The organism is Streptomyces sp. MB09-02B (assembly GCF_033794485.1).
In the GTDB taxonomy this organism is placed as follows: Bacteria; Actinomycetota; Actinomycetes; order Streptomycetales; family Streptomycetaceae; genus Streptomyces.
Genome location: NZ_JARGEE010000002.1, coordinates 1 through 56,894, shown reverse-complemented (window position 1 = coordinate 56,894; position 56,894 = coordinate 1). Strand labels below are relative to the sequence as shown.

51 protein-coding genes, 1 tRNA gene, 1 pseudogene and 1 riboswitch (1 of these 54 running past the window's edge) are annotated in these 56,894 nt (G+C 69.6%); of the genes and pseudogenes, 23 read left to right on the top strand and 30 right to left on the bottom strand.

Going from position 1 to position 56,894, the window contains the following annotated elements:
* The 3 genes from P1P70_RS00770 to P1P70_RS00760 all read right to left on the bottom strand — a co-directional run.
* Positions 1-541, bottom strand: the 5' portion of a protein-coding gene (locus tag P1P70_RS00770) for an alanine racemase (RefSeq protein WP_033530670.1). It extends 491 nt beyond the left edge of the window; only the first 541 of its 1,032 coding nucleotides appear in the window; its start codon is at positions 539-541; its stop codon lies beyond the left edge, outside the window.
* Positions 542-606: 65 nt separating this feature from the next.
* Entirely contained in the window at positions 607-1,728 is a 1,122-nt protein-coding gene (femX, locus tag P1P70_RS00765; protein WP_033530671.1) for a peptidoglycan bridge formation glycyltransferase FemX, read from the bottom strand.
* 224 nt (positions 1,729-1,952) lie between these two features.
* On the bottom strand, positions 1,953-2,267 hold the full coding sequence (locus tag P1P70_RS00760; RefSeq protein ID WP_319233643.1) for a hypothetical protein: 315 nt from the start codon (positions 2,265-2,267) through the stop codon (positions 1,953-1,955).
* Positions 2,268-2,531: 264 nt separating this feature from the next.
* Here P1P70_RS00760 and rpsF point away from each other — a divergent pair, with 264 nt between their 5' ends.
* The 4 genes from rpsF to rplI all read left to right on the top strand — a co-directional run bounded on the left by rpsF (position 2,532) and on the right by rplI (position 4,284).
* On the top strand, positions 2,532-2,822 hold the full coding sequence (gene rpsF, locus P1P70_RS00755) for a 30S ribosomal protein S6 (RefSeq protein ID WP_005482942.1): 291 nt from the start codon (positions 2,532-2,534) through the stop codon (positions 2,820-2,822).
* 79 nt (positions 2,823-2,901) lie between these two features.
* Positions 2,902-3,501 (top strand): single-stranded DNA-binding protein, encoded by a 600-nt coding sequence (locus P1P70_RS00750; protein ID WP_319233641.1) that lies wholly within the window; start codon positions 2,902-2,904, stop codon positions 3,499-3,501.
* An 81-nt stretch (positions 3,502-3,582) separates the two neighbouring features.
* Positions 3,583-3,819 carry a 30S ribosomal protein S18 gene (rpsR, locus tag P1P70_RS00745; protein ID WP_003949403.1) on the top strand — a complete coding sequence of 79 codons (237 nt, stop codon included), beginning with the start codon at positions 3,583-3,585 and terminating at the stop codon, positions 3,817-3,819.
* Positions 3,820-3,837: 18 nt separating this feature from the next.
* Positions 3,838-4,284: a 50S ribosomal protein L9 gene (gene rplI / locus P1P70_RS00740; protein WP_045558490.1), complete on the top strand. Its 447-nt coding sequence runs from the start codon at positions 3,838-3,840 to the stop codon at positions 4,282-4,284.
* 134 nt (positions 4,285-4,418) lie between these two features.
* Here the strand turns inward: rplI and P1P70_RS00735 are convergent, their stop codons facing one another.
* Entirely contained in the window at positions 4,419-5,762 is a 1,344-nt protein-coding gene (locus P1P70_RS00735) for an MATE family efflux transporter (RefSeq protein WP_319233639.1), read from the bottom strand.
* Positions 5,763-6,215: 453 nt separating this feature from the next.
* Between P1P70_RS00735 and dnaB the strand changes: the two genes are divergently transcribed.
* Positions 6,216-7,691 (top strand): replicative DNA helicase, encoded by a 1,476-nt coding sequence (gene dnaB / locus P1P70_RS00730; RefSeq protein ID WP_319233637.1) that lies wholly within the window; start codon positions 6,216-6,218, stop codon positions 7,689-7,691.
* A 50-nt stretch (positions 7,692-7,741) separates the two neighbouring features.
* The gene (locus P1P70_RS00725) at positions 7,742-9,127 is read left to right on the top strand and encodes a serine hydrolase domain-containing protein (protein WP_319233636.1); all 1,386 of its coding nucleotides are present in this window, start codon (positions 7,742-7,744) and stop codon (positions 9,125-9,127) included.
* Positions 9,128-9,209: 82 nt separating this feature from the next.
* Here P1P70_RS00725 and P1P70_RS00720 read toward each other — a convergent pair whose 3' ends face one another.
* The 3 genes and pseudogenes from P1P70_RS00720 to P1P70_RS00710 form a co-directional block, all read right to left on the bottom strand.
* Positions 9,210-9,662, bottom strand: a complete 453-nt coding sequence (locus P1P70_RS00720) for a GNAT family N-acetyltransferase (RefSeq protein ID WP_319233634.1) — start codon at positions 9,660-9,662, stop codon at positions 9,210-9,212.
* 9 nt (positions 9,663-9,671) lie between these two features.
* A pseudogene (locus P1P70_RS00715) lies at positions 9,672-9,824 on the bottom strand (MarR family transcriptional regulator); the annotation flags it as partial.
* An 81-nt stretch (positions 9,825-9,905) separates the two neighbouring features.
* Complete coding sequence (locus tag P1P70_RS00710; RefSeq protein WP_319233633.1) at positions 9,906-10,772, bottom strand: GNAT family N-acetyltransferase; 867 nt, start codon at positions 10,770-10,772, stop codon at positions 9,906-9,908.
* A 673-nt stretch (positions 10,773-11,445) separates the two neighbouring features.
* Here P1P70_RS00710 and P1P70_RS00705 point away from each other — a divergent pair.
* Positions 11,446-12,915 (top strand): globin domain-containing protein, encoded by a 1,470-nt coding sequence (locus P1P70_RS00705; protein ID WP_319233632.1) that lies wholly within the window; start codon positions 11,446-11,448, stop codon positions 12,913-12,915.
* Positions 12,916-13,008: 93 nt separating this feature from the next.
* On the opposite strand, the gene P1P70_RS00700 is transcribed toward P1P70_RS00705, so the two are convergent.
* From P1P70_RS00700 to P1P70_RS00680, 5 genes are all read right to left on the bottom strand, one after another.
* Entirely contained in the window at positions 13,009-13,491 is a 483-nt protein-coding gene (locus tag P1P70_RS00700; protein WP_033530680.1) for an NUDIX domain-containing protein, read from the bottom strand.
* Positions 13,492-13,611: 120 nt separating this feature from the next.
* Complete coding sequence (locus P1P70_RS00695) at positions 13,612-14,517, bottom strand: LysR family transcriptional regulator (protein WP_319233630.1); 906 nt, start codon at positions 14,515-14,517, stop codon at positions 13,612-13,614.
* A 187-nt stretch (positions 14,518-14,704) separates the two neighbouring features.
* On the bottom strand, positions 14,705-15,850 hold the full coding sequence (locus P1P70_RS00690) for a cystathionine gamma-lyase (RefSeq protein ID WP_319233628.1): 1,146 nt from the start codon (positions 15,848-15,850) through the stop codon (positions 14,705-14,707).
* Positions 15,847-16,338, bottom strand: coding sequence for a low molecular weight protein-tyrosine-phosphatase (locus P1P70_RS00685; RefSeq protein ID WP_319233626.1), 492 nt, complete (start codon positions 16,336-16,338; stop codon positions 15,847-15,849). Before P1P70_RS00685 ends, P1P70_RS00690 begins: the two co-directional genes overlap by 4 nt.
* 7 nt (positions 16,339-16,345) lie before the next feature.
* Positions 16,346-16,723, bottom strand: a complete 378-nt coding sequence (locus P1P70_RS00680) for a phage holin family protein (RefSeq protein WP_319233624.1) — start codon at positions 16,721-16,723, stop codon at positions 16,346-16,348.
* A gap of 57 nt (positions 16,724-16,780) precedes the next feature.
* Between P1P70_RS00680 and P1P70_RS00675 the strand changes: the two genes are divergently transcribed.
* From P1P70_RS00675 to P1P70_RS00660, 4 genes are all read left to right on the top strand, one after another.
* Complete coding sequence (locus tag P1P70_RS00675; protein ID WP_033530837.1) at positions 16,781-17,098, top strand: cupin domain-containing protein; 318 nt, start codon at positions 16,781-16,783, stop codon at positions 17,096-17,098.
* Positions 17,099-17,261: 163 nt separating this feature from the next.
* Positions 17,262-17,474 carry a DUF5326 family protein gene (locus tag P1P70_RS00670; RefSeq protein WP_319233622.1) on the top strand — a complete coding sequence of 71 codons (213 nt, stop codon included), beginning with the start codon at positions 17,262-17,264 and terminating at the stop codon, positions 17,472-17,474.
* Positions 17,475-18,218: 744 nt separating this feature from the next.
* Positions 18,219-18,944 carry an IclR family transcriptional regulator gene (locus P1P70_RS00665; RefSeq protein ID WP_319233688.1) on the top strand — a complete coding sequence of 242 codons (726 nt, stop codon included), beginning with the start codon at positions 18,219-18,221 and terminating at the stop codon, positions 18,942-18,944.
* A gap of 98 nt (positions 18,945-19,042) precedes the next feature.
* Positions 19,043-19,480: an SsgA family sporulation/cell division regulator gene (locus tag P1P70_RS00660; RefSeq protein ID WP_033530686.1), complete on the top strand. Its 438-nt coding sequence runs from the start codon at positions 19,043-19,045 to the stop codon at positions 19,478-19,480.
* Positions 19,481-19,509: 29 nt separating this feature from the next.
* On the opposite strand, the gene P1P70_RS00655 is transcribed toward P1P70_RS00660, so the two are convergent.
* Positions 19,510-20,988 carry a YibE/F family protein gene (locus P1P70_RS00655; protein ID WP_319233621.1) on the bottom strand — a complete coding sequence of 493 codons (1,479 nt, stop codon included), beginning with the start codon at positions 20,986-20,988 and terminating at the stop codon, positions 19,510-19,512.
* A 71-nt stretch (positions 20,989-21,059) separates the two neighbouring features.
* Positions 21,060-21,216: riboswitch (TPP riboswitch) on the top strand.
* Between P1P70_RS00655 and thiC the strand changes: the two genes are divergently transcribed.
* Positions 21,209-23,035, top strand: a complete 1,827-nt coding sequence (gene thiC / locus P1P70_RS00650) for a phosphomethylpyrimidine synthase ThiC (RefSeq protein WP_319233619.1) — start codon at positions 21,209-21,211, stop codon at positions 23,033-23,035. Its footprint overlaps the riboswitch before it by 8 nt.
* 299 nt (positions 23,036-23,334) lie before the next feature.
* Here thiC and P1P70_RS00645 read toward each other — a convergent pair whose 3' ends face one another.
* The 3 genes from P1P70_RS00645 to P1P70_RS00635 all read right to left on the bottom strand — a co-directional run bounded on the left by P1P70_RS00645 (position 23,335) and on the right by P1P70_RS00635 (position 26,802).
* Positions 23,335-24,210 (bottom strand): hypothetical protein, encoded by an 876-nt coding sequence (locus tag P1P70_RS00645; RefSeq protein ID WP_319233618.1) that lies wholly within the window; start codon positions 24,208-24,210, stop codon positions 23,335-23,337.
* A 183-nt stretch (positions 24,211-24,393) separates the two neighbouring features.
* On the bottom strand, positions 24,394-25,473 hold the full coding sequence (locus tag P1P70_RS00640; protein WP_319233616.1) for a metallophosphoesterase: 1,080 nt from the start codon (positions 25,471-25,473) through the stop codon (positions 24,394-24,396).
* Between the two features lie 216 nt (positions 25,474-25,689).
* Positions 25,690-26,802: a LacI family DNA-binding transcriptional regulator gene (locus tag P1P70_RS00635; protein WP_319233614.1), complete on the bottom strand. Its 1,113-nt coding sequence runs from the start codon at positions 26,800-26,802 to the stop codon at positions 25,690-25,692.
* A 435-nt stretch (positions 26,803-27,237) separates the two neighbouring features.
* On the opposite strand from P1P70_RS00635, the gene hisC reads away from it, so the two are divergent.
* The 5 genes from hisC (at position 27,238) to P1P70_RS00610 (ending at position 36,063) form a co-directional block, all read left to right on the top strand.
* Positions 27,238-28,317 (top strand): histidinol-phosphate transaminase, encoded by a 1,080-nt coding sequence (gene hisC / locus P1P70_RS00630; protein ID WP_319233612.1) that lies wholly within the window; start codon positions 27,238-27,240, stop codon positions 28,315-28,317.
* 217 nt (positions 28,318-28,534) lie between these two features.
* Positions 28,535-30,043, top strand: coding sequence for a cytochrome ubiquinol oxidase subunit I (locus P1P70_RS00625; protein WP_319233610.1), 1,509 nt, complete (start codon positions 28,535-28,537; stop codon positions 30,041-30,043).
* 27 nt (positions 30,044-30,070) lie between these two features.
* On the top strand, positions 30,071-31,075 hold the full coding sequence (gene cydB / locus P1P70_RS00620; RefSeq protein WP_319233609.1) for a cytochrome d ubiquinol oxidase subunit II: 1,005 nt from the start codon (positions 30,071-30,073) through the stop codon (positions 31,073-31,075).
* 107 nt (positions 31,076-31,182) lie between these two features.
* Complete coding sequence (gene cydD / locus P1P70_RS00615) at positions 31,183-34,680, top strand: thiol reductant ABC exporter subunit CydD (protein ID WP_413471398.1); 3,498 nt, start codon at positions 31,183-31,185, stop codon at positions 34,678-34,680.
* Between the two features lie 318 nt (positions 34,681-34,998).
* Positions 34,999-36,063 (top strand): M23 family metallopeptidase, encoded by a 1,065-nt coding sequence (locus tag P1P70_RS00610; RefSeq protein WP_319233607.1) that lies wholly within the window; start codon positions 34,999-35,001, stop codon positions 36,061-36,063.
* 22 nt (positions 36,064-36,085) lie between these two features.
* Here P1P70_RS00610 and P1P70_RS00605 read toward each other — a convergent pair whose 3' ends face one another.
* The 5 genes from P1P70_RS00605 to P1P70_RS00585 all read right to left on the bottom strand — a co-directional run bounded on the left by P1P70_RS00605 (position 36,086) and on the right by P1P70_RS00585 (position 41,184).
* A complete protein-coding gene (locus tag P1P70_RS00605; protein WP_319233606.1) occupies positions 36,086-36,955 on the bottom strand; it encodes an HAD family hydrolase in 870 nt (289 codons plus the stop codon).
* A 162-nt stretch (positions 36,956-37,117) separates the two neighbouring features.
* Positions 37,118-38,020: an LLM class flavin-dependent oxidoreductase gene (locus P1P70_RS00600; RefSeq protein ID WP_319233604.1), complete on the bottom strand. Its 903-nt coding sequence runs from the start codon at positions 38,018-38,020 to the stop codon at positions 37,118-37,120.
* Between the two features lie 36 nt (positions 38,021-38,056).
* The gene (locus P1P70_RS00595) at positions 38,057-38,605 is read right to left on the bottom strand and encodes an RNA 2'-phosphotransferase (protein ID WP_319233602.1); all 549 of its coding nucleotides are present in this window, start codon (positions 38,603-38,605) and stop codon (positions 38,057-38,059) included.
* 141 nt (positions 38,606-38,746) lie between these two features.
* Positions 38,747-39,421, bottom strand: a complete 675-nt coding sequence (locus tag P1P70_RS00590; protein ID WP_319233600.1) for a MerR family transcriptional regulator — start codon at positions 39,419-39,421, stop codon at positions 38,747-38,749.
* A complete protein-coding gene (locus P1P70_RS00585; protein WP_319233598.1) occupies positions 39,418-41,184 on the bottom strand; it encodes an SDR family oxidoreductase in 1,767 nt (588 codons plus the stop codon). The genes P1P70_RS00590 and P1P70_RS00585 overlap by 4 nt, the downstream gene beginning before the upstream one ends.
* A gap of 429 nt (positions 41,185-41,613) precedes the next feature.
* On the opposite strand from P1P70_RS00585, the gene P1P70_RS00580 reads away from it, so the two are divergent.
* The 6 genes from P1P70_RS00580 (at position 41,614) to P1P70_RS00555 (ending at position 45,923) form a co-directional block, all read left to right on the top strand.
* A complete protein-coding gene (locus P1P70_RS00580; RefSeq protein WP_239760424.1) occupies positions 41,614-42,603 on the top strand; it encodes an ABC transporter ATP-binding protein in 990 nt (329 codons plus the stop codon).
* Positions 42,593-43,531 (top strand): ABC transporter permease subunit, encoded by a 939-nt coding sequence (locus tag P1P70_RS00575; protein WP_319233596.1) that lies wholly within the window; start codon positions 42,593-42,595, stop codon positions 43,529-43,531. The genes P1P70_RS00580 and P1P70_RS00575 overlap by 11 nt, the downstream gene beginning before the upstream one ends.
* Complete coding sequence (locus tag P1P70_RS00570) at positions 43,528-44,439, top strand: ABC transporter ATP-binding protein (RefSeq protein WP_319233595.1); 912 nt, start codon at positions 43,528-43,530, stop codon at positions 44,437-44,439. The genes P1P70_RS00575 and P1P70_RS00570 overlap by 4 nt, the downstream gene beginning before the upstream one ends.
* 10 nt (positions 44,440-44,449) lie before the next feature.
* Complete coding sequence (locus P1P70_RS00565) at positions 44,450-45,169, top strand: ABC transporter permease (RefSeq protein WP_239755796.1); 720 nt, start codon at positions 44,450-44,452, stop codon at positions 45,167-45,169.
* A gap of 142 nt (positions 45,170-45,311) precedes the next feature.
* On the top strand, positions 45,312-45,557 hold the full coding sequence (locus P1P70_RS00560; RefSeq protein ID WP_319233592.1) for a hypothetical protein: 246 nt from the start codon (positions 45,312-45,314) through the stop codon (positions 45,555-45,557).
* Between the two features lie 282 nt (positions 45,558-45,839).
* Positions 45,840-45,923 (top strand) — tRNA-Ser (locus P1P70_RS00555).
* 305 nt (positions 45,924-46,228) lie between these two features.
* On the opposite strand, the gene P1P70_RS00550 is transcribed toward P1P70_RS00555, so the two are convergent.
* The 9 genes from P1P70_RS00550 to P1P70_RS00510 form a co-directional block, all read right to left on the bottom strand.
* Positions 46,229-47,035: an HAD family hydrolase gene (locus P1P70_RS00550; protein ID WP_319233683.1), complete on the bottom strand. Its 807-nt coding sequence runs from the start codon at positions 47,033-47,035 to the stop codon at positions 46,229-46,231.
* Positions 47,036-47,151: 116 nt separating this feature from the next.
* Entirely contained in the window at positions 47,152-48,429 is a 1,278-nt protein-coding gene (gene serS / locus P1P70_RS00545; protein ID WP_319233591.1) for a serine--tRNA ligase, read from the bottom strand.
* A gap of 570 nt (positions 48,430-48,999) precedes the next feature.
* Complete coding sequence (pheA, locus tag P1P70_RS00540; RefSeq protein ID WP_319233590.1) at positions 49,000-49,935, bottom strand: prephenate dehydratase; 936 nt, start codon at positions 49,933-49,935, stop codon at positions 49,000-49,002.
* Positions 49,936-50,045: 110 nt separating this feature from the next.
* Positions 50,046-51,386: an iron uptake transporter deferrochelatase/peroxidase subunit gene (gene efeB, locus P1P70_RS00535; RefSeq protein WP_319233589.1), complete on the bottom strand. Its 1,341-nt coding sequence runs from the start codon at positions 51,384-51,386 to the stop codon at positions 50,046-50,048.
* Positions 51,387-51,394: 8 nt separating this feature from the next.
* On the bottom strand, positions 51,395-53,479 hold the full coding sequence (locus P1P70_RS00530) for a copper resistance CopC/CopD family protein (RefSeq protein WP_319233588.1): 2,085 nt from the start codon (positions 53,477-53,479) through the stop codon (positions 51,395-51,397).
* 14 nt (positions 53,480-53,493) lie between these two features.
* A complete protein-coding gene (locus P1P70_RS00525) occupies positions 53,494-53,964 on the bottom strand; it encodes a copper chaperone PCu(A)C (RefSeq protein WP_319233586.1) in 471 nt (156 codons plus the stop codon).
* Positions 53,961-54,635 carry an SCO family protein gene (locus tag P1P70_RS00520; protein ID WP_319233584.1) on the bottom strand — a complete coding sequence of 225 codons (675 nt, stop codon included), beginning with the start codon at positions 54,633-54,635 and terminating at the stop codon, positions 53,961-53,963. The genes P1P70_RS00525 and P1P70_RS00520 overlap by 4 nt, the downstream gene beginning before the upstream one ends.
* A gap of 82 nt (positions 54,636-54,717) precedes the next feature.
* Positions 54,718-55,464 (bottom strand): YcnI family protein, encoded by a 747-nt coding sequence (locus P1P70_RS00515; protein ID WP_319233582.1) that lies wholly within the window; start codon positions 55,462-55,464, stop codon positions 54,718-54,720.
* 548 nt (positions 55,465-56,012) lie between these two features.
* Entirely contained in the window at positions 56,013-56,828 is an 816-nt protein-coding gene (locus P1P70_RS00510; protein ID WP_319233581.1) for a hypothetical protein, read from the bottom strand.
* Between the last annotated feature and the right edge of the window lie 66 nt (positions 56,829-56,894).

Here is a 56,894-nt window from a genome sequence, read left to right as displayed (position 1 = left end):
TGACGAACATGGTGTGCAGTGGCAGGCGGGCAGCCCGCAGCCGGTCCATCCAGCCGATGACCTCCTCGACGGCGTCCGAGCCGTCGGTGCGGTCCAGCGGCAGGTGGATGGCGAAGCCCTCCAGACGCACGTTCTCTATGGCCGCGTGCAGCTGGGGCAGTTCCTGCTCGCTCACCCCGTGCCGCTTCATCGAGGACATGACCTCGATGACGACCCGGGCGCCCACGAGGCCGTACACGCCGTCGACCGACGACACGGAGCGGATGACGCGGTCGGGCAGGGGGACGGGCTCCTCAGCGCGCCGGTAGGGCGTCAGCACCAGCAGGTCACCGCTGAACCAGTCCTTGATCCGGGCGGCCTCGTACGTGGTGCCGACGGCGAGGATGTCCGACCCGAGACGCGTGGCCTCTTCCGCCAGCTTCTCGTGCCCGAAGCCGTAGCCGTTGCCCTTGCAGACGGGGACGAGTCCCGGGAACTGCTCCTGAACGTGCTTGTGGTGTGCCCGCCAGCGCGCGGTGTCGACGTACAGCGTGAGCGCCATGGACGGTCCCGGAACCTTTCTCGTGGCTGCGGTGTATCAGAGGTATGGAAGCAAAAACGGGGGCGTCAGCGGCGCGACATGTAGATGTCGAGCGCCTTGTGGAGCAACTTGTTCAGCGGGAAGTCCCACTCACCGAGGTATTCGGCGGCCTGTCCGCCCGTGCCCACCTTGAACTGGATCAGGCCGAAGAGGTGATCCGTCTCGTCCAGCGAGTCGGAGATGCCTCGCAGGTCGTAGACGGTGGCGCCGAGGGCGTAGGCGTCGCGCAGCATGCGCCACTGCATCGCGTTCGAGGGCCGGACCTCGCGGCCGATGTTGTCCGAGGCCCCGTAGGAGTACCAGACGTGTCCGCCGACGACGAGCATGGTCGCCGCGGACAGGTTCACGCCGTTGTGCCGGGCGAAATAGAGCCGCATGCGGTTGGGGTCCTCGGTGTTGAGAGCCGTCCACATGCGCTGGAAGTACGACAGCGGGCGGGGCCGGAAGCGGTCGCGCACGGCCGTGATCTCGTAGAGCCGCTGCCACTCCTCCAGGTCGTGGTAGCCGCCCTGGACGACCTCGACCCCGGCCTTTTCGGCCTTCTTGATGTTGCGGCGCCACAGCTGGTTGAAGTTCTTGTGGACCTCTTCCAGGGACCGGTTGGCGAGCGGCACCTGATAGACGTACCGCGGCTGCACGTCACCGAAGCCGGCTCCGCCGTCCTCTCCCTGCTGCCAGCCCATGCGGCGCAGCTTGTCGGCGACCTCGAAGGCCCGCGGCTCGATGAAGTCGGCCTCGATGTCGCGCAGGCGCTTCACGTCCGGGTTCTGGATGCCCGCCTTGATGGAGGTGGCCTCCCAGCGCCGGATGATCACCGGCGGGCCCATCTTCACCGAGAAGGCGCCCTGGTGCTTCAGATGCGCGAGCATCGGCTCCAGCCAGTCGGTGAGGTTCGGAGCGAACCAGTTGATGACCGGACCCTCGGGCAGATACGCGAGGTAGCGCTTGATCTTGGGCAGCTGGCGGTACAGCACCAGGCCGGCGCCCACCATCTCGCCGGTCTTGTCGTCGAACCACCCGAGGCTCTCGGAGCGCCACTCGGCCTTGACGTCGGCCCAGGCCGGGACCTGCATGTGGCTAGCCGAGGGCAGGCTCTGGATGTATGCCAGATGCTGCTCACGGCTGATCGTCCTCAGGGTCAGGCTCATTCGGGGCGCTCCTCGGGCTGGTGTGTCCCCATGGGTACAGGGGCTCCGGCTCTCGCGCCGAAGCCTACTGCGCCCTGCGGGCGCCCCGAATGGCTGTATGGCACCTGGAGCCCGCCCAGCACATGGTCAGGACGTCAGGTGGTGTTATTCGGCCGCTTGGTCCGATGTGAGACCACGGACAGCATGGGGCACAGTCCGCCGACCGCTCGACGGGAGTCGCGGAGTCAGCCGATGATCCCGCCGAAGAGACCTCCGTGGGCCATGCCGAGGAAGAATCCGACGGCCGAGGCACCGAGACCCACGATCAGGCCGAAGCGCTCACGGGTCGTCTCCGAGATGAACTGTCCGTATGCGCCGGTCAGAATCCCCACCAGGCCCGTCCAGGAACTGAGCAGGTGCAGGTGGTGGAACATCGCCGTGATGAACGAGACCGCCCCGAGTACGAGCGTCACGGCGAGCAGGGTGTCCTGCACGGGGTGGGGCTTGTCGTCGGTGGCGAACAGGGAGCCGGCGATGTTGGGTCGCAATGTCTGTGCCATGGGGCACCTCCTGCGGAAAACGGCGCATCGTAGCGCCATACACACCCGATGTGTACAGATTGACGGTCACCACCACCGGATTTCAACCGGAAGCGGGTGTGCGGGTAGTCTGTACCGTCTGCACCGGTGTCTGCCCAGGCCATGACAGGAACCCCCTCTCGGGGACCCAGATTGTCAGTGGCTGCCGATACCGTTGCGTACGCATCACAACCCTCCTGCCACGGAACGACCGTGGCCGCTGAGTCCAAAGGAGGTGGGTTCTACATGCGTCACTACGAGGTGATGGTCATCCTCGACCCCGATCTGGAGGAGCGCGCCGTCGCCCCCCTGATCGAGAACTTCCTCTCCGTCGTCCGTGAGGGCAACGGAAAGGTCGAGAAGGTCGACACCTGGGGCCGTCGTCGTCTCTCGTACGAGATCAAGAAGAAGCCTGAGGGCATCTACTCGGTCATCGACCTGCAGGCCGAGCCTGCGGTCGTCAAGGAGCTCGACCGCCAGATGAACCTGAACGAGTCGGTCCTCCGGACCAAGGTCCTCCGCCCCGAGACCCACTGAGCGTCCCGCTCAGCTGATCTCGGGATTCGAGTAGCAGCAACCAAGCAGCCAGAGCAGCAAACCCGCCGAGAGGTTCCCCATGGCAGGCGAGACCGTCATCACGGTCGTCGGCAATCTTGTCGACGACCCCGAGCTGCGCTTCACCCCTTCCGGTGCGGCGGTCGCGAAGTTCCGTGTCGCGTCCACCCCGCGCACCTTCGACCGTCAGACCAACGAGTGGAAGGACGGCGAGAGCCTGTTCCTGACCTGCTCGGTCTGGCGTCAGGCGGCGGAGAACGTCGCCGAGTCGCTCCAGCGAGGCATGCGCGTCATCGTGCAGGGCCGGCTGAAGCAGCGGTCCTACGAGGACCGTGAGGGCGTCAAGCGCACGGTCTACGAGCTGGACGTCGAGGAAGTCGGCGCCAGCCTGCGCAGTGCCACGGCCAAGGTGACCAAGACCGCCGGAGGCGGCCGCGGTGGCCAGGGCGGTTATGGCGGCGGTAGTGGTGGCGGCCAGGGTGGCGGTGGCTGGGGCGGAGGCCCCGGTGGCGGCCAGCAGGGCGGCGGCGCTCCCGCTGACGACCCGTGGGCCAGCGGCGCTCCCGCCAGTGGCAACCAGGGCGGCGGCGGTGGCGGCGGCTGGGGCGGAAGCTCCGGCGGCGGCGGCGGTGGCGGCTACTCGGACGAGCCCCCCTTCTAAGCCTGCGAGGCCGGAGCACCGGTCGTCGAGGTCGAGGGCGGGGCCGCACCCCAAACTTCTTGATCACACAGGAGAAACACCATGGCGAAGCCGCCTGTGCGCAAGCCGAAGAAAAAGGTCTGCGCTTTCTGCAAGGACAAGGTCACGTACGTGGACTACAAGGACACGAACATGCTGCGGAAGTTCATTTCCGACCGCGGCAAGATCCGTGCCCGCCGCGTGACCGGCAACTGCACGCAGCACCAGCGTGACGTCGCCACGGCCGTCAAGAACAGCCGTGAGATGGCGCTGCTGCCCTACACGTCCACCGCGCGATAAGGGAAGGGTGACCGACACATGAAGATCATCCTCACCCACGAGGTTTCCGGCCTCGGCGCTGCTGGCGACGTCGTCGACGTCAAGGACGGCTACGCTCGCAACTACCTGATCCCGCGGAAGTTCGCGATCCGTTGGACCAAGGGTGGCGAGAAGGACGTCGAGCAGATCCGTCGCGCTCGCAAGATCCACGAGATCCAGACCATCGAGCAGGCCAACCAGATCAAGGGTCAGCTCGAGGCCGTCAAGGTCCGTCTGGCTGTCCGCTCCGGCGACGCCGGTCGTCTTTTCGGTTCCGTCACCCCGGCCGACATCGCTTCCGCGATCAAGGCTTCCGGTGGCCCCGAGGTCGACAAGCGCCGCATCGAGCTGGGTGCTCCGATCAAGACGCTGGGCGCTCATGAGACGTCCGTGCGTCTGCACCCCGAGGTTGCCGCCAAGGTCAACATCGAGGTCATCGCGGCCTAAGGGTCGCGCTCGCTGAAGCGGTGTATGGGGCCGCACCCTGCGAAGGGGTGCGGCCCCACATGCTTGTCGCGGCGATGTTTCACGTGAAACGGCGCGAGCTTCACCGCGTTCTCGCCGCGGGATCGCCCGAACGCTCAGCGCGTCGCTCCGGTGACGATCCAGAGCCCGGACCGGGATCGCAGCCACAGGGTCGACATGCGGGTTGCCATCATCAGCGTCATGGCGCCCCAGAGGGCGGTCAGACCACCGCCGAAGGTGGGGACGAGCAGCGCGGCCGGGACGAAGACCGCCAAGGTCAGGAGCATGGCCCGGGCGAGGTAGGGGCCGTCCCCCGCGCCCATCAGTACTCCGTCGAGTACGAAGACGACACCGGAGATCGGCTGGGCGAGGGCCACCACGATCAGAGCGGGCAGCGCCGCCTTCTGGACCGTCGGATCGCTGGTGAAGAGCGGGATGAACAAGGGGCGGGCGGCAACCACCAGGAGGCCGAGCAGGGAACCTGTGGCTACTCCCCACTGCACCATCCGGCGGCAGGCATCGCGGGCTCCTTGGGCGTCACCCGCGCCGAGGTAGCGGCCGATGATGGCCTGCCCGGCGATGGCGATCGCATCCAGGGCGAAGGCGAGCAGAGTCCAGAGCGAGAGGATGATCTGGTGGGCTGCGATGTCCTCGTCCCCGAGCCGGGCCGCCACCGCGGTGGCGATCATGAGGATCGCTCGCAGCGAGAGCGTGCGGACCAGTAGAGGCACCCCCGCCTGAGCCGAGGCTCGTATGCCGGCGACGTCCGGACGCAGTGAGGCGTCGTGCCTGCGGGCGCCACGGATCACGACCCCCAGGTAGGCGGCAGCCATGCCGAGTTGAGCGATGACCGTTCCCCAGGCGGACCCTGCGATACCCAGGTCGGCCCCGTAGACGAGGCCCGCGTTCAAGGCGCCGTTGGCCACGAAGCCCGCCACGGCGACGTACAGAGGTGTCTTCGTGTCCTGGAGACCACGCAGGACACCTGAGGCGGCGAGCACGACGAGCATGGCCGGGATGCCGAGCGCCGAGATCTGCAGATAGGTCGTGGCGTAGGGAGCCGCCGTGTCCGAGGCTCCGAAAAGGGCTACGAGGGTGGGGGCCGTGGGAACGACAACGGCGACGACGGCCGCTCCCAGCAACAGGGCGAGCCAGATACCGTCCACGCCCTGGCGGATGGCGGCCCGCAGATCTCCGGCTCCGACGCGGCGGGCGACGGCTGCCGTGGTGGCGTAGGCGAGGAAGACGAAGACGCTCACCGCGGTGACGAGGAGGGCTGAGGCGACACCGAGACCGGCCAGTTGCGCGGTGCCGAGGTGGCCGACGACGGCGGTGTCGACCATGAGGAAGAGCGGCTCCGCGACGAGCGCGCCGAAGGCCGGAACGGCAAGGGTGACGATCTCTCGATCGTGTCGGCGCCGGGTGGCCTTGGTGGTCGCGGAAGCCTGTGTCATGAGCACCAATCTAATCTTCCACAGGTAAGAGATGCAATGCGCTTGTGACTGTTACATATCGGCGGATGGGGCGTGTTCTTGTGTACCGATCGAGGTGATCTTGATCCGGTCGGGAAAGTTTTTCTTCTGCACAGCCCGTGGATGGCAAAGGTGCAGGTCATGGTGCCCGTGGACGCGTAGCTCGGGTCTTGTTCACAGGCCTGTCCACCGAGTCGTGCACAGGTTTTGCGGAGTTCTCCACAGCATCTGGCCCGTCGTCCACATGGCCTGTGGATAACCAGATTGGCTGACGGTGCCGACGGGCCTACGGTGGTGCGGCGCCCACTCCCTGGCTGATCACGGAAAACCTCGCAAAACCGACGCGCCAGAACCGGAGTTGGGCCTCTCATTTGTCAGTGTCGTGCCGTAGAAATGAGAAGCACGGCGAGGTCCGCTCGGCGGACGGGAGGAGGTCGCTCGGTGAGCATTTCCGAGCCCCTGGACGACCCGTGGGCCGACAGCGGCCCCAGTGATCGTCTGCCCCCTTCCCGCCGGCGTCCGGACGGCGACCGGAGCAGGGACGAGCGGCACGACCGGGGCCGGGACAACGGGGAGTGGGAGGGCGGGGGTTCGGCCTTCGAACGCGTACCGCCGCAGGACCTCGACGCCGAGCAGTCCGTCCTCGGCGGCATGCTGCTGTCCAAGGACGCCATCGCCGACGTGGTCGAGATCCTCAAGGGTCCCGACTTCTACAAGCCGGCGCACGAAACCATCTACCAGGCGATCCTCGACGTCTATGCCAAGGGCGAGCCCGCCGACCCCATCACCATCGCCGCCGAACTCACCAAGCGCGGCGAGATCACCAAGGTGGGCGGCGCCTCCTATTTGCACACGCTCGTCCAGACGGTTCCGACGGCGGCGAACGCCGAGTACTACGCGGAGATCGTCCACGAGCGCGCCGTCCTGCGCCGCCTCGTCGAGGCCGGAACCCGCATCACCCAGATGGGATACGCGGCCGACGACGACGTGGATGAGATCGTCAACAGGGCCCAGGCCGAGATCTTCGCGGTCACCGAGCAGCGCACGACCGAGGACTATCTGCCGCTCGGCGACATCATGGAGGGCGCACTCGACGAGATCGAGGCGATCGGTTCTCGGTCGGGGGAGATGACCGGAGTGCCGACCGGCTTCACAGACCTCGACCAGCTCACCAACGGTCTGCACCCGGGCCAGATGATCATCATCGCGGCCCGTCCCGCCATGGGTAAGTCCACGCTGGCGCTGGACTTCGCGCGCGCTTGTTCGATCAAGCACAACATGCCGAGCGTGATTTTCTCGCTCGAGATGGGGCGCAACGAGATCGCGATGCGTCTGCTCTCGGCCGAGGCGCGCGTGGCCCTTCACCACATGCGGTCCGGCACGATGACGGACGAGGACTGGACGCGGCTGGCCCGCAGGATGCCCGACGTGTCGGCTGCGCCGCTCTACATCGACGACTCCCCCAACCTGTCGATGATGGAGATCCGCGCCAAGTGCCGGCGCTTGAAGCAGCGCAACGACCTGAAGCTCGTCATCATCGACTACCTGCAGCTGATGCAGTCCGGCGGCAAGCGGTCCGAGAGCCGCCAGCAGGAAGTCTCGGACATGTCGCGAAACCTGAAGCTGCTGGCCAAGGAGCTGGAGCTGCCGGTGATCGCCCTGTCGCAGCTCAACCGTGGCCCCGAGCAGCGTACGGACAAGAAGCCCATGGTCTCCGACCTGCGTGAGTCGGGATCGATCGAGCAGGACGCGGACATGGTGATCCTGTTGCATCGCGAGGACGCCTACGAGAAGGAGTCGCCGCGCGCCGGCGAGGCCGACATCATCGTGGGCAAGCACCGTAACGGTCCGACGGCCACGATCACGGTCGCCTTCCAGGGCCACTACTCGCGGTTCGTGGACATGGCACAGACCTGACCCGGCTAAATGCGCTCGACTCCCGGTGCGGGGCCCGGTGGACTGAGCGCATGACAACACCTCAAGAAGAACTGCTTCCCGCCACGCGCCGGGCGCTGTTGCACCGCATTGCCATCGCTCAGACCGAGGGGCGGGCGCCGTCTCTGGTCGCCGCGGTGGTCCGGGGCGGGGAGACGGTGTGGAACGGGGCGCGGACCTCGGTGGACGGGCATGGGCCGGACGCGAACGTGCAGTACCGGATCGGCTCGATCACCAAGACGTTCACCGCCGTGCTGGTCATGCGGCTGCGTGACGAGGGCGCACTGGACCTCGGTGACCCGCTGGAGAAGCATCTGCCGGGCACCGGGGCGGGGGAGGCGACCATCGCCGACCTGCTCGCGCACACCGGAGGGCTGGCGGCGGAGACCCCTTCACCCTGGTGGGAGCGCACCCCGGGGGCCCTGCGTCCGGAGCTCGCCGATGTTCTGGGGGAGCAGCCCCATCGCCATCCTGTGGGCCGTCGCTTCCACTACTCCAACCCCGGCTTCACGCTCCTCGGCGCGCTCGTCGAGCAACTGCGAGGTGCACCCTGGGAAGAGGTCCTGCGACGAGAGGTGCTCGAACCCCTCGGCCTGCGCCGCACGACATGGCACCCGGAGGCGCCGCACGCCGGTGGCTGGGCCGTGCACCCGTGGGCGGACGTGATGCTGCCGGAGCAGGTCGAGGACCTGGGACGCATGGGTCCTGCCGGTCAACTCTGGTCCACAGCAGGTGACTTGGCTCGCTTCGCGGTCTTCCTGGCAAAGGGGGACGAGCGAGTGCTGAGTGCGGAGTCGGTCCAGGAGATGCGGACGCCGGCCGCGCCGGGGGAGGCCGCCGATGTGGCGGCCGGAGCGGCGTACGGGCTCGGGATGCAGCTGCAGCACCGCAACGGCCGGTTCCTCGTCGGTCACGGAGGCTCGGTCCCCGGCTTCCTCGCCCAGCTCACCATCAGCGTCGAGGACGACGTGGCAGCCGTCGTGCTGACCAACTGCACCTCCGGGCCGGTGGTGTCGGAGGTGGCTGCCGACCTCGTACGCATCGTGGCGGAGGCCGAGCCGCTGATCCCCGAGCCGTGGCGGCCGCTGACCGAAGTGGACCGCTCGACCCTGGAGTTGGTCGGACCTTGGTACTGGGGGACATACAGCTTCGTGCTGCGGCTTGCCGCCGAGGGAGGTCTTTCGCTGGAGCCGCTCGCCGCCACCCTGCGCGGTGCTCGCTTCCGGCGCGAGGACGATGGCAGCTGGACGGGGCTCAACGGCTACTTCGCCGGAGAGCTCCTGCGGGCCGTAAGAGGGCCCGACGGAGCCGTCAGTCACCTGGACCTCGGATCCTTCGTGTTCACGCGTCAGCCGTACGACGAGGGGGCTCCGGTGCCCGGTGGAGTGGATCCCGAGGGGTGGCGGGGGATCGCGTAGACACGGTTCTACTGCTGCGGGGGTCGGCGGCGTGCGATGTTTCACGTGAAACAGGACTCCACAGTCCTACGGGGGGCGCTGTTCAGAGCGGCAGTTTGAAACCCACGTGGGTGGCTTCGAAGCCGAGCCGCTCGTAGAAGCGATGGGCTTCGGTGCGCGCCACATCGGATGTCAGCTGCACCAACTGACAGCCCTGAGCTCTCGACGAGTCGATCGCCCACTCGATGAGCCGTGTACCGAGGCCGCTGCCGCGCTCGTCGGTGTGCACTCGTACGCCTTCGATGATCGCGCGGGTGGAGGCACGTCGGGAGAGTCCCGGAACGATCGTCAGCTGGAGCGTCCCGACGACACGGCCCTGACGCACGGCGACCACCACGTGCTGGTGGGGATCGCCACGAAGACGCTTCAGGGCGGTGAGGTAGGGGGCCAGGTCGTCCGGTGACTCGCGTTGCGCGCCCAGGGGGTCGTCGGCCAGCATCGCGACGATCTCCGGGACGTCGTCCTCGGTCGCCGGGCGAATGTCCAGATCTCCCATGCCCGCACCTTACGCGGACACGTTCAGGGACTCCACGACGTGGACGAGCGGGGCCAGTTCGGAGTCCTCGGCGGCGGAGTCCAGGGCCTCGTGCAGGGCGGCGGCATTGGTGGGGCGTGCTGCCGCGAGGAGTCGCAAACCCGCCTCGGGGACATGGGTGTAGCGGGAACTGTGGGGGTGGACGCTCAGCGGGCGCCTGCCCACCACTGACAGCCTGCTGGACGAGATCGCTCGGTACCAGCCTCAGCCCGCTGCCACGGTCAGCGGCGCGTAGCGCCTGGCCCAGTCACCCGGCAGCTCGGAGATCCCGTACGTCATCACGGAGTTGAAGGCGATCGACGCCAGCCCGTGGTCCTTCACCCACGTCAGCAGCTCCTCGTGGCGAACGTCGATGTCGGTGCGCAACGGCCGGTCCGTGCGGGAGGCGAGGGAAGCGATGAGCGCCTTCGCCACCTCCGCGTCACGGGCGATCAGTGGACCGACGACCTGGTCGTTCAGATTGGGCCAGGCCGCCGCGTATCCGATGATCCGGCCGTTCTCCTCCGCGACGCGCAGCTGGTCGGCGAAGGCGGGAAGCCGGGTAAGGACATGGGTGCGGTCCGTGCCGAAGACCTCTTCGTCGAGCCGAAGGATCGTGGTGAGATCCTCGGCTGTGGCCGGGCGAGTGGAAACCGCAGGGTCCGGACCCGTTGCCGTGAAGTGCCCGCGCACCATCTCGGCCCGTCCGGTGACCTTGAAGCCCAGCTCCTCGTAGAGCGGCCGTCCGTGCGGGGTGGCGTGCAGCGTCAGTGGTGTCGTGCCCATCTCCGCGAGGACATGGCGCATCAGGCGGCGGCCGATGCCCTGGCGGGCATGCCGCTCCGCGACCAGCACCATGCCGATTGCCCCTAGATCCGGGCGGCCTACTGGGCCGTATTCGGTGACTACGCACGCGGTGACCAGGCCGCCCTCGGGGTCATCGACGCCATACCCGGTGCCTGCCGACAGCAGCAGCCCCCACTTGTGTTCCTCGCGAGGCCAGCCCCGGTCCTCGGACAGGTCGGCGCAGGCAGCGAGATCGCGAGGCGTCAGACGGCGGATGGGCAGAGGGAGGGGGGAAGGTGTCGGCACGCAGGTCAGGCTGTCCGACGTACACCCCTGGCGTCCACCGGTTTGCCGTCGACGTGCGCCGTTTTGGCCATGTCGTGCACAAGTGGACAGCGCTTGGACGGATGTTTCACGTGAAACATCCGCCTCTGGACATACGCGCACAGGCGCGGCCGGACTTGGATCCATGATGTGACGCATTCGGGGCAGGTGGCGGAGATCCGCGATCGGAGGGGTTGTTGTTCGTGTGCGTGCGCGGGGACGCAGGATCTGTGAAATGCCTATGAAGGGGTATGGCGTACCCGGTAATTGAAGGAATCACTGATTCGCACCCGCTGAATTGCCGGTATGGCCAGGGGGGACTTGTGTGCGGCGGCCCTGCCGGTAGGGTCGAGTCCGGTTCGTGTCCGAAGTGAGATGCAGTCGTCTCATGGTGGGGGTGCGAACGCAGCTCAATGCAGCCTAACCGGACAGGGAGATCGAGAACCTGCGTTTGCCGCTACGAGACGGGGTGTTCGCGCGCTGTGGAACGCTGCCGTGGTTGCTGCGGCTCACGTCACACTCTCATCTACTTGTCCGTACGGAGCGGGAATCCGGGTTGAATGTGGCCGCATTGGTCGACGGGGAAAGAGCAAGGCCGTCCGCGGGGGAAAACGTGCGACTTCCGGCTGGAGGCCGTACGCAGATCGACCGAAAGATGCTCGAGGCGAGGCAGACCATGGACGCTCCGACCACCACGTCGGCCGACAACGGTACTTCGGGGGACGCTGACGGAGGCGGATGGTTCACGCCTCGCACATCGCCGCCGCCTCCTGGCGGGGACCAGGAGCCGGACGGCAATCGCCTCGCAGGCCTGCGGCCCGTGGGCCGCCCCCAAGAGCCACCGAACGGTCCGCAGCAGCGGGAAGGCGCCGCGCGGGAGCGAATACAGACCGGCGCGGACCTTCCTCCCAGCGCCCCACTCAGCCCTCCGCCCCACCCGGATCACGACCCCGACCACTCCGTCTTCGACCCGCTCGTGCCGGACGAACGTGCCGGACACACTGCGACCGCTTCCCCCGACGCCGTTCTCATCCGCCGGAGCATGGCCGAGGTCGGACCCGTGGCCGACAAGGTCACCTCGTACTTCTACGCGCTGCTCTTCGTCCAGCACCCCGAGCTGCGCTCGATGTTTCCCCCGGCGATGGACGCCCAGCGCGACCGCTTGCTCAAGGCGCTGCTGACCGCTGCCGAGCACATCGACAACACTCCCGTCCTCGTCGACTACCTGCAGAACCTCGGCCGTGGCCACCGCAAGTACGGGACCCAGGCCGAGCACTACCCGGCCGTCGGAGAGTGTCTGATCGGCGCGTTGAGCCGGTACGCCAAGGCGAGCTGGAACGACGAGACCGAGGCCGCCTGGGTCCGGGCGTACACGACGATCTCCCAGGTGATGATCGACGCGGCGGCCGCGGACGAACTGCGTTCCCCGCCATGGTGGCTCGCCGAGGTCGTCTCACACGATCTGCGAACGGCTGACACAGCGATCCTCACCGTCCGGCCGAACCAGCCGTACCCCTTCCTCGCCGGGCAGTACACGAGCCTGGAGACCCCCTGGTGGCCGCGGATCTGGCGGCACTACTCGTTCGCCTCCGCGCCCCGTTCGGACGGGTTGCTGTCGTTCCATGTGAAGGCGATCGCCGCGGGCTGGGTCTCCAACTCTCTCGTACACCGCGCGCGGCCCGGCGACGTGCTGCGACTGGGACCGCCGGCCGGCGCGATGACCGTCGACCACACCAGCGACAGCGGCCTGCTCTGTATGGGCGGGGGCACCGGTATAGCGCCGATCAAGGCCATGGTGGAGGACGTGGCCGAACACGGACGGCACCGCCCCGTCGAGGTCTTCTACGGAGCCCGCACCGGCCAGGACCTCTATGACCTCGACTCCCTGCTACGGCTGCAGCAGAGCAACTCGTGGCTCGAGGTTCGCCCGGTCGTGGACAAGCACGGACTGCTCCAACTGCCCGACGCCATACGTGACCACGGGCCCTGGAACGGGTACGACGCCTACCTCTCCGGACCGCCCGGCATGATCCGCAGCGGGGTGGACGCGTTGAAGGCAGCCGGTATCCCCGCCGACCGCATACGCCACGACTCGGTGGAGGAACTGGTGGCCGCCGGGGACTGACGGCTCGGACCAGCACAGCGGCTGACGGCCTGGACCGGGCGAGCGGCTGGTGTCCGGCGGTCGTCCGTGGACGTTCAGCCCAGGTCCGGACGTTCAGCCCAGGTCCGGCGCGTGCATCGCCCGTACGCCCTCGATGTTCCCGTCCAGGTAGTGCCGCAGGGACAACGGGACGAGGTGTACGGAGGCGATGCCGACCCGGGTGAAGGGGATGCGCACGATCTCGTACTCCCCCAGAGGCTCGTCCACCTCGGGCCCGTGTCGTTTGGAGGGGTCCATGGACTCCAGCCGGCAGACGAAGAAATGCTGGACCTTCACCCCGGTGGCGCCACCGTCCTCGCCGATGTGCTCGACGGTGTCCACGAAACAGGGCACCACATCGGTGATCTTGGCGCCGAGTTCTTCGTGCACTTCGCGGTGGAGCGCGTCGACGACAGTGGTGTCCTCCGGCTCGACACCGCCGCCCGGCGTGAGCCAGTAGGGATCCATGCCCGGCTTGGTCCGCTTGATCAGGATCAGGTCGTCGCCGTCGAGCAGGACGGCGCGGGCGGTGCGCTTGACCACGGGTCGTACGGTCATGGGAGAAATGTGGCCCCGCATGTTCCACGTGAAACATCACCGGGGCGAGGAAGAGGTGCACCCGGCGCTCGCGGGCGGTCCGCGGCCGGCACCCCCTCTGCCCAGAGCTCAGAGGGTGCCTCAGGACCAGTTCGCCGCGGTCCCCAGCAGCCACTCGTGCGCCCGCGCGATGTGCGGCATGGCCAGCGTGCCGGTACGGACCACCAGGAAATAGGTCCGCAACGGGGGCACCGCGGGTTCGAGGAGCGTGACGAGGTCACCGCGTTCCAGGGCGGAAGCGCACAGGTAGCGGGGGACCACGGCCAGTCCGGCGCCCGAGACCGCGCAGGCGATGACCGCGCGCAGGTCCGGGACGACGACGGTCCCAGAAGTGGCGGGCCGGGCGTCGAAGACCGAGGCCCAGTAGCGGGCGACGAAGGGCAGTGACTCGTGTACCTCGACGAGGGGAAGCTCCTCCAGCGTGTGCGCCCCCTTGCATCCCGGCCTGCCCGGACCGATCACGTCCGCCCAGCGTGGGGCGGCGACCAGGACGTGCTCCTCGTCGCAGAGCGCGGTCGCGGTGAGCAGGGCACCACGCGGCTGGGCGGTCGTGATGGCCAGGTCGTGGTGTCCGGCTGCGAGGCCCTCCAGTGCCGCGTCCGAGTCTCCGAAGGAGACCCGCAGCGCGAAAGCCTGGCCGTCGTCGCCGGTCAGCTCGGTGAGCGCGGGCAGGGCCCGCTCGGCGGTGAACTCCGGAGGTCCGGCGAGATGGAGGGTCCGTAAGGAAGACTCGTCGTCGAGGCCCGTCTCGGCGATCTCCACCAGCGCGTCGAGATGCGGCGCCGCTTTGTGGGCGAGCTCGTCGCCGATGGTCGTCGGCGTCACCCCCCGGGCCTTGCGCAGGAAGAGTGGGCGGCCCAACTGGCGTTCCAGAGTGCGTATCTGGGAGGTGACGGCCGGCTGCGACAGGCCGAGCAGAGCGGCGGCACGAGTGAAGGAACCGGCCCGGTGCACGGTCACGAACGTCCGCAGTAAGGCCAGATCCATGGTCGCCTCCCGCGCCGCCTCCGGAGCGCCCAACTATAAATAAGTCGATAGGCCCCTGTCGCTACTGTGATTGGACACTGACACAGAGTCAACTAGCCTTGTTCGCGCGGTTCTTCACGCGCGGAACCGGGGACGGTCCGAGCCACGAGGGGGGAGGCTCGGACCGTCCGTTGTACGTAGCGCGGTACTAGTCGGTAGCAACAGCGAGGGCGCGCAGTACGTCCGCCACGAGATCGTCCGTGTCCTCCGCGCCGGCCGAGAAACGGATGAATCCCTCCGGAACCGCGTCACCTCCCCAGCGGCCGCGTCGCTCTGCGGTGGAGCGCACTCCGCCGAAACTCGTGGCGTCGTCCACGAGACGCAGCGCGTCGAGGAAACGGTCGGCACGCGCGCGCGTGGGCAACGCGAACGACACCACACACCCGTAGCGCCGCATCTGCTGCGACGCGATCTTGTGTGAGGGATCGTCGGGCAGCCCCGGATAGCGCACCCCGGTGACCTCGGGCCGGCCCTTGAGCGCCTCGGCCACCGCCAGGGCGTTGACGTTCTGCCGTTCGGCACGCAGCTGGAGCGTGGCGAGCGAGCGGTGCGCGAGCCAGGCCTCCATCGGCCCCGGGATCGCTCCGACGATCTTGCGCCATCGCCTCACACCGGCCATCAGCGCGGGGTCGCGTCCGGCGACGTACCCGAGCAGGACGTCCCCGTGGCCGGTCAGCTGCTTCGTTCCGCTGGCCACGGCGAAGTCGGCGCCCAGAGCCAGTGGACGCTGTCCCAGCGGCGTCGCCAGCGTGTTGTCGACGGCCACGAGACACCCCCGCGCGCGGGCCGCTTCGCTGAGCCGCCGCACGTCGCACACGTCCAGTCCCGGGTTCGACGGCGTCTCGATCCACAGCAGCCGGGCGCCGTCCAGAGCGTCGAGCTGGGCGTCGCCGCCCGTCGGCGCGCTGCGCACCTCGACGCCGTACGACCGCAGCTGTTCACCGGCCAGCGGCAGCACGTTGTAGCCGTCGCTCGGCAGGACGAGGACGTCACCGGAGCGGACCTGGGAGAAGAGAACGGCCGAGATGGCGGCCATGCCGGAGGCGAAGGCGACCGTCTCGACGTCGTCCTGCCCGGGGGCCTCCAGTTCGCCGATGGCGCGTTCCAGAAGCGTCCAGGTGGGGTTCTGGTCGCGTCCGTAGGCGTACGGGCCGGTGGGCTCGCCGGGCAGGTGGTAATGGGCGGCGAAGACCGGCCCGGGGAGGGTGGGCTCGTGCTTGACGGGCTCGGGCAGGCCCGCGCGCACCGCTCGGGTGCCCTCGCCGGGGCCCGAAGCGGGGTTCTCCGTGCTCATGCGGCCCCTACCTCCACCTTCTCGCGTACGGCGGCCAGCAGGCCTGGGCTCGCGGCCTCCACGAGTTCCAGGCACTCCTCGAACCCGTCCATGCCCCCGTAGTAGGGGTCCGGAACGTCGAGGTCGTCGCCGGCGGCTGGGTCGTAGGAGCGCAGGAGGCGGATCTTGTCCGCGTCCGCCGCCGTGGGCGCGAGGCGGCGCAGGGCCTTGAGGTGGCCTTCGTCCAGGGCTATGACGAGATCGAGGCGGGAGAACCACGAGACCTGGAACTGCCGGGCCGCGTGGACGCTGTCGTAGCCGTTCGACTCCAGGACGGAGACCGTGCGCGGATCGGCGGCGTCGCCCTCGTGCCAGCCCCCGGTGCCGGCGCTGTCGACCTCGACCAGCCCGCCGAGCCCCGCCTCCTCCACATGGGCGCGGAAGACGGACTCGGCCATCGGGGAACGGCAGATGTTGCCGGTGCAGACGAAGCAGACTCGGTACGTCATGCGGCCCTCAGTCCCCGTCGGGCAGGACGAGGGAGAGCGCCCAGGAGACGATCGAGATGATCAGGCCGCCGAGAACGGCGGTCCAGAAGCCGTCCACATGGAAACTCAGGTTGAAGACGTCGGCCAGCCACGAGGTGAGCAGGAGCATCAGGGCGTTCACGACCAGCGTGAACAGGCCGAGCGTCAGGATGAACAAAGGGAGGGTCAGCAGCCGCACGAGCGGCTTCACCACCGCGTTCACCAGGCCGAAGACCAGGGCGACCAGCAGCAGCGTGCCGACTTCCTTGCCCGTGCTGTCCCCGGTCAGCGTGATCTTGTCGACCAGCCACACCGCGACCGCCAGGGCACCCGCGTTGGCGATCGTCTTGACTAGGAAATTCATCATGTGTCTGATCGTGGCAGAAGCGATCGGTACGAGTACTGGGCAGGGGCGACAAAGTCGATGAAGGCATTCCGGTTGGATGAACTGGAGGCGGAGCGCGCCGCCAACGACGGTGCCTATCTGCAGTTCCTGCGTGAGCGGAACATGTCGGTCGGTCTGTACGCGCTCGATGCCGGTGAACTCGATCCGCAGAGGCCGCACAGCCAGGACGAGGTGTACCTCGTCGTGAGCGGCCGTGCCTCGCTCACGGTGGGGCTGGAGACGACCCAGGTGGCACGCGGCAGTGTCGTGTACGTGCCGGCCGGCGTCGCCCACAAGTTCCACCACATCACCGAGGACCTGAGGGTCGTGGTGGTCTTCTCTCCGCCGGAGGGCTGACGTCCGCTTCGGCGTTCCCTAGGGGGACGATCAGGGACGGACAAGGGGTGCGAAGCCCCCGGAACGCCCCCGCCTCGCCCTAGCATCGATGACAGGACAGCAGAAGGCCCGGAATCAGTGCCCCGGTGGCGGGCGACGGGTGGAGACACAAGGAGCAAGGGCGATGCGGGAGATCTTCGCGGGGATGCCGTGGTGGGTGAAGTGGATCGCGGTGCCGGTCATCGCCCTGCTGGTGTTCGGAGGGCTGATAGTCAGCGTCGTCCAGGTCGTGGTGACCCTGCTCTTCAAGGTGCTGGTCTTCGTGGCCCTGGTCGGCGGACTGATCTACGTCGTCAGGAAGTTCACGGCGGGATCCTCGTCGCGTGGCGACTGGTGAGGCGTCAGTACGGTGCAACGGCTGTGGCGTGAGTGGGTTAGGCCCGGTCAGGGCGCGCCGGTAACAGGAACGTGAGGTTCCCTCGCCAGGGGGAAGTTTCCCGGCGGGGCGGTCTACGGGTGGTGACGGACGGCTAGAGTCCGGAAACTCGTCGCGGGCTCGATCCCCGCGGGCGGCGCATCTCCTCCCGTGTCCCCCGCACGGGCGGCCCTCCTCGCGCTCCGGGAGTGACCCTTGGCCACGGCTGACACCGCACCAGCAGAACCGCTCTCCCCGTCCGCCCGGCCGCGCTCCCGGTCGCCTCAGAGCGCGGTTCCTCCCACGCAGCCGGGCCCGCGGGCGACGCCTGTGACGACTGCCGAGCCGTCACGTGTCCGTGCCCCGGAGACGCATGGCCCAACGCCACCTCCGCGTACGACGCCCTCGACGGCCCTGGCTCCCCCTCTGCAGCCGCGTACCTCGCCGGGCGAGGAGAACGTGCGGCGGTCGGAGCCTCCTGCCGCCCGGCAGACTGGGCAGCGTCCGGCGGCCGCAGGATCGGCTCTGTCGCCGGTGCAGGGCCCGCCCTCGTCGACCTGTACCGAGGCCCAGCCGCCGGCACCACCGCTCCCGAAACAGGCGCAGACGACAGGACTCATCCGCTCGGTGCCTTCGCACGGGCCCGGGCCGGGGAGGGGGGCCCGCATCCCCTCTCCCGCCCCGGCGACCGTGTCGGAGCCGACTGCCGGCACCCTCATCGGCTCCGTGCAGCGGGCGATGCGGCTGCTGGAAGCCGTCGCCGAGCGGGAACACGGAGCGCCCGCCAAACAGTTGGCACGGGACGCCGGTCTCGCGCTGCCCACGGCGTACCACCTGCTGCGCACCCTGGTCCACGAGGGCTATCTGCGCCGGGAGAAGGGGCTGTTCTTCCTCGGCGAGGCGGCTGAGCGGCTGAGCAGCAGCGGAGCGCAGCAGAAACGTCGCAGCACAGTGGGTGAGGCACTGGCGCACTGGCGGGACGCCCTGGGTGTGCCCGTCTACTTCGCCATCTACCGGGACGGCGAGATCGAGGTCATGTGCGTCGCCGACAGCCCGACGACCCCGGCCGTCGAGGAATGGGCCGACTTCCGCGAGACGGGGCACGCCCACGCCATCGGACAGTGCCTGTTGTCCCAGTTGAGCGAGGAGGCCCGCCGCGACCACCTGGACCGCTATCCGGTGCAGTCGCTCACCCCGTACACCGTTCGTGACGAGGAGACGCTGCTACGGCGCCTCGGACGCCTCGGGCGTATGGAACCGGTGGTAGAGCAGCAGGAGTACGCCCTGGGGACGGTCTGTGCCGCGATTCCCCTCACCGTGGGGACGACTGCCGGGACCCTCGCCATCTCGCTGCCATCGCACCAGGCGGCCCGTCTGTTGCCGGTGGCCCATCAGTTGCAGACCGAGATCGGAAAGCTACTAGGGACACTCGCGATCTCTATCAGCATCTGAAAAATCACTCCTTGTGATCTCTCGTGTACTTTCAGCAAACTTCCAGGGGTGTCAGGCGGATGATTCCTGGCCAGTCGACGAACACGGCGGGGTAGGCGATGCGCGAGTCGGTACAGGCAGAGGTCATGATGAGCTTCCTCGTCTCGGAAGAGCTCTCCTTCCGCATTCCGGTGGAGCTGCGTTACGAGACCTGTGATCCCTACGCTGTGCGGCTGACCTTCCACCTGCCCGGAGATGCCCCGGTGACCTGGGCCTTCGGGCGGGAGCTGCTCATCGACGGGGTGGGGCGGCCGTGCGGGGACGGGGACGTCCACATCGCGCCCGCCGATCCGGAGACGTTCGGCGAGGTCCTGATCCGGCTGCAAGTGGGGAGCGACCAGGCGATGTTCCGGGTCGGCACAGCACCACTGGTGGCCTTCCTGGACCGCACCGACAAGCTCGTGCCGCTGGGGCAGGAGCGTTCCCTCGCCGACTTCGACGCACTGCTCGACGAGGCGCTGGACCGCATCCTGGCGGAGGAGCAGAGCGCGGGCTGAACGTTACGGCGCCGGGGTGCCGTAACGCTTCAGCGCTTGCGGCGGCGCCCTCTTCCGCCGCGCGCCGGAGCGGGCGCGGACGCCGCTTCGGCGCTGCTCGGACGGTCGGCAGAGACGACCAGGGCGGCCAGCGCGGTGGTCACCGGCACCGACGCCACCAGACCGATCGAGCCGACGAGCGTGCGCACGATCTCCTCCGCGACGAGCTCGCTGTTGGCGACCGTGCCGACACTGCTCTGCGCGATCGAGAAGAGCAGCAGCAGCGGCAGCGCGGCACCGGCATAGGCGAGAACGAGGGTGTTGACCACCGACGCGATGTGGTCCCGGCCGATCCGGATCCCCGCGCGGTACAGGTTCCGCCAGCCCATCGTCGGGTTGGCCTCGTGCAGTTCCCAGACCGCCGACGTCTGGGTGACCGTCACGTCGTCGAGCACGCCGAGCGAGCCGATGATGACGCCCGCGAGCAGCAGACCGCTCATGTCGATCGTCGGGTACAGCCCATGGATCAGACCGGTGTTGTCGTCCGTGTTGCCGGTCAGATAGGCCGAGCCGATGAACCCCGAGCCCAGCAGGCCGATCAGCAGGAGCGAGATCAGGGTGCCGATCACCGCCACGGAGGTCCGGGCCGAGAGCCCATGACACATGTAGAGGGCGATGAGCATGATGGCGCTCGCCCCGACCACTGCCACCACCAGCGGGTTCGAGCCCTGAAGGATGGCCGGCAGGATGAAGAGGGTCAGCACCAGGAAGCTGATCGCCAGCGCCACCAGCGCCATGAGGCCGCGCATCCGGCCCACGACCACGACGGAGAGCGCGAAGATCCCGGCGAGCAGCACCATCGGGAACTTCCGGTTCACATCGGTGACCGAGTACTGCAGGTCCTTGGGCGCGGCGGGTTCGTAGGCGACCACGACCTCCTGGCCCTCTTCCAACTGCCGTGACTGGTCCGGCTGGACGATCTCCGTGAAGGTACGGCCCTTGTCGTCGCCGGTGTCGACCCGGACTGTGGCCTTCTTGCACGTGCCGTTCGCCTGCTGTTGGGCGGACGAGCCCTCGGCGGTGGACGTGTCGCCGGTCGGGGTCTCGCCCGAGGCGTTCACCGATGAGCAGCTGACCTCTTCGACCTTGGTGACGGTGGCCTGCTGTGTCTGTCGGTCGAAGCCCACCCCTGTGCGTTCGTGCGCCGGGGCGCCGCCGGGCCAGAGCACGACGAGACCCACGACGACCGCGGTCGCGAAGGGGATCAGCACCGCCGCGATGACCTTGCGCAGGTGCTGCGAAACGGGCGCGGCGGGGCCGTGGCTGTGGCTGTGGGAATGGCCGTGGCCGCCGCCGGAGGACGGGCCTTGGTCGTGGCCGCCTCCGGAGCCGTGGCCGCCTCCGGAGCCGTGGCCGCCTCCGGAGCCGTATCCATGGCCACCGTCGGAGCCATGCCCATGGCCGTTTCCAGGGCCATGGCCGTGGGGCGGCTCGGGGGGCGGAGGCGGGGGCTGCTGCGTCGTGGTCACCGACCGATCATCGCAAGAACGAGCGATGCCCACTGTTCACCGCGCCACATCTGCCGCTAGCGTGGAGGCACCTTTGCACACGCGGGAGCTCGGAGCACCGGGCTGAGAGGGCGTTGACCTCCGCAGACGCGATGTTTCACGTGGAACATCGGCGGGCGGAAATTGCTGCGTCGACCGCTGAACCTGTTACCGGGTAATGCCGGCGTAGGGAGTAGGTCTCATGACCATCGAGGACACACGCACGCCTGCCTCCAGCCAGGGGGACGGGGCACCCGCCGCGTCCCAGGGCGAGAACAGCCAGGGTGAACAGTCCCTGGAGGCCGGGAAGTCCATCGGCTGGCACAAGGCGTACATCGAGGGCTCACGCCCCGATCTGCGCGTGCCGGTCCGCCAGGTGCACCTCACCAACGGACAGTCCGTCACCCTGTACGACACTTCTGGGCCGTACACCGATCCGACCGCGGAGACCGACGTCAGGCGGGGGCTGCTCCCCCTGCGCGAGAACTGGATCATCGCCAGGGGAGACACCGAGGAGTACGCGGGCCGTCCCGTCCGCCCCGAGGACGACGGGATCAAGCACACCTCGCCCCGAGGCGGACTGCGCAATCTCGACGCGGTGTTCCCTGGGCGGCCGCGCCAGCCGCGCCGGAGCCGTGACGGTCAGGCCGTGACCCAACTCGCGTACGCACGACGCGGGGAGATCACACCCGAGATGGAGTACGTGGCCGTCCGGGAGAACGTCTCGCCCGAGGTCGTCCGCGAGGAGATCGCCGCAGGCCGGGCCGTACTGCCCGCGAACGTCAATCACCCCGAGATCGAGCCGATGATCATCGGGAAGCGGTTCCTGGTGAAGGTCAACGCCAACATCGGAAACTCCGCGGTCACTTCCTCCATCGAGGAGGAGGTCGAGAAGATGACGTGGGCGACCCGCTGGGGCGCCGACACGGTCATGGACCTGTCCACCGGCCGGAACATCCACACCACCCGCGAATGGGTGCTGCGCAACTCCCCTGTCCCCATCGGCACGGTGCCGCTGTACCAGGCGCTCGAGAAGGTAGACGGCAAGGCCGAGGAACTCACCTGGGAGATCTACAAGGACACCGTCATCGAGCAGGCCGAACAAGGCGTCGACTACATGACGGTCCACGCGGGCGTGCGCCTCGCGTATGTGCCGCTCACCGCGAACCGCAAGACCGGCATCGTCTCGCGCGGTGGCTCGATCATGGCGGCCTGGTGCCTCGCCCACCACAAGGAGTCGTTCCTCTACGAGAACTTCGAGGAACTGTGCGAGATCCTCGCCGCCTACGACGTCACCTACTCCCTCGGCGACGGCCTTCGGCCCGGCTCCATCGCGGACGCCAACGACGAGGCGCAGTTCGCGGAGTTGCGCACGCTCGGGGAACTGAACCGGATCGCGAAGCGTTTCCACGTACAGACCATGATCGAGGGCCCGGGACATGTCCCGATGCACAAGATCAAGGAGAACATCGATCTGCAGCAGGAGATCTGCGATGAGGCTCCGTTCTATACGCTTGGCCCGCTGACGACGGACGTCGCACCGGCGTACGACCACATCACCTCCGGCATAGGTGCCGCGATGATCGCCTGGTGGGGCACGGCGATGCTCTGCTACGTCACGCCCAAGGAGCACTTGGGACTGCCCAATCGTGACGACGTGAAGACCGGCGTCATCACCTATAAGATCGCGGCCCATGCGGCGGACATCGCCAAGGGACACCCGGGTGCACAGGAGTGGGACGACGCGTTGTCGGACGCCCGCTTCGAGTTCCGCTGGGAGGATCAGTTCAACCTGGCCCTCGACCCCGACACGGCCCGCGAGTTCCACGACGAGACGCTCCCGGCCGAGCCGGCCAAGACGGCTCACTTCTGCTCCATGTGCGGACCGAAGTTCTGCTCGATGAAGATCTCCCAGGACATCCGTCGTGAGCACGGTGGTTCCCGGACCGAGATCGAGGCGGGCATGGCCCAGAAGTCCAAGGAGTTCGCGGAGGCGGGGAACCGGGTGTATCTGCCGATGGCGGACTGACGTCAGTCGCCTGCTCCCCTGAGGCACGGGGCTCAGGGGAGCACCGCCGCTCCGTCAGGCGCGCTGCGCCGTCGTCAGACGCTCAACCTGTTCGCGGCTTGGTCGCAGACGTCCGGTGGGCTCTCGATCTGCACGTCCCCCCAGAACTGTGTGAGCAGAGGCTAGTTCTGGTGCTCGGTGGCGCAGGCAGTGGGCCCTGGGCATCGGGAGACGTCCAAGGAGTTCGCGGAGGCGGGAGCGTCACGTACGGCCGGGAAGTGGGCTCGGGTGCGGCTCCCGCTGCCTGATCGCGGTCGTTGTCAGTCCGGCTGGTGCTCCGGGCCGCCGAAGTCCGGGCTGGAGAAGTCCGGGCTGCTGTAGCTGGGCCGGGAGCGGGCGCCGCCACTGTCCGGGCTGCTGCTGAAGCTCGGACGGTCGTAGCCGAGATGCGGCATACGGCTGGGTGGGGTCGGGCGGTCCGGCTCCAGCAGCAGCGCCGGACCCGGGTTCGCGAGGGCGTCGCGGAGGAACGGCAGGATGCCGCGTTCCAGGAGGGCCTCGCGCCAGGCTTCCCTGGCCCGGGTCAACTCCTCGTTCAGCTCGCTGCGCGCTTCGTCGTCGAGGAGCGCGGTGGCGTTGTTGCGCAGGGCGGTGAGCAGGAGGCCGACCGCGGCCACCAGGATCGCCGCCGCCGTGACCGCGCCGAAGACCCACCCCGTGGTGAGGAGGGTCTCGGCGATCGCCCGCTCGGGATCGAGCGCTTTCATGACGTATCCCACGAGCAGGAAGAGCACCGCCGCGGTTCCGGCGAGGACCGGAGCGAGCACCGCGGCGACGGCACCGGCGCCCGCACCCGCAGCCTCCGTGACCTCGCCCATGGTGGCAGCGAGCCCCACCGTGGAGCCGTCCGGCTCGCTGGAGCCGGACGTCGTCCCCTCTGCGGCGGGCGTGGCCGACGACGGGCTGCGGAATTCGTCGCGGACCTTGACGTAGTACTGGTATTCGGTGGCCGCGGCGGCTGTGATGATCGCCGAGGCGTTGAGGGCCATCGTGCGCAGCTGTTCGGTGTTGAGCCGCTGGAGACCGGCGGCGAATTCCGGGCGGTGTGGTGCGGAGCGCAGCGCCTCGCCGAGGATCCGCTCGTATTCCTGGCGGTCCTCACTGAGCAGGTGCTGCGGAACGCTGTTCATCTGCATCCCCCGATGCTCCGTAGGGCTTGTGGCTCGGCATGCTGACGAGCCGTCGGGCAGAAACGGAGGGGAGCCTGCTACGGATAAGCCGATGGTAGAGCGGTGACGGCAGGCGGTGACAGGGGGTTTGAAGAAATTGGCCCCTGGCCAGCGAAGTCTTCCGACGGTGGACGCCTGCCCGTTGACGGCTCAGGTAGGCAGTGGAAGTTCCTGGACCAGCAGCTTTCCGGCCATGGTCACGCCGCCGTCCATGGCGACGGCCAGACCGTCCGCATAGGTGTACGGTCCGTCGACCGAGGGGCCCGTGCCGTCCTCGCCCTCCTCCGAGCCGACCTCTCCCAGGAGGTAGGGAATCGGGCTGTGACCATGGACGATGCGGCTGCCGCCATACGTTTCGAGCAGCGAGCGCACGGCGTCGGCCCCGCCCTCGTCGCGGAAGGAGAAGCGACGGGTGAACTTGCGGAAGAGGTCCCAGACCTCGTCCGGGTCGTTGCGCGTGATCGTCTCGCGGACGGTGTCGTTGACCGCTTCGATGGAGTCGCCGTAGTCGCGGTAGGCGGTGGTGTCGGAGTGCACCAGGAGGTGGCCGTCGACCTCCTCCATGGCGTCCAGACGGGCCATCCACTGGAGGTGGTGGTCCTGGAGGCGGTCCATGTCGGTCTTCTGGCCGCCGTTGAGGAGCCAGGCGGCCTGGAAGGTGGCCGTGCCCGCGCCGGAGTTGACGGGGGTGTCGCCGAACCGCTTGGCGCCCAGCAGCAGCAGCTCGTGGTTGCCCATGAGGGCCTTGCAGTAGCCGCCGGCCGCGGCGGCCTCGGCGGACAGGCGCATCACGAGGTCGATGACGCCGATGCCGTCCGGGCCCCTGTCGGTGAAGTCGCCGAGGAACCAGAGCCGGGCGGTGCCCGCCGACCAGTTGCCCGCGGCGTCGACGAGGCCCTTCTCGCGGAGTGCGGCGAGGAGCTCGTCCAGGTAGCCGTGGACGTCCCCGACGACGAAGAGAGGGCTCGGCCGGGCGGAGGACGACTCGGCCGCCGTGGCCTCCGGGTCGATCACGACCTGGAGGGTGTCTCCCCGGTTGATCACCGGAAGGTCTCGCTGGGTCGGGGTGTAGCCCTCGGGGTAGCCCTCAGGATCCTCGGCGGGCCCGGTGGCTTCGCCGGGGTCCGCGGAGTGTCCGTACGGACCGGCCTCGTGGACGTACGCGGGCACGCGGAAATCGCGCACCGTCGGCGTCCGCACCTCGGGTCCCTGACCGGCCCCCTGAGTCATCGACCCCTCCACCACCATCGCCCGCATCTGCACCGCATCGGACTGCCTGGTCGCAGCGGCCCGCGCGGTGTGTGCGCCCATCATAGGAATGCGGATCGCGCCGTGTGATGACCCAGGGGTGGTGAAATGGCGCAGGGCCCCAGTTCACCGCGGTTTTCTCCCGAATTGGGCGGGGCTCTCCCCGCCCGATTCCCGTTCGGATCCTCAAGTGGGGCGTCAACCCGCTTCAGGTGATCGTGGCGGGCTGACCGTCCTGCGCGGTGGACGCCGCTCGGACGAGGTCCGCACGATCAACTCCGTCGGTATCACCTGCTCGACCGGTCGGTCCGATTCGACCCCTTCGATCGCGTCGATGAGGAGCTGGACCACAGCCGTGCCGATCCGACGCGGCTTCAGCGAGAGCGTGGTGATCGGCGGCTCGGTGGTTGCGTACACCGCCGACTCGCTGCAGCAGACGAGCAGCAGGTCGTCGGGGACGCGCAGACCGTAACGCCGGGCCGCGGCGAGCAGATCGGTGCCGTTCGGGTCGAAGAGGCCGTAGACCGCGTCCGGGCGGTCCGGCCGGGCCAGCAGTCGGTCCGCGGCGACGGCCCCGGCGCACGGATCGTGCGCAGGATAGGACTCGTAGACAGGATCCTGGCCCACGCGCTCGCACCAGCGCAGGTATGCGGTGGTGGAGAGGTGGGTGTACGTGTCCGTCGACGTACCGGTCAGGAGGCCGATCCGGCGGGCGCCCGCGTCGGCCAGGTGGTCGAGGATGCCGAGGACGGCGGCCTCGTGGTCGTTGTCGACCCATGCGGTGACCGGCAGCGAGCCCGCCGGTCGGCCGTCGGAGACCACCGGTAATCCCTGGCGGACCAGTTCGCTGACGACCGGGTCGTGGTCGGAGGGGTCGATGACCACGGTGCCGTCCAGGGCGACGTTCGACCACACGTCGTGCCGCGAGGTCGCGGGGAGGATGACCAGGGCGTAGCCCCGGGCCAGCGCGGCCGAGGTGGCGGCCCGCGCCATTTCCGCGAAGTACGCGAACTCGGTGAAGGTGAAAGGTTCATCCCCGTAAGTGGTCACGGTCAGGCCGATGAGGCCCGATTTGCCGGTTCTGAGAGTTCGGGCGGCCGCCGAGGGGCGGTAGCCAAGTCGGTCGGCGACCTCGCGTACATGGCGTCGGGTGGCGTCCGGGAGCCGGCCCTTGCCGTTGAGGGCGTCGGAAACGGTCGTGATGGAGACTCCGGCGGCGGCGGCCACGTCCCGGATGCCCGCCCGGCCTGACCGGCTGCCTCGGCGGGGAGTTTCCGCGCGGCTCACCTGGTGCTTCCCTGCTGCTGTCATGGCGAGCCGATAGTAGGGCTCATGCGGTGGGGTAGTGCGGACGCATATGCACCCGTTGACAGGCACGTTTCTGCAAGGTCAGGTGGGGGCAATTTCCTTGCAATGCAAGGGAGTTGAGCGATCCCATGTCAGGACGTGACTTGTCGACGCGCATGGGCCTGCCAAGTAGCTGATGTTTCGAAGAGGTCTCAACTCACCTGGACGGGTGATGCGCGCTACGGCGTGAGCCACCGGCGCGTGCGTCCATGCGTGACGCGCCCCCTGATTCGTACACCTTCGTGCGCTGATGCTCCTGGGGCGGGTGTGGCGGCGGAGGTACGGCGGAGGTGTGCACACGGTACGGACGCCGGTACGGACGTGGTTGTCCACAGGCCATTCGCAGGGGCGCCGAATCCTCATAAGGTGAGAAGCATTACGTCGACGAGGAGGACTGCGGTGAGTGAGACGAGCCCCAAGCTGCGAGCCGAGCTGGCGGGTATCCCCACCTACAAGCCCGGCAAGCCGGCCGCCGCGGGCGGCCCGGTGGCGTACAAGCTGTCCTCCAACGAGAACCCGTATCCGCCGCTGCCCGGCGTGTTCGAGAGCGTGACCGGGTCGGCCGCGTCCTTCAACCGGTACCCGGACATGGCGTGCACGGGGCTCATGAGCGAGCTCGCGGACCGGTTCGGAGTGCCGGTCACGGACCTCGCCACGGGCACCGGCTCGGTCGGTGTGGCCCAGCAGCTGCTGCAGGCCACCTCCGGGCCGGGCGACGAGGTGATCTACGCCTGGCGGTCGTTCGAGGCGTATCCGATCATCACGCAGATCAGTGGGGCCACGTCCGTGCAGGTGCCCTTGACACCGGGTGATGTGCACGACCTGGACGCGATGGCGGACGCGATCACCGACCGGACCCGGCTGATTTTCGTCTGCAACCCGAACAACCCGACGGGCACGGCGGTCCGCCGCGCCGAGCTGGAGCGGTTCCTCGATCGGGTGCCTGGTGATGTGCTGGTGGTGCTGGACGAGGCGTACCGCGAGTTCGTGCGGGATGTCGAGGTACCGGACGGCGTCGAGTTCTACCGCGAGCGGCCGAACGTCTGTGTGCTGCGCACCTTCTCGAAGGCGTACGGGCTCGCGGGGCTACGGGTGGGATTCGCGATCGCTCACGAACCGGTGGCGGCCGCGCTGCGGAAGACGGCCGTGCCGTTCGGTGTGAGTCAACTCGCACAGGACGCCGCAGTCGCCTCGCTGCGCGCCGAGGACGAGCTGCTCGGCCGGGTCGGTTCGCTGGTCTGCGAACGGAACCGGGTCGTCGAGACGCTTCGCGGCCAGGGTTGGACCGTCCCGGACACGCAGGCGAACTTCGTCTGGCTGCGGCTGGGGGAGCGCACGGTCGAGTTCGCCGGCGCGTGCGAGCAGGCGGGGGTCGTCGTGCGGCCGTTCCCGGGCGAGGGTGTGCGGGTGACGATCGGCGAGACCGAGGCCAACGACATCCTCCTCAAGGTGACGGAGACCTTCCGCAAGGAGCTCTAGCGGGGCGCCTGAGGGCGCTGGACGGCCACTGACCAGGGGGTTCGGGGATTTTCTCCGGACCCCTTGTCTTTTTGGGGACCCCAGGGTTGAGCCTCGAACAGCCATGTCATAATTGCTTGTGAATGTGAACGCGTTCACAAGCGCGTCCTGGTTGTCCTGAGATGTACGTGTCACCCGGGACAGGCTGCCGCAGTGCCACGGCATGTAAGGAGAAGACGTGGACCTCGCTCTGGCGCCGGAGACTCTGGCGCGATGGCAGTTCGGTATCACGACCGTCTACCACTTCCTCTTCGTGCCCTTGACGATCTCGCTCGCCGCGCTGACCGCGGGGCTGCAGACCGCCTGGGTGCGCTCCGGGAAGGAGAAGTACCTCCAGGCCACCAAGTTCTGGGGCAAGCTCTTCCTGATCAACATCGCGATGGGTGTCGTCACGGGCATCGTGCAGGAGTTCCAGTTCGGCATGAACTGGTCCGACTACTCGCGCTTCGTCGGTGATGTCTTCGGAGCCCCGCTCGCCTTCGAGGCGCTGATCGCCTTCTTCTTCGAGTCCACCTTCATCGGCCTGTGGATCTTCGGCTGGGACAAGCTCCCCCAGAAGATCCATCTGGCCTGCATCTGGATGGTCTCCATAGGCACGATCCTGTCGGCGTACTTCATCCTCGCGGCCAACTCCTGGATGCAGCACCCGGTCGGCTACCGGATCAACGAGGCGAAGGGCCGGGCCGAGCTCACCGACTTCTGGCTCGTCCTGACCCAGAACACCGCGCTGACCCAGGTCTTCCACACCCTCGCGGCGGCCTTCCTCGCCGGCGGAGCCTTCATGGTCGGCATCGCCGCCTTCCATCTGGCCCGCAAGAAGCACATCCCGATGATGAAGACCTCGCTGCGCCTCGGCCTGGTCACCGTGGTGGTCGCCGGCATGCTCACAGCGATCAGCGGCGACCTGCTCGGCAAGGTCATGTTCAAGCAGCAGCCGATGAAGATGGCCGCCGCCGAGGCCCTGTGGGACGGCGAGGCACCCGCCCCGTTCTCCGTCTTCGCCTACGGCGACGTCGACGAGGGCCACAACAAGGTGGCCATCGAGGTCCCCGGCCTGCTGTCCTTCCTCGCCAACGACGACTTCGACTCGTACGTCCCCGGCATCAACGACGTCAACAAGTCCGAGCAGGAGAAGTTCGGGCCCGGCGACTACCGGCCCAACATCCCCGTCGCCTACTGGGGCTTCCGCTGGATGATCGGCTTCGGCATGGCGTCCGTCGCGATCGGCGCGGCCGGCCTCTGGCTCACCCGCCGTAAGTTCCTGCTGCCGCAGCATCTGCGGGTCGGCGACGACGAGGTGCCACATCTCGTACTGCTGCCGAAGAAGGCCCTCGGTCCGACGCTCACCAAGTGGTACTGGCGCATCGCGGTCCTGACCCTGGGCTTCCCGCTGATCGCCAGCTCCTGGGGCTGGATCTTCACCGAGATGGGCCGTCAGCCCTGGGTCGTCTACGGCGTGCTGCGCACCGAGGACGCGGTCTCCCCCGGTGTCTCCCAGGGCGAGATCATCACCTCGATGATCGTCTTCACCACGCTGTACGCGATCCTCGCCGTCGTCGAGGTCAAGCTGCTCGTCAAGTACGTCAAGGCGGGGCCGCCCGAGCTGACGGAGGCCGACCTCAACCCGCCCACGAAGATCGGCGGCGACTCCCGTGACGCCGACAAGCCGATGGCCTTCTCGTACTAGGCCGCACCGGGCCAAGGGAGCACAGTCATGGAACTTCACGACGTCTGGTTCGTCCTCATCGCCGTCCTGTGGACCGGCTACTTCTTCCTGGAGGGCTTCGACTTCGGGGTCGGTGTCCTCACCAAACTGCTGGCCCGCAACCGTCCGGAGAAGCGGGTCCTCATCAACACCATCGGGCCCGTCTGGGACGGCAACGAGGTCTGGCTGCTCTCGGCGGGCGGCGCGACCTTCGCCGCCTTCCCCGAGTGGTACGCCACTCTCTTCTCCGGCTTCTATCTGCCGCTGCTGCTCATCCTGGTCTGCCTGATCGTCCGCGGTGTGGCCTTCGAGTACCGGGTGAAGCGGCCCGAGGAGAGTTGGCAGCGCAACTGGGAGACGGCGATCTTCTGGACCTCGCTGCTCCCCGCCTTCCTGTGGGGCGTGGCCTTCGCCAACATCGTGCGCGGGGTGAAGATCGATCGCGACTTCGAGTACGTGGGCAGCCTCGCCGACCTGTTCAACCCGTACGCCCTGCTGGGCGGTCTGGTCACCCTGACGCTGTTCACCTTCCACGGAACGGTGTTCGTCGGTCTCAAGACCGTCGGGGACATTCGTGAGCGGGCGCGCACGCTGGCACTGCGCGTGGGTGCTGTGACAGCCGGACTGGCGCTGCTCTTCCTGCTCTGGACGCAGATCGAGAAGGGTGACGGTGCTTCCCTGGTCGCTGCGGTCGTGGCGGTCGCCGCGCTGCTGGTGGCGCTGGCGGCGGTTCGGGCAGGGCGCGAGGGCTGGGCGTTCGCGCTGTCGGGGGTCACCATCGTGGCCGCCGTGGCGATGCTGTTCCTGACGCTCTTCCCGAACGTCATGCCGTCCTCGCTGAACGAGGACTGGAGCCTCACGGTCACCAACGCCTCGTCCAGCCCGTACACCCTGAAGATCATGACGTGGTGCGCGGCCATCGCCACGCCGGTGGTCATGCTCTATCAGGGGTGGACCTACTGGGTGTTCCGCAAGCGGATCGGTACGCAGCACATCGCCGAGACGGTGCACTGAATCCCGGTGCGGGGTGTGTTTGACGATGTTTCACGTGAAACACACCCCTCCAGTCCGAAGAGGCATGTTTCACGTGAAACATGCCTGCTGAGAAGAGGGTGTTTCACGTGAAACCGATCGACCCACGACTGCTGCGATACGCGCGTGCCACCCGCTTCTTCCTGGCGGTCGTCGTCGGACTGGGTGTTGCGGGAGCCGCGCTCGTCGTCGCGCAGGCCATGCTCATCGCCGAAGTGGTGGTCGGCGCCTTCCAGCACGGGATGTCGGTCTCCGAACTCCGCACTCCCCTGTTGCTCCTGGCCGCGGTCGCGCTCGGCCGGGCCCTGGTTTCCTGGCTCACCGAACTGGCCGCCCACCGTGCGAGTGCGGCGGTGAAGTCGGAGCTGCGAGGGCGGCTCCTGGACCGGGCCACCGCACTGGGGCACGGCTGGCTGAGCGGGCAGCGCACCGGCTCGCTGGTCGCCCTCGCCACCCGTGGGGTCGACGCGCTCGACGACTACTTCTCGCGCTATCTGCCGCAGTTGGGCCTCGCGGTCGTCGTGCCTGTCGCGGTCCTCGCGCGGATCGTCACCGAGGACTGGGTGTCGGCGGCGATCATCGTCGGAACCCTGCCGCTGATCCCGGTCTTCATGGTGCTCATCGGCTGGGCCACCCGCTCGCAGATGGACCGTCAGTGGCGGCTGCTGTCACAGCTGTCGGGGCACTTCCTGGATGTCGTGGCCGGGCTGCCCACGCTGAAGGTCTTCGGCCGGGCCAAGGCCCAGGCCGAGTCGATCAAGCGGATCACCGGCGAGTACCGCCAGGCCACCATGCGAACGCTGCGGATCGCCTTCCTGTCGTCCTTCGCGCTGGAACTGCTCGCGACGATCTCGGTGGCACTGGTCGCGGTCACCATCGGCATGCGGCTCGTGCACGGCGAGATGGACCTGTACATCGGTCTGGTCATCCTCGTCCTGGCTCCCGAGGCGTATCTGCCGGTCCGGCAGGTGGGCGCCCAGTTTCACGCGGCCGCCGAGGGGCTGGCGGCGGCCGAAGAGATCTTCGAGGTCCTGGAGACGCCGCTGCCGGCGTCCGGCACCGGAAAGGTGTCGCCCGCGGGTGGTCTCCGCTTCGACGGTGTGACCGTCCGCTACCCCGGTCGGTCCTACGACGCCGTCTCCGACGCCTCCTTCACCGTGGCCCCCGGCGAGACGGTGGCCCTCGTCGGGCCGAGCGGCGTGGGCAAGTCGACCCTGCTGAACGTCCTGTTGGGGTTCACGCAGGCCACGGCGGGCGTGGCGCGGGTCGGGGGAGCCGATCTCGCCTCGCTCGACCTGGCCGAGTGGCGGTCGCACGTGGCCTGGGTGCCGCAGCGGCCGCACCTGTATGCCGGATCGATCGCGGAGAACGTACGGCTGGCCCGTCCTGACGCGGACGGCACGGCGATACGGCGAGCGCTCACCGACGCGGGAGCGCTCGATTTCGTGGACGCGCTGCCCGCCGGGGCCGACACGGTCCTCGGTGAGGACGGCGCCGGGCTCTCCGCCGGGCAGCGACAACGGCTCGCTCTCGCCCGGGCGTTCCTCGCCGACCGGCCCGTCCTGCTCCTCGACGAGCCGACCGCCTCGTTGGACGGGGAGACCGAGGCGGACATCGTGGAGGCGGTACGGCGGCTGGCCGTGGGCCGGACCGTGCTGTTGGTGGTTCACCGGCCGGCACTGTTGGGCGTGGCGGACCGGGTGGTGCGGCTGGAGGGAGCCACCGGGCGCGGGGCGGCACCGGCCGCCGAGCGTGAACGGGCGGTCGCCGCGTCCCCCCGGGTGGAACGGGAGGAGGCCCAGGAGCCGACGCCCGGGGAACACCTGCCACTGGAGCAGCACGAAAGCGTGTTGAGCAGGGTCCGCCGGATGGCCGGACCGCGACGGGGCCGACTCGCCCTCGCGTTGCTGCTCGGCAGCCTCGCGCTGGGCAGTGCGGTCGGGCTGATGGCGACCTCCGGATGGCTGATCTCGCGGGCGTCCCAGCAGCCCCCGGTGCTGTATCTGATGGTCGCGGTGACGGCGACGAGGGCGTTCGGGATCGGACGGGCGGTGTTCCGGTACACCGAGCGGCTGGTGTCGCACGACGCCGTGCTGCGGATGCTGGCCGACACGAGGGTGACCGTCTACCGGCGACTGGAGCGATTGGCACCCGCCGGACTGCGCACGATCCGACGGGGCGACCTGCTCTCACGGCTGGTCGCCGACGTCGACGCGTTGCAGGACTACTGGGTGCGCTGGCTGCTGCCCGCCGGGGCCGCCGTGACCGTGTCCGCCGCCTCCGTCGGGTTCACCGCCTGGCTGCTGCCCGAGGCGGGAGCCGCTCTGGCCGTCGGACTGCTCGCGGCCGGGGCCGGGGTGCCCCTCGTCACCGGGGCCGTGGCCCGGCGGGCGGAGTACCGGCTGGCGCCGGCCCGTGGCGTGCTCGCCACGCGTGTCGCCGATCTGCTCACCGGCACCGCCGAGTTGGCGGTCGCGGGCGCCCTGCCCGCGCGTACGGCGGAGGCGCGCCGGGCCGATCGGGAGCTCACCCGGATCGCCTCCCGAGCCGCCACGGCCACCGCGCTCGGCGACGGTCTCACCGCCCTCGTCTCCGGGCTCACCGTGGCCGCGACCGCGCTCTTCGGCGCCCACGCGGTCGTGGACGGGCGGCTGAGCGGTGTGGCCATGGCCGTCGTCGTGCTCACCCCGCTGGCCGCGTTCGAGGCGGTGCTGGGAATGCCGCTCGCCGTCCAGTTCCGCCAGCGGGTGCGCAGGAGCGCTGAGCGCGTGTACGAGGTGCTGGACACCCCCGGCCCCGTCCGCGAACCGGAGGTGTCGGCCGAGGCGCCGGTGTCGCCGTTCCCGCTGCGGCTCGAAGGGCTCGGCGCGAGGTACGCCGGCCAGGACCGGAACGCGCTCACCGCGCTGGACCTCACCCTCGAAGAGGGCCGCAGGATCGCCGTGGTCGGCGTCTCGGGAGCGGGCAAGACGACGCTCGCGCAGGTGCTGTTGCGGTTCCTGGACGCGCGCGAAGGGACGTACACACTGGGCGGCGTGGACGCGAGCACGCTCGACGGGGACGCCGTACGACGGCTCGTGGGGCTGTGCGCCCAGGACGCGCACCTCTTCGACAGTTCGGTGCGGGAGAACCTGCTGCTCGCCCGGAAGGACGCCGGTGAGGGGGAGGTGCGGGACGCGCTCGCGCGGGCACGGCTGCTCGACTGGGCCGACGAACTGCCGGACGGGCTCGACACCTTGATCGGCGAGCACGGGGCGCGGCTGTCGGGCGGTCAGCGTCAGCGGCTCGCGCTCGCCCGCGCGCTGCTGGCCGACTTTCCGGTCCTCGTTCTCGACGAGCCCGCGGAGCACCTGGACCTGCCGACGGCTGACGCGCTCACCGCGGATCTGCTGGCCGCGACCGAGGGCCGTACGACCCTGTTGATCACCCATCGGCTGGCCGGCCTCGACGCGGTGGACGAAGTCGTCGTACTGGCGGAGGGGCGCGTCGTGCAGCGCGGGACCTACACGGAACTGGCCCTGGCCGAAGGTCCCTTGCGTGAGATGGTGGAACGGGAGGCGGCGGGGGAGCTGCTGGCCGCTGTCTGAGCCCCTCGCGGCTCTGCCGCAGCTTCCACGGCGGTGCCGGAGGCCGGGTCGGCCCGGTGTCCGGTCGGCATCCTGGCCGCCAGGCCCGTGCCGTCGGCCGTGTCGCCAGCCGTGTCGCCGCCCGGCCGGGTCGCCGCCCCGTCGGCCTCTGATCGGGCTCGTTCGGCACGGGCCTGCCGCGGTTGCAAGGGGCCGCGCCGAACACCCTGCTGCCAGGCCCCTGTTCGGCTCATTAGCTTGGCCCGTCCGGGGTGGAGTGTCCCCCGGCCGTACGACTCGAACAGGACTGCGGCGTGGGGCAGGTCCACGATCGCTGGTATGCGCTTCTCTCGCCGACACTCGCTGCTCGTCGCCGTGGTGCTGTGTGCCTCCGCCACTGTCGTGGCCCGGCCGACGGCGGCCGACAGTGATCGCGGCGGGGCCGGGGGCGCGCCCGCGGAGGAAGGCGTCAGCGCCCGGGTGGCGCGGCTGTTCGAGGAAGCGGCGGTGGCCACCCAGCGGTACGAGGCGGGGCGGGAGGCGGCTGAGGCACAGAAGGCGAAGACGGACCGACTGGAGAAGCTGCTCGCGCGGGAGCGGAAGCAGATCGCCGTGCTCAACGCCGACCTCGGCCGGATCGCGCGCGCCCAGTACCGCGAGGGCGGCGGGGTGCCGTACACGGCGCAGATGCTGTTCGCGAAGGACCCCGACGAGCTGATGCGAGGTCAGCGGGCGGCCTGGCAGGCCGATCTGGCCGTCAACAACGCCGTGGCCAAGAGCCGTCGCGCGGAGACGCGGCTCGCCGAGGACGAGGCGGGGGCGGCTACGGCGTGGCGAGCCCTGGAGGAGTGGAAGACCGGGCTCTCCAGGACCAAGAAGGCGATCGAGCGGAAGCTCGAAGCGGCGCAGTGGACACTGCAGGGCCAGGCCGACGAAGCGGTCGCGGCCGGCGCCTGCCGTGGAGCAGTCCGCTTGGACCAGCCGGACGGCGGGCCGTCGAGCGCGTGGGTCGCCCCGGTGGCCACGTACGAACTGTCCGCCGGCTTCGGCAGCGGTGGTGAACGCTGGGCCAGTCGGCACACCGGGCAGGATTTCGCGGTGCCGATCGGAACGCCGGTGCGGGCGGTCGGCGCGGGGCGCGTGGTGAAGGTGTCGTGCGGGGGCGCCTTCGGGATCGAGATCGTCGTCGAGCACGCGGACGGCTACTTCACGCAGTACGCGCACCTCGCCGCCGTCACCGTCGATCAGGGGGACCGTGTGGGCCCGGGCCGCTGGATCGGCCAGTCGGGCACCACCGGAAACTCCACCGGACCCCACCTGCACTTCGAGGTTCGGGTCACCCCGGAGCTGGGCTCGGGAGTGGATCCCGTGCCGTGGCTGCGGAAGCACGGGGTGAAGTTGTAGCGGGCGTTGCAGCGGATCCCGGCTACAGCCGCTCCGCCAGCAGGCGCTCGATCACGACCGCCACCCCGTCGTCGTTGTTGGCCACGGTCCGGCCGGAGGCCGCCGCGAGGACGTCCGGGTGCGCGTTGCCCATGGCGTACGACTGGCCGGCCCAGGTGAGCATCTCGACGTCGTTCGGCATGTCCCCGAAGGCGACGACCTCCTCGTGGGAGATACCGCGCTCGGCGCAGCACAGGGCGAGGGTGCTGGCCTTGGAGACGCCCGGCCCGCTGATCTCCAGCAGGGCACTGGGGCTGGAGCGGGTGATGGTGGCACGGTCGCCGACGGCGATGCGCGCGGTGGCGAGGAAGTCGTCGGGGTCGATCGACGGGTGGTACGCGAGGATCTTCAGCACCGGCTCGTGATCGGCCACACCACCCGGGGCCAGCAGTTTCTCGGCGGGTGCCAGGTTGTCCGGGATCTCCATGTGGAGCTTCGGGTACTCGGGCTCCTGGTTGAAGCCGTACGTCTGCTCGACCGCGTACACGGTGCCCGGCGCGGCCTCACGCAGCAGCCGTACGGCGTCGAGCGCGTTCTCGCGCGCCAACTCGCGGACCTTGACGAAGCGGTGGGCGCCGGGGCCGCCGTGCAGGTCGACCACGGCAGCGCCGTTTCCGCAGATCGCCAGGCCGTGGCCGTGGACGTGCTCGCTGACGACGTCCATCCAGCGCGCCGGGCGCCCGGTGACGAAGAAGACCTCGACTCCCGCCTCCTCCGCGGCCGCGAGGGCGGCGACGGTGCGGGGGGAGACCGACTTGTCGTCGCGGAGCAGGGTGCCGTCGAGGTCCGTGGCTATCAGCCGGAGCGGGACGGTCGGGGCCGGGGTCTCGGGCTGTCGCGTCGCTGAGGTCACGGACCCCATTGTCGCGCACATGCGCGCACGGCCGTGCGCGCACCCGCACAAGTGAGTGATCAAGGGCCTGGCTGTCCGGCCGCCCGACCTGTCACCGACGCTGTTCTCGCGGACGCCCGAGCCGCTGCCCGCCGCTCGGCCGCGACGGCTCCGGGAGCGCGTTCACGCCAGCTGGGCCGCGGCCTCCATGGCGATCCGCTCGAAGACCTTCTCGTCGGCGGCGAAGTCCGAGTCCGGGATCGGCCAGTGGATCACGAGGTCGGTGAAGCCCAGTTCGGCGTGGCGGCCCGCGAAGTCCACGAAGGCGTCGAGCGACTCCAGTGGGCGGCCTCGGTCCGGGGTGAATCCGGTGAGGAGGATCTTGTCGAGCCGGGCCGCGTCGCGGCCGACCGCGGCGGCCGTGTCGGCCAGCTTCTCGACCTGCCCGCGCAGGGCGTGCACCGACTGCTCGGGCGTGCCCGTCTCGAAGAGCTTGGGGTCCCCGGTGGTCACCCAGGCCTGTCCGTACCGGGCGGCCAGCCGCATCCCGCGCGGCCCGGTGGCGGCCACCGCGAAGGGCAGCCGGGGCCGCTGGACGCAGCCGGGGATGCTCCGCGCCTCGTGCGCGGAGTAGTAGTCGCCCTCGTACGAGACGGAGTCCTCGGTGAGCAGCCGGTCGAGCAGGGGGACGAACTCGGCGAGACGGTCGGCGCGCTCGCGCGGCGTCCACGGTTCCTGGCCCAGTGCTGTGGCGTCGAAGCCGGTTCCGCCCGCGCCGACGCCCAGGGTGATCCGGCCGCCCGAGATGTCGTCGAGGGAGATCAGTTCCTTGGCGAGGGTCACCGGGTGCCGGAAGTTCGGCGAGGTCACGAGCGTGCCGAGGCGGATGCGGTCGGTGACGGCAGCCGCCGCCGTCAGGGTGGGCACGGCGCCGAACCACGGCCCGTCCCGGAAAGTGCGCCACGACAGGTGGTCGTAGGTGAACGCGGTGTGGAACCCGAGCTGCTCGGCCCGCTGCCACATGTCGCGGCCGCCCTCGTGCCAGCGGAGGTACGGCAGGATCACGGTGCTCAGACGCAGACTCATACCTCGAGGGTAAGGGCACCCGTCGCGTGGCTCCGCTCAGTGGGACTCGGGGAAGCGCAGGTACCGGGGCGGAACCGCCTCGGTCAGCCACACCCCGTTGTCGCTGACCCGGAAGACGTGGCCGTCGCGGTGCATGGCGCCCGAGTCCACGGGCAGCACGACGGGGCGGCCGCGGCGGGCGCCGACGCGGGTGGCGGTCTCGCGGTCGGGTGAGAGGTGCACGTCGTGCCGGTTCATGGCGCGCAGTCCCTCGGCGCGGATCGCGCCCAGGTAGGCCGCCACGGTCCCGTGGTAGAGGTTCGCCGGCGGGGTCGCCGGGGGCAGGCCCAGGTCGACCTCGACGGTGTGGCCCTGGTTGGCGCGGATCCGGTCGCCGTCGACGGCGAAGCGTCGCTTGTCGTTGGCCTCGACCACGTGGTCGAGCTCGGCCCTGGTGAAGGGGAGGCCGTGGGCCGCCGCCGCCGTCATGAGCGTGTCGATCCTGACCCAGCCGCCCTCGTCGAGTGTGAGGCCGATCCGCTCCGGCTGGTGTCGCAGGTGCTTCGAGAGGTACTTCGACACTCTCACGGTACGTCGTTCGTTCATCTCGCCAGCGTGCCCGGCGAGACCCGCGTCACGCACTTGATTTTGCTGCTGATGTTTGATCCACAGCCAAGTGCAGTTATCCACAGGGGAATTGAAGATTCTGTGGATAACGACCCATCGAATTCAGGGTGATTGGTCAATTTATCCGCTTAAGCGCTTATTTGCTGTCATGGTGTCCAAAGTGCGTGCCTGCACCTCGCGTTCAGCGGCCGCCGTGACGAAGGCCGAGACCTGCTCCGGGCCGACCAGCCTCTCCACGGCGCGGATCGTGGACGCCCGGATCAGCACGGAGCACGACTCCTCCTTGCGCTCGGCGTCCACCGTCTGCTGGGCGAGTGGCTCGGTGGTGAACTCCAGGAAGTGGGGGGCGATGTGCTCGACCGTCTCCCTCAACTCCCTTGGGTGACCGGCGATTGCGGACAGCGGTACGCCTGTGGCACGCAACTCCGCCGCCAGGGCGAGTTCTTGGGGGCTCGGTACGCGGAACAGGTTCTCCTCGTCGGTCCACGGCCCCTCGACCTCCGCGGCCAGGCCCAGGACCCCGCCGAGACCACGGCCCGTGTCCCAGGCCTCCAGAAGCTCCTTGATGGAGGCGAGGGTGTAACCGCGGTCGAGGAGGTCGGCGATCTGCCGCAGTCTGGTCAGATGCGCGTCGGAGTACACGTTGGCGCGGCCGCGCCGCTCGGGGCTCGGGAGAAGCCCGCGGTCCTGGTAGGCGCGGATCGTCCGGACCGTGGCGCCGCTGCGGTGCGCCAGGTCGTCGATGCGGTACACGGCCCGCCCCGGTACGTCGTCCTGCTCGTCCTGGGGGCTCACAGCGGTGGTTCCAGACGGGCGAGCGCGCGCAGCGCGCGGGGGGCGAAGCGGGACATGAAGCGGCCGCCACGGGCCTCCGGGGTGACGGGGACGACCGCCTGGTCGCGGACGACCGCGCGCAGCACGGCTTCCGCGACCTTCTCCGGCGGGTAGTTCCGCAGGCCGTAGAGCTTCGCGGCCCTCCGCTGCCGGCGTTTCTCCTCTTCGGCGTCGACACCGGCGAAGCGCGCGGTCGAGGTGATGCCGGTGTTGACGAGGCCAGGACAGATCGCCGACACCCCGATGTCCCGCCCGGCCAGTTCCGCGCGCAGGCACTCGCTCAGCATCAGTACCGCCGCCTTGGACGTGCTGTACGCGGGCAGCGACCGGGACGGCAGATACGCCGCGGCCGAGGCGATGTTGACGATGTGGCCACCCTGGCCGCGCTCGGCCATCTGCCCGCCGAAGAGCCGGCAGCCGTGGATCACGCCCCACAGGTTGACGTCGAGGACCCGGCGCCAGTCCTCGACGGTGGTGTCCAGGAAGGTCCCGGACAGCCCGATCCCCGCGTTGTTCACCAGCACGTCGACCACGCCGTACTCGGTGGCGACCTTCTCGGCGAGCTTCGCCATGGCCTGTTCGTCCGAGACGTCGACCGCCTCCGCCCAGGCTTCGGGAGCGCCGAGCAGCCGGGACGACTCCGCGGTGCGAGCGGCTCCTTCGGCGTCCACGTCGACGGCGACGACGCGTGCGCCCGCCTCGGCGAACGCGAGGGCCGTGGCCCGGCCGATACCGCCGGCCGCGCCGGTGACCAGCACCAACTGCCCGCCGAATCGGTCCATGTGCTTCCCGGTGGCTGTCGGGGCCGCGCCCTCTCCCTCGGCCGCCGTGACGAACTCCGTGATCCAGGCGGTCAGTTGATCCGGCCGTGTGCGCGGGATCCAGTGCTTGGTCGGCAGAGTGCGGCGGGTCAGTCGCGGAACCCACGCCTCCAGGTCGTCGTGGAGCCGCTCGGAGAGGAACTGGTCACCCAGGGGCGTGATGAGCTGCACGGGCACGTGGGCGTACGCGTCGTCCCGGGGGCGGGCCAGACGAGCGCGCATGTTGTCCCGGTACAGCCAGGCCCCGTGCGCGGCGTCGGTGGGCAGCGACGCGCTCGGATAGGAGCCCCGGGGCAGCTTCTCGGCTCTTCGGACCAGGCCGGGCCACGCCTTGCCGAGGGGCCCGCGCCAGGCGAGCTCGGGCAGGACGGGGGTGTGCAGCACGTAGATGTACCAGGACCTGGCCCCCTGGCCCAGGAGTTGGCCGATCCGGCGCGGGGTCGGGCGTCTCACCCGCCGCTTGATCCAGTGCCCCATGTGGTCGAGGGAGGGGCCGGACATCGACGTGAAGGACGCGATGCGCCCCTTGGTGCGCTCGACCGTCGCGAACTCCCAGCCCTGGACCGACCCCCAGTCGTGTCCCACCAGGTGCACGGGGCGGTCGGGGCTGACGGCGTCCACGACCGTCAGGAAGTCGTCCGTCAGCTTCTCCAGCGTGAATCCGCCCCGCAGCGGCTCCGGTGCCGTGGAGTCGCCGTGGCCGCGCACGTCGTACAACACCACGTGGAAGCGCTCCGCGAGCCGAACGGCGACCTCGGACCAGACCTCCTTGGTGTCGGGATAGCCGTGCACGAGCAGAACGGTCGGCCGCTCGGGGGCACCGAGTTCGGCGACGCTCAACTCGACTCCGTCCGCGCGCACCCTGCGCTCCCGCGCACCTTCGAGTGTGCCCGCATCCGCCATGTCTCCCCCTTCGGCCGTCGGCCGTCGGCGGGCACTGCCCCGCCTGCCCCGCCCGATCTCGTCGACTACGGTCCGTGTTCGTGATGTGACACCAATGAATGTGCCAGTGAGTGGTGGCTGCGTCAACGGGGTGCGTACGGGCTGTGGACAACCAGGACAACCGCCGGGGATGGAGGCGACACGCCGAGGAGACGGGTGCGAAGAAGGGAGCGAACACCGGGCACGAATACGCGACGCCGGTCGTTCCCTCTCATGACGGCTGCCGACGGACGCTTCGGCTCGGTCCAGTCGCTCGGCCTTCAGGGTGACCCCTAGGGGGACCGGCGGTTGATGCCCCCTAGGAGCCCGTACGACTCCAGGGTGAGACCGAGACAGCCCCCCGGGCTGACGACCGCGGTCGCACGCGCCCCTAATGTCTAAATCGTGACTGTGATCGCGACCGAAAGCCTGAGCAAGCGGTTCCCGAGGGTGACCGCTCTTGACCGGCTCTCCGTGGACATCGGACCCGGTGTGACCGGACTCGTCGGTGCCAATGGCGCCGGCAAGTCCACACTGATCAAAATCCTGCTGGGTCTGTCCCCCGCCTCGGAGGGCCGTGCCGAGGTGCTCGGCCTCGACGTCGCCACCAAGGGCGGCGCCATCCGCGAGCGCGTGGGGTACATGCCGGAGCACGACTGCCTGCCGCCCGACGTCTCGGCCACCGAGTTCGTCGTGCACATGGCCCGCATGTCCGGACTCCCCCCGACCGCAGCGCGCGAGCGCACCGCGGACACCCTGCGGCACGTCGGTCTGTACGAGGAGCGGTACCGCCCCATCGGCGGCTACTCCACCGGCATGAAACAGCGGGTGAAACTCGCCCAGGCCCTGGTGCACGACCCGCAGCTGGTCTTCCTGGACGAGCCGACCAACGGCCTGGACCCGGTCGGCCGGGACGAGATGCTCGGCCTCATCCGCCGCATCCACACCGACTTCGGCATCTCCGTCCTCGTCACCTCCCATCTGCTCGGTGAACTGGAGCGCACCTGCGACCACGTGGTCGTGGTCGACGGCGGCAAGCTCCTGCGGTCCAGCTCCACCAGGGACTTCACCCAGAGCACGGCGACCCTCGCGATCGAGGTCACCGACAGCGACGAGCACCCGGACGGCACGGGCGCGCTGCGCCAGGCCCTCCACGCGCGCGGGGTCACCGTCTCCGACGGCAGCGGCCTCCCGGGCGCCGGGCACATCCTGCTGCTCACCGCCCAGGGCGACGAGACCTACGACCTGATCCGCGACGTCGTCGCCGACCTGGGCCTCGGCCTGGTCCGCATGGAGCAGCGCAGGCACCAGATCGCAGAGGTCTTCCAGGACAACGACGAACAGCAGGGCACCCGTAGCGCCCAGGACGCAGGAAAGGAGGCGGTCGGCCATGGCGGTTGAGCAGCACGGTGCACCGGCACCGTCCCTCGACGGCGGACAGCCCGCCCGCACGGGCGAGCAGAGCCGTATCCACAACATCGGATACCGCTCCTACGACGGCCCCCGCCTCGGCCGCGCCTACGCCAGGCGCTCGCTGTACTCGCAGTCCCTGCGCGGCGCGTACGGACTGGGCCGCTCGGCCAAGTCCAAGGTGCTGCCCATGCTGCTGTTCGCGGTGATGTGCGTGCCGGCGGCCATCATGGTGGCGGTGGCGGTCGCCACCCAGGCCAACGACCTGCCCGTGAAGTACACCGACTACGCGGTCATCATGCAGGCCGTCATCGGCCTGTACGTCGCCTCCCAGGCACCCCAGTCCGTCTCGCGCGACCTGCGGTTCAAGACCGTCCCGCTGTACTTCTCGCGCCCGATCGAGACCGCGGACTACGTCCGCGCGAAGTTCGCGGCGCTGACCTCGGCGCTGTTCATCCTCACCGCCGTGCCCCTGCTCGTGCTCTACGTCGGCGCGCTGCTGGCCAAGCTCGACTTCACCGACCAGACCAAGGGACTGGCACAGGGACTGGTGTCCGTGGCGTTGCTGTCACTCCTCTTCGCCGGCATCGGCCTGGTGATCTCGGCGGTCACCCCGCGGCGGGGCTTCGGCATCGCGGCCGTCATCGCCGTCCTGACGATCTCCTACGGCGCGGTGTCCGTCGTCCAGGCCATCGCCACCGAGCAGAACAGCTCGGACGTGGTGCCCTGGCTCGGCTTCTTCTCGCCCATCACGCTCATCGACGGCGTACAGACCGCCTTCCTGGGCGCCACCTCCGCCTTCCCGGGCGGGCACGGGCCCTCGGACGGGCAGGGAGCCCTCTACGTCCTCGTCGTCCTGGGTCTCATCGCCGGCTCCTACGGCCTGCTGATGCGCCGCTACCGAAAGGTCGGGCTGTGACCACCCTCAACATCGACCACGTCTCCCGCTGGTTCGGCAACGTGGTGGCGGTCAACGACGTCACGATGACGATCGGCCCCGGCGTCACCGGCCTGCTCGGCCCGAACGGCGCCGGCAAGTCCACCCTCATCAACATGATGGGCGGCTTCCTCGCCCCCTCCACGGGCTCCGTCACCCTCGACGGGACGCCGGTGTGGCGCAACGAGCAGATCTACAAGCACATCGGCATCGTCCCCGAGCGGGAGGCGATGTACGACTTCCTCACGGGTCGCGAGTTCGTCGTCGCCAACGCCGAGTTGCACGGCCTCGGGGCGACCGCCGCCCAACGGGCGCTCGCCACGGTGGAGATGGAGTACGCGCAGGACCGCAAGATCTCGACGTACTCCAAGGGCATGCGCCAGCGCGTGAAGATGGCGTCCGCGCTGGTCCACGAACCGTCGCTGCTCCTGCTCGACGAGCCGTTCAACGGCATGGATCCGCGCCAGCGCATGCAGCTCATGGACCTGCTGCGGCGGATGGGCGACGAGGGCCGCACGGTGCTGTTCTCGTCCCACATCCTCGAAGAGGTCGAGCAGTTGGCGGCCCACATCGAGGTGATCGTCGCCGGACGGCACGCGGCGAGCGGCGACTTCCGGCGCATCCGCCGGCTGATGACCGACCGCCCCCACCGCTACCTGGTGCGCTCCAGCGACGACCGGGCCCTGGCCGCCGCGCTGATCGCCGACCCGTCGACCGCCGGGATCGAAGTCGACCTGACCGAGGGCGCGTTGCGTATCCAGGCCGTCGACTTCGGCCGGTTCACGGCACTGCTGCCGAAGGTGGCCCGGGACCACGGCATCCGTCTGCTCACGGTCTCGCCGTCGGACGAGTCCCTCGAGTCCGTCTTCTCGTATCTCGTCGCGGCGTAGGAGGCCGAACATGTACGACCCCACAGTCGCCCGGCTCACCTACCGGGCCCTGCTCGGCCGCCGTCGGGCCCTCATCCTCAGCGCGCTGCCCGCCCTGTTGCTCGTGCTCTCCGTGGCCGTGCGTGCCCTGAGCGGCGCCGACGACCAGGTGGCCGCCGATCTCCTGGGCGGATTCGCGCTCGCCACGATGGTGCCGATCATCGGCGTCATCGCGGGAACAGGCGCGATCGGGCCGGAGATCGACGACGGCTCCGTGGTGTATCTGCTGGCCAAGCCGGTGAAGCGGCCGACGATCATCTTCACCAAGCTGATCGTGGCGATCGCGGTGACCATGGCCTTCTCGGCCGTACCGACGCTGATCGCCGGTCTGATCCTGAACGGCAACGGGCAGCAGATCGCGGTCGCCTACACGGTGGCGGCGCTGGTCGCCTCGATCGCCTACGCCGCGATGTTCCTGCTCCTCGGGACGGTCACCCGGCACGCGGTCGTCTTCGGGCTCGTCTACGCACTCGTCTGGGAGACCCTCTTCGGGTCCCTGGTGGAGGGGGCGCGCACCCTCAGCGTCCAGCAGTGGGCGCTGGCCGTCGCCCAGAAGGTCACCGACGGCGGTCTGGTGACCTCCGACGTCGGACTGCCCACCGCGGTGGTCCTGTTGACGGTCGTCACAGCGGGCGCGACCTGGTACGCGGGACAGAAACTGCGGACGCTGAAGCTCGCCGGCGAGGAGTGACGGGAGCCTCCGGGGCGGCTCGCCCCGGAGGCCGTTCCGTTGATCTTGACGGAGGCTTCACGCACCACCAGGCAGACTCGGCAGGAGGGTTACACGCGGCACAGCGGCCAGGAAGGGCGGCCAGAGGGCGGGAGGAACGGGGATGACAGCGGAGCATTCGTCCGACGGCGGTGAGACGCGGGACGCGGGTGAGGACGTCTGGGACGACCTCGTGCTGGACGAGGACTTCATACGGTCCGCCGAGACGGCCGAACCGTCGGCGCGGGCCCGGATGTTGGCGGAGCGGTGGCGGCGACAGGCCCCGGATCCCCAGCCCTGGCGCTCGGACGAGCCGCCCGCCGGGTGGTTCTTCAGCAAGGCACGGCGCCGCAAGTGGCGCCGCCGGTGACCGTTCGGCGTGGTCGGGGGCCGGGCGGCCGATATTCGGTGGCGGGCGGCTCGGTCGCCGGGCACAGTGGTTGATGTCCAGGTCGCCGGATCGAGCGGCGCCACGTACTGGGAGAGGAGCCCGGCGATGCTGTCCTTCAGGCGCGGTACGTCGAGTTTCCCGCAGGGCAGCCCACGACGGGCTCCGGAGTAGTCACCCCTCCGTCGAGTCCGTCCCCCAGTGGGGAGCTGCCCGGGGCGGCCGCTTCGAGCGCGCGAATCGCTTCGCGTGGGCCGCCCACCCGGAGGATTGGCCGAGTGGTAAGGCACCGGCTTGCTAAGCCGTGGTCGGGTTCTGCCCGCGCACGTTCGATCCGTGCATCCTCCGCCGTTTCGCTGTCGCTGTGACTTGGCCGGGTCGTTGGGCCGGGGATACGTGTGGAGAGGCTCGCGAGGCTGTTGCGGAGCTTGGGGGGGTCCGGGCGGAGCGCTGAGTGCTCAGGGCTTCAGGGCTTCAGGGCTTTGAGCAAAGGCGCCCGGTGATCTGTGCCGGGGCTCCAGACGTTGGCTGTCGGTCGGCGCCCGTCCTCGCGCGCCCCCGCATGGCGGCCGTCGGGCCAGCCCTCCTCGTGGTGCCGTCCCCACTTCCACACGCCCTCGCCGTCGTCGCGGCGAGGGCGGCGGTGCGCGTTCTCAGGGGAGCAGGTGTTCGAGTACCTCGGCGATGCCGTCGTCCTCGTTCGAGGAGGTCACCTCGTCGGCGACGGCCTTGAGGTCGACGTGGGCGTTGGCCATGGCCACGCCGTGGGTGGCCCAGGTGAACATGGGGATGTCGTTGGGCATGTCACCGAAGGCGATGGTGTCCGTGCGCTTCATACCGAGGCGGCGGGCGGCGAGGGAGAGGCCGGTGGCCTTGGTGAGGCCGAGGGGGAGCAGTTCGACGATGCCCTCACCGGCCATGGCGACCGTGACGAAGCCGCCGGCGGCCTGACGGGCGGCCTCGGCGAGCTCGTCGGTGGTCAGGGTGGGGTGCTGAATGTAGATCTTGTTCAGCGGGGCCGCCCAGAGGTCGGACACGTCCGTGAGCGGGGTGGTGGGGAGCGAGCCGTGCAGGGCGTACCCGGTGCCGACCAGGATCTCGCCGTCCAGGCCCGCGCGGCTGGCGGCCAGGTGCAGAGGGCCGACCTCCGCCTCGATCTTGGCGAGGGCGACGGCGGCGAGCTGCCGGTCCAGGGTGACGGCCGTGAGCAGCCGGTGCTCTCCGGCGTCGTACACCTGTGCGCCCTGGCTGCAGACGGCCAGGCCCCGGTAGTCGAGGTCGTCGAGGATGTGGCGGGTCCAGGGGACGGCGCGGCCGGTGACGACGATGTGGGCGGCGCCCGCCGCGGTGGCCGCGGCGAGCGCTTCACGGGTGCGCCGGGAGACCGTGTCGTCGGAACGCAGAAGCGTTCCGTCGAGGTCGGTCGCGATCAGCTTGTAGGGGAAACCCGGGGGCGTCACGGACGGTTCGGAGGCCGTGGTCGTCTCGGACGCTCCGGACGCTCCGGGCGCTCCGGGCGCCTCGGACACCGCGGTCTCGCCGGAGCCCGTGGGGCCCCTGGTGGCTGCCGCGTCGCTCACTTGGCTACCGGCTCCAGCACCTCGCGGCCGCCCAGGTACGGGCGGAGGACCTCGGGGACGCGGACCGAGCCGTCGGCCTGCTGGTGGTTCTCGAGGATCGCCACGATGGTGCGCGGGACGGCGCAGAGCGTGCCGTTGAGCGTGGCCAGCGGCTTGACCTGCTTGCCGTCACGGAAGCGGATCTGCAGTCGGCGCGACTGGTACTCCGTGCAGTCGGACGTCGAGGTCAGCTCGCGGTACTTGCCCTGGGTCGGGATCCACGCCTCGCAGTCGAACTTGCGTGAGGCCGAGGAGCCGAGGTCGGCGGAGGCGACGTCGATGACACGGAAAGGCAGTTCGAGCGAGGTCAGCCACTGCTTCTCCCAGTCCAGCAGGCGCTGGTGCTCGGCCTGCGAGTCCTCGGGCGCGACGTACGAGAACATCTCGACCTTGTCGAACTGGTGGACGCGGAAGATGCCCCGGGTGTCCTTGCCGTGCGAACCGGCCTCGCGGCGGAAGCAGGGGGAGAAGCCCGCGTACCGCAGGGGGAGGCGGTCGGCGTCGATGATCTCGTCCATGTGGTACGCCGCGAGCGCGACCTCGGAGGTGCCGACCAGGTACAGGTCGTCCTTGTCGAGGTGGTAGACGTCCTGCGCGGCCTGGCCGAGGAAGCCGGTGCCGGCCATCGACTGCGGGCGGACCAGCGCCGGGGTCAGCATCGGTGTGAAGCCTGCCGCGGTGGCCTGGGCGATCGCCGCGTTGACCAGGGCGAGCTCGAGGAGGGCGCCGATGCCCGTCAGGAAGTAGAAGCGCGAGCCGGAGACCTTGGCGCCGCGCTCGGTGTCGATGGCGCCGAGGATCGTGCCGAGCTCCAGGTGGTCCTTGGGCTCGAAGCCCTCGGCCGCGAAGTCGCGGATCTCGCCGTGCGTCTCCCGCGTGACGAAGTCCTCCTCGCCGCCGACGGGGACGTCGGGGTGGACGAGGTTGCCGAGCTGGAGGAGGAGCTCCCGGGTCTCGGTGTCGGCCGCGTCGCGCTCGGCGTCGGCGGCCTTGACGTCGGCCTTGAGTTGTTCCGCGCGCTTGAGCAGCTCGGCCTTCTCGTCGGCGGAGGCCTTGGGGATCAGCTTGCCGAGCGACCTCTGTTCGGCACGGAGCTCGTCGAAGCGGACGCCGGACGACCTGCGCCGCTCGTCGGCGGACAGGAGGGAGTCGACGAGCGCGACGTCCTCTCCACGGGCGCGCTGGGACGCGCGCACACGGTCGGGGTCCTCACGGAGCAGGCGAAGGTCAATCACCCCTCAAGGCTACCGGTGCGTGGTTCCGGCCTACGACTTGAATTCGCGCTACGCCGTTCTTGTGGCGTTTTGAGTGGAATATCGATCGCGTTGACACGGCATGGCGGGGGCCGGTGAAAGTCAATGAGGTGAGGGGTGGCCCCCTGAAAGAGGGCAGGGTCGCGGCGCCTGGTTGACTCGACTCCCTTGCGCCGCAAGGGACTTGGGGATCGGTCGTCCACAGGAATCCGCGGTGCCGCAAAGTTATCCACAGGCTGTGCGAAAGATCTGTGGATGTCCGGGAAGATCGCTTGGGAAATCGGGTGCCGTCTTGAGGATTCCCGACCCAAACCGCCTTCACGCCCACTTTCGAGTGGATTGACGTGGAAATGGGTCGCTCTAAAGGGTGGACGTGAGGAAACACGTGGACGAAGGGTGACCCACGGGGTTGTGGACGCGGCGGGGCCCGCGAAGGGGATTTGTCGACTGAGTGGCGCTGTGTTGTCGACTTGTCCCCAGGTCGAGAAGGTCCCCTGTGGATAACTTCTGTGGACAAAGAAAATAAGCAGGTAGCACCGGCGGTGGGCCGGTTCAGAACCGGCCGTCCTGGCAGCGCGCCACCCAGTCCGCCGCGGCCACGAACTCGGTGTCCGAGGTGCCCGGCAGTGTGGGCCGGACCTTCGCGGTGGCGGCGTCCGCACGCGGGTACGAACCGAGGAAGCGGACCTGGAGGCAGACCCGCTTGAGGCCCATCAGCGCCTCCGCCACCCGGCGGTCGGAGATATGGCCCTCGGCATCGATGGCGAAGCAGTAGTTGCCGATGCCCTCGCCGGTCGGGCGGGACTGCAGAAGCATGAGGTTGACGCCACGGACGGCGAACTCACCGAGCAGGTCACGCAGTCCGCCGGGGTGGTCGTCGCGCTGCCAGATCACGACGGACGTCTTGTCGGAGCCGGTCGGGGCGGCTGGCCGGGCGGGCCGGCCGACCAGGACGAACCGGGTCTGCGCGTTCTCCGCGTCGTGGATCTCGGTCTGCAGGGCCTCCAGGCCGTACCGGGAGGCCGCGAACTCGCCGGCGAAGGCGGCGTCGTACCGGCCCTCCTGGACGAGGCGGGCGCCGTCGGCGTTCGAGGCGGCGGACTCCCAGACGACGTCGGGCGGGAGGTTGGCCTTCATCCACTTGCGGACCTGCGGCTGGGCGGCGGGGTGGGCGGTGACCGTCTTGATGTCCGAGAGCTGCGTGCCCGGGCGGACCAGGAGCGCGAAGGTGATCGAGAGGAGCACCTCGCGGTAGATCATCAGCGGGGCCCCGGCGACCAGCTCGTCGAGCGTGGTCGTGATGCCGCCCTCCACGGAGTTCTCGATCGGGACGAACGCGGCCTCGGCCTCTCCGTTGCGTACGGCGTCGAGCGCGGCGGGCACGGACACCACCGGGACGAGCTCGCGGGTCGCGGCCTCCGGCAGCGTGCGCAGGGCGACCTCGGTGAAGGTGCCCTCGGGGCCGAGGTACACGTAGCTGGCTGACATGGACTCACCCTAATGGGCCTCGGTCCAGCCGTACGACCCTCGGCCCGACAGCCCCGCCCGACAGCCCCGCCCGACGCCCGATCCGGTGGCCCGGCCGGACAGCCCGGCCGTCAGCCCTCCAGCAGCCGCTGCCCCACGTACTCACCCTCGGCCGCGCCTCCCGGCACCGCGAAGAGGCCGCTCGACTCGTGGCGGACGAACTTCGACAGGGCGTCGCCGCGGTCGAGTTTGCGCTGGACGGTGACGAAGCCGCGGAGCGGGTCGGCCTGCCAGCAGACGAAGAGGAGACCCGCGTCGGGGACGCCCTTCGCGTCGATGCCGTCGTGGAAGGAGAACGGGCGGCGGAGCATGGCCGCGCCCCCGTTCTGGTCGGGGCGGGTGATGCGGGCGTGCGCGTTGAGCGGGACCAGGAGATTGCCCTCGGCGTCCGTCTTCTCCAGATCCATCGCGGTCGTCTCCGTCGCCTTCGAGCCCCCGCTCAGCGGGGCGCCGTCGGACTTCCGGCGCCCGATGACGTCCTCCTGCTCCTTGACCGAGAGCTGCTCCCAGTCGTCGAGGAGCATGCGGATGCGGCGTACGACGGCGTAGGAGCCGTTCGCCATCCACGCCGGGTCGCCGGAGGTGCCCGGCGAGGCGGAGGCGGGCACGAAGATCCGCTCGTCGAAGTCGGACTCGGCCGGCTTGGGGTTGCGGGTGCCGTCGATCTGCCCCATCAGGTTGCGGGCGGTCATGGGGTGGGCCGTGGCACCCGGCGAGCGGTTGAAGCCGTTCATCTGCCACCGCACCCGTGCCGCGGCGCCCGCGTCCTTCTGGATCGCGCGCAGGGCGTGGAAGGCGACGAGCGCGTCGTCCGCCCCGATCTGCACCCACAGGTCGCCGTCGCTGCGTGTCCTGTCGAGCTGGTCCGAGGAGAAGTCCGGCAGCGGGTCCAGGGATTCCGGACGCTGCTTCTCCAGACCGGTACGGGCGAAGAAGCTGTGGCCGAAGCCGAAGGTGACCGTCAACGACGAGGGCCCGGCGTCCAGGGCGATATCGGTGTCGTCCTGGGCCGCGGGCTCGCCCGCCATCAGCCGGCGGGCCGTGTCCGACCAGCGGCGCAGCAGAGCGGCAGCCTCCTTGCGGCCCGCCCCGGCGGCCAGGTCGAAGGCCACGAGATGGCCACGGGCCTGGAGCGGGGTGGTGATTCCCGGCTGATGTTTCACGTGAAACATCACCTCCCCCGCGCCGAGGGAGGACAGCGGTGTGACCTTCCCGGCGGAGGAGGACGGGGAAGCGGAGCCCGCCGCGTAGCCTGCGGCGCCGCCCGCCGCGCCCAGGGCGAGGCCGGTGGCGCCCGCCGTGCCGAGCAGTCGGCGCCGGGAGATGGGTCCGTTCGCGAGTCTCCCGGGGGTTGCCTCTTCGTCTCGCGTCACCGCGGCGGAGCCGTCTTCGACGAGGTTCTGGTCAGCCATGGTGTGTTTCAGCCGATCTTCGCGTTCTTGCTGACGGTCACCTGGTCGATGTCAGATGTCCGTACGGTGATCTCGATCTTCCAGTCGCCCGCCATGGGGACCTGTACGCCGCTCGCCGTCCAGTGGCCGGTGGTGACGCGTTCGGGAACCACGGGCAGCGGGCCGATCTTCTTGGCCTCCAGGGTGAAGGCGACCTTCACCTCGGGGACGTCGATGGGCTTGCCGTCGGGGCCCTGGACATAGACGTGCATCTGGTTGGCGCCCACCCGCGCGGGGTCGATCTGCAGCCGGGCCACGCCCTGGCCGTTCTTGCCCCCGGTGTCGAACGACATGTCCAGTGCCAGCGCGCCCGACGTCTCGTCCTGCTGGCTCACGGCAGCCTTGGCCGCCTCGGCCTCCTCCACCGTGCGCCCCGGCTCGGTGGCCGTCAGCACCGTCGTGACGGCGAGCAGGACGACGGCGACGCCCGCCTCCGCCAGCACGGACCGACGCAGACCCGTACGGCCCGGATCCGCGTTCCGTATCCGCTTCTCGCGCGCGCTCGCCATCGCCGCCCGCTGCCGGGCGAGCTGAGCGGCCCGCTCGGAGCCCGCGCCGGTCGCCTTGGCGGAGCCGCCCGCGGCGTGCACGGCCGCCGGCGCCTTCTCCTCGGCGGGCTCCTTCTCCTCGACGGCCCCCGTCTCCACCGCGGCCGGCGCCTCCGCCAGCTGCGAGGTCCACCGGCGCGAGATCCACGCGATCCCGACCAGCACGGCCACGAGGCCGATCTTCACGAGGAGGAGCTGTCCGTACGACGTGCCGGTCAGCGCGGACCAGCTGCCGACCTGGCGCCACGACTGGTAGATCCCGGTCGCGGTCAGCACGAGCACGCTGCCGAACGCGAGCCGTGAGAAACGCCGTACGGCCCCGGTGTCGATCTGCGCGTCGACGGGTGCCCGGAAGAGTGCCACGAGCAGCGTCGCCAGGCCGCCGAGCCAGGCGGCGACGGCCAGCAGGTGCAGGACGTCCAGCGGCATCGAGATACCGGTCTGGATACCGGTCGAGGCGTGCTCGGCCATCGCCCAGCTCGCGGCGAGGCCGGCGGCGACCACGCCTCCGCCGATGGCCAGCCCGAAGGTGAGGTCCCGCCGGAGGGACTCGTCCTCCTCGTTCTCGGAGTCCGCGTCGCCCTTGGCGTCCGGGTCGTCGGCGGAGCCCGTATCGTCTGCGGAGTCCGCCGAGGCCTTGGAGTCTGCAGGGGCCTTGGACGCGCCCGAGGCCTCGGTGCCTACGGCCTCGGCGCCGTGGGTCTCCTCGGTGTCCTCGGTGGCCTCGGTGGCCTCGTCCCGTCGTGCGTACGCGCCGAACAGCACCGCGATGAACAGTGCCGCCGCGGCGAGGAGCAGCAGACGGGAGACCAGGGCGGCACCCGTCTTCGTCTGGAGGACCTGGCCGAGGAGGTCCAGGTCGAAGATGTCGCCGAACTTGCCGGAGCCCGTGTAGGACCCGCGCAGCAGCAGCATCGTGAGGGTGGCGGTCGTCAGCGCGAGCCAGCCGGACACCACGAGCCGCTGCACGGGCCGTACCCCGGCACCGCGCCGCCAGCAGGCCAGCACGAAGGTCGCGCCGCCGACCAGCAGGATGAACCCGGCGTACGACAGATAGCGTGCGAAGCCGTAGAGGCCGCCGACGAGCCCGCCGCCGACGCCCTGCTCGGGTACGGCGACCGTCGTCTTGGACGGCGCCCCCACCGAGAAGGTGAAGGCGCCGGAGACGGGATGGCTGTCCGCCGAGACGACCTGGTAGGTGACGGTGAACGTGCCGTCGGGCAGGCCCGAGTGCAGCCCGACGGCGTAGCTGTTGCCGCCCAGATCGGTGACCTCGCCGGTGTCGGCCTCCTTGCCCTTGGGGTCGTACACGCGCACCGAACCGTCGGACATCGCGACCTTCTCGGAGAAGGTGAGCGACACCCGGTCCGGTGCCTCCTGGACCACCGACCCCTGCTGCGGGTCGCTGCCCGTCAGCGCGGCGTGCGCGGAGACGGGTACGGCACCGGCGAGCAGCGCTCCGACGGTGGCGAACAACAGCAACAGCAACGGCCTCAACCGGCTCACCGGTGCTACCTCCCTCAGTGACCGCTGGTCGGCTGGTACGTCGCCGACTTCACGGGCATCTCGACCGCGATGGCCTCGGACTTGGTGAAGTTCAACCGCAGGGACACCGTCTCGCCTTCCTTCGGCTTGCGCTTCAGGTTCTCGAACATCAGGTGGTTCCCACCGCTCTCCAGGACGAGTTCGCCGTCGGCGGGGACTTTCAGAGCCGCGACCTCGCGCATCGACTGCCCGGTCGTCTCGTGGACGGTGACGTCCTGGGCGAGGTCGCTGGTGACGGAGGTCAGCTCGTCCGCCGTACCGCCGTCGTTCTCGATGACGAGGTAACCGGCGGCCATGGAGTCCGTGACGGGCTGCGGCATGTAGGCCGCCTTCACGGACAGGTTCGCGGCGGAGGAGTCGTCGGCGGTGGAACCGGTGGAGCCGCAGCCCGTCAGGGCGACGAGCGCGGCGGCGGTGATCAGGACGGGACCGGTCAGTGGTCTCACGGCTTCTCGCCCTTGAGCAGCTTCGGCAGGTCCTTCTCGTAGTCCTGCACGGTGGCGCCCTCGCCGTACAGCACATAACCACCGTCGGTCTTCGGCGAGAACGCGATGACCTGAGTGCCGTGCTCGGAGACCGTCTTGCCGTTCTTGTCCTTGGTCGGCGGGGCGATGGAGATGCCGACAGTGCGGGCGCCGGCCTGGATGTCGTCGAAGTCGCCGGTCAGGCCGACGATCTCGGAGTCGATGCCCTTGAGCCACTTCCCCAGTTCCGCCGGGGTGTCGCGCTCCGGGTCGGTGGTGACGAAGACGAGCCGCAGGTTCGCCAGCTCCGCCTTCGGCACCTTCTTCGCGATCTCCTTCTTCGCGACCGCGAGGTTGTTCATGGTGAGCGGGCAGACGTCGGGGCAGTTGGTGTAGCCGAAGTAGATCAGCGTCGGCTTGCCCTCGGTCTCCTTGCGGAGGTCGTACGACTTGCCCTTCGTGTCGGTGAGGACCAGGTCGGGCTTGGTGAACGGCTGGTCCAGAACCGTGGCGGCCTTCCGCGGGCCGGTGTCGGAGACCTCGGCGACCGACGTGGTGGAGCTGTCGCCCGTGCCGCAGGCCGAGAGGCCGAGGACGGCCGCGACCAGCAGGGCACCGGCCGCGAGCGCCTTCTTCTTCGTGTTCGTGCGCATGAGAAATGTCCAGGGGGTTCGAGCCCCGGCGCGCACGGGGCGTACCCGTGCGCGCCGGGGGGAGGGCCAGGAAGCCGTGGGCTCAGGCGTTCGTGCGCCGGCGGCCGGCCAGGACGCCGTACGCCACGCCCGCGGCGCCGACGACGATGCCGACGACGCCGAGGACACGGGCGGTGGTGTCGCTGCTGTCGGCGGGCGCGGCGGTGGTCTCGTTCGACGCGGCCTCGGCGTCGTCGGCGTCCTTCGACTCGTCGGAGGCGTTCGAGGCGCCTGACGCGCCGTGGTGGTCGTCGGACGCGGCGGACAGCGCGAGCACGGGGGCCGGGTTGTCGGGCTCCTCCTGGCCTTCCTTCGGCACCTCGATCCAGCGGACGACCTCCTTGTTGGAGTACGTCTGGATCGCCTTGAAGACCAGTTCGTCGGTGTTCTCGGGGAGCTGACCGATGGAGACCGGGAACTTCTGGAAGAAGCCCTTCGCGATGCCGTCGCCGGTGGCGGTCCAGGTGATCTTGGAGACGGCCTCGTCGATCTGCTCGCCGTGCAGTTCGACCGGCTTGTCGAGCGTGGCCTTGGTGACCTGGATCTTCCAGCCGGGGACGGCCTCCGGCTGGGCCGAGGCGAGCGGGTGGTCGGTGGGGAAGTTCACCTCGAGCTTGGTGGTCGTGGCGTCGTCGCGCTCGTTGGGGACCTTGAAGTTGACGGTCGCGTACCCGCCCTTGGCCGCCGTGCCCTCCGCCGCGACGCTGACGTGAGCGAACGCGGGGCCGGACAGGAGGAGGACGGCCGAACCGGCGAGGGCGCCGACGGCGGCGATACGAGAAGCCTTCATGACTGGTGACACTCCACAGTGGGTGAGGAAGAAGAGAGGACGAGGGACAGTGCACGCCGCGAGCCGACAGCCGGCCCGACACCGAGACCGAGAGGCGAGCCGGAACCGGGCCGCGCGACCTGGGACCGGGGCCGATCACCTGGACCGGAACCCGGCCGGCAACCTGGGCCCGGAGCCGGAGCCGGAGCCGGAGCCGGAGCCGGAGCCGGAGCCGGAGCCAGCCGGGCCGGAGCCTGGCCGGCATGCCAGGGTCGGGACCAGGAGCAGAGGCCGGGAGCCGGTGGTCCGAGTCCGTGGGCCTGAGCCTGCGGATCCGAGCCTGCGGATCCGAGCCTGCAGGTCCGAGCCCATGGTTCCGGCAGAGGTCCGGTTCAGCCGCCCAAGTGCGGGAACCGCAGAGCCGGAGCCGCAGAGCCAGAGCCCGTGGGGGCAGGAGCCGTAGGGCAGGAGTCGGTCGGAGTCGCTGGACCGGGGTCGGCAGCGGGGCGCGGGTCTCGACGCCGGGCGACGGACTCCCTCTCCCCGGTGGGGAGTGAGCGGGCGTCGGATCAGGCGGCGAGGGCGAAGGCGGGCGCGGCGACCGGAGGGCCGCGGCGGACGAGGGTGTGCTGGAGTGCGGTCGTCCGCAGGGCGGCGGGCGCCGTGTACACGGTGTGCGGGGCGCGCGAAACGACCTCCGGCGCGCCCGGGAGCCCGGACTGCAGGGCCCGCCCCAGCGCGAGCGCGCCCCGCAGCGACCGTACGAGAGGCTCCTCGGTCGCCAGCCTGGTCAGGCGCAGCAGCGCGAGGTCGCCGTGGCGCAGCACCCACCCGGCGGCTACGGCCGCGAGTACATGGCCGAGCAGCATGGGCAGGGACGGCAAAAGCGCGGCGGAGGAGCCCGGCGCGGTCGTCATCGCGTCCGCCGGGTCGTGCGTGACGTGCGTGCCGCCGACACCGGCGTCGATGAGGATGCGACGGGCCCGCTCGGGGCTCAGGGCTGCCGCGGTCGTACCGCACACGAAGCGGGCCGCGCGCTCGATGAGCGCCGCGTCCATGGTCTCCGTGGTGCCTGACGCGGCGGTCGTCCCGTGCTGGTTCAGGCCGAACAGGATGTGCAGCGCGGTCTGGCCCACCGCCAGGAGTGCCGCGATGCCCGGGAGTGAGCGTTGCCGTCCGGCCAGCGTGGCGGCGACGCAGAAGGTGCCGATGAACCCGACGCCCAGGCTCCACAGCGGGACCGCCGCGCACGAGGCGAGCGCGTGTCCGGCCCCGGCCAGCACGACGCAGACCGCGGCGAACACCGCGGCCCGCAGGACCCGGAGGTCGCCTCCGGCGCGGGTCCGGCGTGTCGCGGCCGGCCGGTGTGGATGGGGGGCAGTCATGGCGGGCCCATCATCGCACCGGGGCGCTCCGCTGGGTTGGGCGGGTTCATGGGTGGAGGTACGGGG

Bases quoted from the DNA above. Each gene is read 5' to 3' on its own strand.
- P1P70_RS00720 (WP_319233634.1), bottom strand. From the start codon at position 9,662: ATGGGAGATCTGGACATTCGCCCGGCGACCGAGGACGACGTCCCGGAG.
- thiC (WP_319233619.1), top strand. From the start codon at position 21,209: ATGACCATCGAGGACACACGCACGCCTGCCTCCAGCCAGGGGGACGGG.
- cydB (WP_319233609.1), top strand. From the start codon at position 30,071: ATGGAACTTCACGACGTCTGGTTCGTCCTCATCGCCGTCCTGTGGACC.
- P1P70_RS00660 (WP_033530686.1), top strand. From the start codon at position 19,043: ATGCGCGAGTCGGTACAGGCAGAGGTCATGATGAGCTTCCTCGTCTCG.
- P1P70_RS00640 (WP_319233616.1), bottom strand. From the start codon at position 25,473: ATGACTCAGGGGGCCGGTCAGGGACCCGAGGTGCGGACGCCGACGGTG.
- P1P70_RS00575 (WP_319233596.1), top strand. From the start codon at position 42,593: ATGGCGGTTGAGCAGCACGGTGCACCGGCACCGTCCCTCGACGGCGGA.
- P1P70_RS00560 (WP_319233592.1), top strand. From the start codon at position 45,312: ATGACAGCGGAGCATTCGTCCGACGGCGGTGAGACGCGGGACGCGGGT.
- P1P70_RS00705 (WP_319233632.1), top strand. From the start codon at position 11,446: ATGCTCGAGGCGAGGCAGACCATGGACGCTCCGACCACCACGTCGGCC.
- P1P70_RS00610 (WP_319233607.1), top strand. From the start codon at position 34,999: ATGCGCTTCTCTCGCCGACACTCGCTGCTCGTCGCCGTGGTGCTGTGT.
- P1P70_RS00750 (WP_319233641.1), top strand. From the start codon at position 2,902: ATGGCAGGCGAGACCGTCATCACGGTCGTCGGCAATCTTGTCGACGAC.
- P1P70_RS00725 (WP_319233636.1), top strand. From the start codon at position 7,742: ATGACAACACCTCAAGAAGAACTGCTTCCCGCCACGCGCCGGGCGCTG.
- P1P70_RS00510 (WP_319233581.1), bottom strand. From the start codon at position 56,828: ATGACTGCCCCCCATCCACACCGGCCGGCCGCGACACGCCGGACCCGC.
- P1P70_RS00600 (WP_319233604.1), bottom strand. From the start codon at position 38,020: ATGAGTCTGCGTCTGAGCACCGTGATCCTGCCGTACCTCCGCTGGCAC.
- pheA (WP_319233590.1), bottom strand. From the start codon at position 49,935: ATGTCAGCCAGCTACGTGTACCTCGGCCCCGAGGGCACCTTCACCGAG.
- P1P70_RS00520 (WP_319233584.1), bottom strand. From the start codon at position 54,635: ATGCGCACGAACACGAAGAAGAAGGCGCTCGCGGCCGGTGCCCTGCTG.
- P1P70_RS00635 (WP_319233614.1), bottom strand. From the start codon at position 26,802: ATGACAGCAGCAGGGAAGCACCAGGTGAGCCGCGCGGAAACTCCCCGC.
- P1P70_RS00700 (WP_033530680.1), bottom strand. From the start codon at position 13,491: ATGACCGTACGACCCGTGGTCAAGCGCACCGCCCGCGCCGTCCTGCTC.
- femX (WP_033530671.1), bottom strand. From the start codon at position 1,728: ATGAGCCTGACCCTGAGGACGATCAGCCGTGAGCAGCATCTGGCATAC.
- P1P70_RS00760 (WP_319233643.1), bottom strand. From the start codon at position 2,267: ATGGCACAGACATTGCGACCCAACATCGCCGGCTCCCTGTTCGCCACC.
- rplI (WP_045558490.1), top strand. From the start codon at position 3,838: ATGAAGATCATCCTCACCCACGAGGTTTCCGGCCTCGGCGCTGCTGGC.
- efeB (WP_319233589.1), bottom strand. From the start codon at position 51,386: ATGGCTGACCAGAACCTCGTCGAAGACGGCTCCGCCGCGGTGACGCGA.
- P1P70_RS00690 (WP_319233628.1), bottom strand. From the start codon at position 15,850: ATGAGCACGGAGAACCCCGCTTCGGGCCCCGGCGAGGGCACCCGAGCG.
- P1P70_RS00565 (WP_239755796.1), top strand. From the start codon at position 44,450: ATGTACGACCCCACAGTCGCCCGGCTCACCTACCGGGCCCTGCTCGGC.
- rpsR (WP_003949403.1), top strand. From the start codon at position 3,583: ATGGCGAAGCCGCCTGTGCGCAAGCCGAAGAAAAAGGTCTGCGCTTTC.
- P1P70_RS00585 (WP_319233598.1), bottom strand. From the start codon at position 41,184: ATGGCGGATGCGGGCACACTCGAAGGTGCGCGGGAGCGCAGGGTGCGC.
- P1P70_RS00515 (WP_319233582.1), bottom strand. From the start codon at position 55,464: ATGAAGGCTTCTCGTATCGCCGCCGTCGGCGCCCTCGCCGGTTCGGCC.
- P1P70_RS00670 (WP_319233622.1), top strand. From the start codon at position 17,262: ATGCGGGAGATCTTCGCGGGGATGCCGTGGTGGGTGAAGTGGATCGCG.
- P1P70_RS00645 (WP_319233618.1), bottom strand. From the start codon at position 24,210: ATGCAGATGAACAGCGTTCCGCAGCACCTGCTCAGTGAGGACCGCCAG.
- P1P70_RS00695 (WP_319233630.1), bottom strand. From the start codon at position 14,517: ATGGATCTGGCCTTACTGCGGACGTTCGTGACCGTGCACCGGGCCGGT.
- P1P70_RS00675 (WP_033530837.1), top strand. From the start codon at position 16,781: ATGAAGGCATTCCGGTTGGATGAACTGGAGGCGGAGCGCGCCGCCAAC.
- P1P70_RS00595 (WP_319233602.1), bottom strand. From the start codon at position 38,605: ATGAACGAACGACGTACCGTGAGAGTGTCGAAGTACCTCTCGAAGCAC.
- P1P70_RS00680 (WP_319233624.1), bottom strand. From the start codon at position 16,723: ATGATGAATTTCCTAGTCAAGACGATCGCCAACGCGGGTGCCCTGGCG.
- rpsF (WP_005482942.1), top strand. From the start codon at position 2,532: ATGCGTCACTACGAGGTGATGGTCATCCTCGACCCCGATCTGGAGGAG.
- P1P70_RS00685 (WP_319233626.1), bottom strand. From the start codon at position 16,338: ATGACGTACCGAGTCTGCTTCGTCTGCACCGGCAACATCTGCCGTTCC.